This is a genomic window from Heyndrickxia shackletonii (genome assembly GCF_001420715.1).
Classification (GTDB): domain Bacteria; phylum Bacillota; class Bacilli; order Bacillales; family Bacillaceae_C; genus Margalitia; species Margalitia shackletonii.
The window spans coordinates 1,087,862-1,145,532 of the sequence record NZ_LJJC01000004.1 but is presented as its reverse complement, the minus strand read 5'-3'; the positions used below and the strand labels follow the sequence as shown (position 1 = coordinate 1,145,532).

Here is a 57,671-nt window from a genome sequence, read left to right as displayed (position 1 = left end):
AACCAAAGACCTTCGGCCTTTTCATCGTCATCTAATCGCTCTGCTTTCACAAATTCAACGAAATAGCGATTATTCCCCTCAGAATAAGCACCTGTACGTTTATATGCCGACGTTAACGATGAAGCTGAGAATTGGTCATGGTGATTCAAAACAAACGAAGACTTGTCCCACAGACGAAAGTAAAAGCGTTCTCCCACACGTTCAGGTTCATCATAATGGAATTCTAAGGGTAGATCCATACTTGTCGTCTTAGCCTGTTCACACGCCTTTAAAAAGGTTTGTCTTAGTCGGTTTATCTGATTCCATCTGAAATGTCCTTCTGCTCGTATTTGGGGGAGTAGCGGCACAATAACATCTGTTTCATTCTTTCGAGTGTCTTTAGCCAGATCCTTAGCTGATTTAGTAAATGAGAAATCTCTTGAATCGTAAGATGGCATAGGTAATAAGTATTGCTCAAAGTAGGATTGTTGATCACTGTTTAATTTTGATGTGACCCATTTCCTTGTGGAATAAGTTAAACTTCTATACAATGCTAATAATTTACTTCTCATGGAATCCGAATGTTCCTGGTAATACGAACCTTTTAAATACTGGTACATATGTGTTTCAACATTAAACTCAGCCATGTTGCTAAGATGAAATATTTTAAACAAGTCTACTAATCTTACATTAACTTGTTGGAGCAGTTCATCTATTGTTCTGACATCCGCATTTTTGTCGACATAAACTAAAGCAGAAAGTAGTAAATGATTATTCCAAGGCTTTTCTGCTACATTACGGAGATAGTATCTCATATACCTTTCATGGGCCTTATCTAAAAGAAATATTCCTCTTGCATCTTGCAAATGGAGAATTTGTTCATCAACTATACCCGATAATTGTTCATAAAATGGGGATTCTGGTTTATCAGTTAATACGGTCAGTGTAATCACTCCAATCCATCTAATAATTCTTGTATTTCATCATCTATTTCAATATCATCATAGTTACCTTCTATGACCTTTATGCTCGATTTCTTCCTGCGTTTGTTTTTCTGTTGATCCATGTATTCTTTTTCTTTCTGTGCCATACTCTCAAGCATTCCATCATGTGCTTTACGATGACTTTCTTCGTCAAAGTAATGCTCATATACCTCAATGGTTTTTTTATCTTTCCATTTGATATATTTAATGAGTTCCTGTTTCCTTTGCTGGATTTCTGCTTCTGTTTTAGAAGTATTATAGATTTCACGTAGCCTTGAAGTTACAAACCAATGTCTTGTTTTATGTGGATTTAACTTAATCTCACATTCCTTCATTGCATTGTCCCAATGGTAATACCAGGCTGGATAGGATAATGGTGTTCCAAGTTCCGTAAGGAACACAGGATCTTCATCCGGTAAATCATCAAATTTACGTTGTAACTCGTCAAATTGCTTACGTTCTTTATTTATGTATTGCATAAGTAGTTTAACTGTATCTTTACTAAACCGTAAAAATTTAACCCTTTTTTCATGGCTTCCCTTATTAAATGTACTAGCCTCTTGAAGTGATTTACGTGAACGATAATCTCCAATTGTCAATTCAATCACTTCTGATGCTCTCGCTCCTGTTTCAAATAGCATACGAGCAATTACTACTTCTCTTAATGACCAATTCGCTTTTTTGCCTGCTTGATAAACTTGATAGGGAAGATGAATATCACCAATGATTTCAGGTTGCCATTCTTCATTAATTAATTTGAAGTAGGAATCCGTTAGTCTTCTGTGCGGAGCAGCATCCTCTGTTCCTGCTTTTGACGGCATGAGAGGCTTGTCCTTTCTAACACCTACGGTGTTATCTTTATAATCATTTAAGATAGCATATGAGTCTATTAAAGGGTTTTGATGTTTATATTGTTTTAATCGAATAAGAGATTTGTAGAATGACTTTAATGCAGAAAGGAAACGATTAACTGTATTCGGACTTTTATTTGTTCGATTCACAAACCGGAATGTATCATTTTCTCTAACTTTACAAGCCATTTCGTTCATAAGGTAATCTTCAATGGCTATTCGTATAATGTCAGGCGAATCATCCCATTTAACCTTTTTTCCTTGATAGTTACTAAATTGATCTAACCATGTAAAAAAGGGAAGAAGACATTGCATATACGAAAGGGCGGAACTTTTATCAATTCTTCCAATGCAATCATGATAATGCTCTGTTAAAGGGAGAAATGGCTGGTTTTGATTATCAAATACTAACAGTTCAAAACGACTTTCAATCCCCTCAGGACAATAAAAATAGGAATACTTAGACATGGATATACCCCTACTTTCCCTTAGTTATTCTTCAAGCCAATTATAGAAAGGGACCTTTGGGACTGTTTGGGATTTCTCTCTACCGAATCTTTCTTCAAATTCTTGTGGTGTTAAATCGTAAACCCCTTTACTTCTTTCTCTCCTGGATAATTTAATTGGAGTAGAAGTTGGTGTCCAATTTTCCCGTATCGCCTTTCGAATGAACCCGTCAGGGTTTTTAACTTTGGTAATGGATTGCTGCATAATTAGCAGTATTTCTAAGGTTCTTTTGATTCCAACAACAGATAAAACAAATAAAATTTCATCAGTAGGAGAAGTAAGCGTTACAGCTTGATATGCTAATTTAACTAACTCTGATTCATCAACCTCCAATTTCACATCATCATTTTCTAGTTCATGTTTGTTAACTGGAATAGTTTTATTCAAGTTTAGTAAATCCGATTCGATAATCCTCCAACCTTCTTTGTCACTATTTCTGTAAGAGTTAGGTAATTTACCCGAACGGATCCAACGTTTAATAGTTTCTTCATGCTTGTCTAGGAGGTCAGCAACTTCTTTAACAGTGTATTCTTTCATTACCATCACCACCTGTTACAGAATATACGTTCCCGGAATATATGTTCCTGTATTTTATTGTAGCACAAAATGTTGTGGTATTTCCATAATTTTCTTTAACTTTGTTGTAGTAGTAAATGAGGTCATTTAAGTGGTCTAATAAATAAAAAAGTACACCACTAATATATAAGTGATGTACTAATTTTTATATTGTGTGTGACATTAAAGACAAGTTGTTCTTATCATAATAAAAACATACATTCACTTATCTTTAATTTTACATAGTAGATGTGGTATTTTTCTTCTAGAAGTTCACGTAGTTTCTTGGGTTTACTGCTCCATTATGTGGTGGACCTGTCCATGGACCAATATAAAATTCAAAGTGCAGATGCTGTCCAGTGGATTCTCCTGTAGTACCCATTACTCCTATTTGTTGTCCTTTACTTACGGATTGCCCAGCGCTAACAGTGAAATATTTCATATGTGCATATACGGTAGTGTATTGTTGCCCGTTTAAATAATGAGTAATCATTACAACATTTCCATAACTGCTAGAATGATAGGCAGTAGCAACGACACCGTCTCCAGCTGCTACAATTGGTACATTACTTCCGCTGTTTGCTATATCGATTCCTGCATGGAAACCACTATACGTACCAGAACGGTAACCAAATTCTGATGAAATATACCCTGCAGCTGGTCTTGTAAAGTTGCTAGATGAAACTGGTGGTAGATTGGATGAACCTCCACCTCCGCTATTATGTTGCTGATGCTGTTGCTGTTGACGTTGCAGCTGTTGTTGTCTTCTTTTTTCATCAGCGATACGCTTTTTCTCTAATTGAATTGCTTTTTGAATAGCTGACTTTTGCGCAGCTAATACTTTTTGCTCTTCTTGAAGGGAGAATTTATCTTCTTCAAGATGTTTTTTCTGTGCAGCAAGTGCTGTCATTATTTCTTTCTTCTTCGCTTGCTGTTGATTTAATTGTGATTTCATCTGTTGAAGGTCATTAACCATACCTTGAAGAGCATTTAATTTTTTTTCAACATCTGCTTGCTTTTTCTCTAAATCCGCTTTATCTTTCTTTTGCTGATCGATGATTTCTTTATCTGCATTAACGAGAGTAGTCACAGCTGAAAGGCGATCAATCAAGTCACTTATACTTTCTGATTCCAAAATAACATCCATATAATTGACAGAACCGCCATTCGTTTGCATTGCACGTGCCCGTTGCTTTAATAACTGATCACGTTCTTCAATTCTCTTCTTCAACGATTCAATATTCTTTTTCAATTCGGCTATTTGCTCTTTAGTGTTGCTCACTTGTAGTTGCTTTTCTTGAATCTTATGATCTGTACTATTAATCTCAGCTTCTATTTGTTTCATTTGGCTTTCTAAATCTATTTGTTGCCCATTAATATTCGAAATCTGCTTATCCTTCTTTTGGATACTAGAATTTACATTGGAGCGTTTGTCTTCTACTTGTTTCTGTTTGTTCTGTAAATCGGAAAGCTTAGAAGCAAATGCATTTGAATGATAGGTAAGAACTAGAGGCAAAATTAGCACAATAGAAAATAACGAACGTTTCTTCAATGAATAAACCCCTCTCACTCTTTCCAAGCTAATATGTATTATATCTAGAACGAAAAGTATCTTCTCTTTATTTCCTACTTTCCGTTCATGATGACTGTCTTACTTGAAATATGTTTTATTTATTTGAAACTAAATCGAACTCATTTACACTTTTAAATAACGGCGTATGGACATCGTACTTCCCCATATACCAATGAAAACACCGATGACTAAAAGAAGTGCGCTCACTTCAAACACAAACGGACTGAAGTTCAAGATTTGAATAAATTGGCCAACTAATCTTGGAGCAATGATTTTATGTGCGTAATAGTAACCGACTGAAACAATGAAAATCGGCAATATCGAGCCCAGTACTCCGAGCCAGATACCTTCCATTACTAACGGCCAGCGGATAAACCAGTTTGTTGCTCCTACTAGTTTCATAATCTCAATTTCTTTTCTTCTTGCAAAAATTGTAATTTTAATAGTGTTAGAGATTAAGAACATTGCTGTAAATAACAAGCCGATGACTAAAACTAAACCAACATTTCGACTTACTTTTAGTACACTAAAAAGTTTTTCTACTTTCCCTTTACCGTAAATGGCCGATTCGACATGATCCATGTGTTCTATCTGCTTGGCCACTATAGGGGTATCGGTAGGTTTCTTCGTTTTTACGACAAATACGTCATATAATGGATTGTCTTGCTTAAATAATTCGAAGTCCTTCCCCATTTTCTTAATTAAATCCTGCAATTCATGCTCTTTCGAGGAAAAGGTTACGGATTTTACTTGCGGGATATTTTGTATTTGGTTTTGCAAAACGGTTTGATCCTGCTTGTTAGCAGTTAAATCAATGTGGACGCGAATTTCTACATCATTTTCAATATCTGACGCAATCTTGTTCATATTCATCATAATAACGAAGAAGACGCCTACGAGTAATAGTGTAATGGTAACAGCACTTGCTGAGGCAAACATCATCCAGCCGTTACGTCCGAGGCTTTTCAGGCTCTCACGGAGATGACGCTGAAACGTTCTAGCTTTCATATCCGTATTCCCCCCGATTCTCGTCGCGAACGATTTTTCCACCTTCAATTGCAATAACACGATGTCTAATTGCATTTACAATCTCACGGTTATGAGTTGCCATGACGACAGTCGTTCCGCGATTATTAATTTCTTCAAAGATCTTCATAATTTCCCAAGATGTTTCCGGGTCAAGGTTTCCTGTAGGCTCGTCCGCTATCATCACTCGTGGACGGTTTACAATAGAGCGTGCGATGGAAACACGTTGCTGCTCTCCACCCGAAAGCTCGGTTGGAAGCATTCGCGCTTTATGTTTTAAACCAACAAGATTTAAAACGTCCATTACGCGTTTTTTTATGGATTTTGGTTGTTCTTCAATTACTTCCAGCGCAAACGCTACATTTTCAAAGACAGTAAGCGTTGGCAGCAACTTAAAATCTTGAAATACGACGCCAATCTGTCTGCGGAAGTATGGTATTTTACTATTTTTCAGTTTGGATAGATTAATTCCATTTACCATAATGGAGCCGTCTGTCGCTTTTTCTTCCCGGTACATCATCTTAATAAAAGTTGATTTACCTGCACCACTAGGTCCAACGACATAGACAAATTCTCCTTGCTTTATATGCACATTTAATCCATTGGCTGCGATAATCCCATTGGGATACTTTTTATAAACATTTTGCATTTCTATCATCTAATCACCTATCTTTACTGTATTCTTCTTTCTAAGTTGCAGAAAAAATTCTGTATTTCAGTGATTAACTATTTTCGTCAAATTTTGTATTTCTATCAAAAAATAGCAAAAAACATCGTAAAACATCGAAATGAATCACAGAATTATTATAACATCCCAGTAGCAGTAAGCATATTACATTTTTATTTCAATCGGTGGGGTTACATTAAAGTAAAGATATTTTTACTACATATTTATTATGGGGCAATTTGTCATATTAGGCAGTTTTTTATAAAACATACTTAAAAGTAGGTGTATAATGGCATGAAATTCATATAAAATAGGCACAAAGAACTAATAGGTTAAAAAATACAATCTTGACTATGAAAAAAGACCTGATGATGAACATCAAGTCCTTTTCTGTAAATTATTATTTTTTATTAGATAACCAAGTGGCAATTGTATCTGCATCTTTCCCACTGTATAATCCAGCAGGCATTGCTCCGTTGCCTTTACCATTTTTAATGATGTTTAAAATTTCATCTTTACTATATTTGGAACCGATTTTTTGTAGGTTTGGACCAACATTACCTGCAAGATCTTTGCCATGACATGAAGAGCATTTTGCATCAAAAAGCTTTTGAGCATCGCCCGCATTTGCAGTAGTGGTAGTTTTGTTAGTTGTTTTTTCACTTGTATCCTTTGATTTACTTGAACAAGCAACCATCGCAAATGCAAGCATAACAATCATGATAACTCCAATTATTTTTCTTTTCATCCTTTTTCCTCCTTAGGAATGGAAAATGTTTCTCGCATTTCCATTATAGCAATTCTAATTTTTTTTGAAACCTTCCCCAAGCACTTCAAAAGCATCCATAACGATGACAAATGCAGTCGGATCAAGACTTTTCACCAATTGTTTCAACTTTATGAATTCAGTTTGATCGACCACACACATGAGAACGGGTTTTTCGTTTTCTGTAAAGCCCCCATATGCTGATAGTTTTGTCACACCACGGTCAATTTTATGCAAAATTCCTTCACGAATTTCCTGCTGCTTGTCCGTAATAATTAAAGCTGTCTTAGAACGGCTAATTCCAAGCTGCACTAAATCAATCGTTTTGCTTGTGACAAAAAGTCCAATCAGTGCATAAAGCGCTTTTTCAATGTCAAATACGATAGCGGCTGATAATACTACTAGACCATCGATAATAACAACACAAGTTCCAAGAGTTAAACCAGTAAACTTATGAATGATTTGAGCTGCTAAATCAGTTCCGCCGGTTGAAGCCTTTCCTCTAAAAACAATGCCAAGCCCAAGACCGACACCTACTCCGCCAAATAATGCACCTAATAACGGATCATTTGTCCAAGGCTTCATATGTTCCGTTAAAAATACGACAAAAGGCAAAAAGATGGTTCCAACTAAAGTTTTGACTCCGAATTGAAATCCTAAAAAGATAAGCCCAGCAATGAATAACGGGATATTAAATGCCCATTGGACATAGGCTGGCTTCCAACCGAATAATCCATGAAAAATGGTACTTATGCCGCTGACGCCGCCAGATGCTACTTCATTTGGGAGTAAAAAGGCATTAAAGGCTATCGCAATAATGGCAGATCCAATTAATATGTATATGTATTCTAAGATTTTTGATTGAAAGTGATTTGCTGTAGCTTCTCCTCTGCGTTTCTTCATGTACTAATTTCCCTTCTAAGTTGTATAGACTACCGACAGAGAGTATAGCATGGGGGTGATAGGAGTGTCTATAAAGAGTTTTGAATATTTTATGGTCAAGTTTGCATGGTAATAAACTGCAGTATACGAATAGCTGCTCCCGCTTTCGGCGCTATTTTTGCATTCGTACATTTTTAAATAAAAAACTCTCATGCCTAGTGTGCCATGGCATGAGAGTTTTATGTGTATTATGCTTACGAAAGTCGGGAACGAAGGTAAGCATTGATAAATGGATCGATATCGCCATCCATCACTGCCTGCACATTTCCGCTTTCCGTATTGGTACGGTGATCCTTCACCATTGAATACGGATGGAAAACGTAGGAACGGATTTGACTTCCCCAGCCGATTTCCTTTTGCTCACCGCGAATTTCTGCTAATTGCTTTTCTTTTTCTTCGATTTCACGTTGATAAAGTTTCGCTTTTAACATACTCATTGCAGTTTCGCGGTTTTTAATTTGGGAGCGTTCTGATTGACAGGAAACAACGACACCCGTTGGGATGTGTGTAATCCTTACCGCAGAGTCTGTTGTGTTAATATGCTGTCCACCCGCTCCACTTGAACGGTAGGTGTCAATTCTAAGATCTTCAGTTCGAATTTCGATTTCGATATCATCATCAAATTCCGGCATCACTTCGCAGGATACGAAGGAAGTATGGCGGCGGCCTGATGAATCAAATGGGGAAATCCGCACAAGACGGTGAACCCCTTTTTCCGCTTTTAAATAACCATATGCATTGTGACCTTTAATTAACAAGGTTACACTTTTAATTCCAGCTTCGTCTCCGGCAAGATAATCAAGTGTTTCCACTTTGAAACCTTTCTTTTCACCCCAACGAGTATACATTCTAAGAAGCATAGAACCCCAATCCTGTGATTCTGTTCCGCCGGCACCTGGATGAAGCTCCAGAATAGCATTGTTTTTATCGTATGGTTCGCTTAATAGAAGCTGAAGTTCAAATTCATTTAATCGCGTAACTAACTCCTGAAGTTCAGATTCCAATTCAGCACGTAAGTCTGGATCCTCTTCTTCTTTTACTAGATCATGTGTAAGTTCAAGGTTCTCTTGTGTATCAACGAGTTCCTTGTATTCATTCACCAAATCCTTTAAACCATTTGCTTCATTAATTACCTTTTGAGCACCTTGCTGATCATTCCAGAAATTTGGCTCCAGCATGATTTCATCTAATTCAGCAATGCGTGCCTCTTTATTTTCGAGGTCAAAGAGACCCCCTAAAATCAGCTAATTTCACAGCAGTTTTTTCAAGCTCAGTTCTAATTTCAAATAATTCCATATAGTTTCACCTCATGTTGATTTCAAATACGTAAGCACCTTGAACATCTGATGGCGCTGAAGCTAAACGTAGCCCCTGCTATAAACAGCAAGAAATCGGAATCGCCTTGGTTAGTCTGAAGAGACGATTCCGAATAAAAAGCTAGTGTTCATTTATTTTAAAGATTTTTCCCATGGCATTGCTTATATTTTTTCCCGCTTCCGCATGGGCAAAGGGCGTTTCGGCCAATATCCTGTTTCTTACGGACAGGCTTCTTCTTAACGGTTTCCCCATCTTCTTTTGGATTTACCGCCTGGCCTTTCGCTACCTCTTCACGCTGCAGATTATTGCGAATTTCAGCCTTCATGATATATTTAGCTGCATCTTCTTCAATGGCAGTGACCATGCCTTCGAACATAGCAAAGCCTTCACTTTGATATTCACGAAGCGGATCAACTTGTCCGTAAGCACGTAAATGGATACCTTGACGTAAATGATCCATTGCATCAATATGATCAATCCATTTCGTATCAACAGCACGAAGAAGGACAACCTTTTCAAACTCGCGCATTTGTTCAGAACCTAATGATTCCTCTTTTTCATCATAATCCTTTTTCACTTTTTCAAAGATCAGATCCACCATTTCCTCTGGTTCTTTGCCAAGGAAATCGTTAACGGATACAGCACCTTCGTGTAAAAGATTACCGTGAACATAGTCGACAAGTCCTTGCAGATTCCAATTTTCCTCGTCTTCGTGTTTTGGAGTATGAAGTTCAACAGCGCGTTCAATAACACTTTTGATCATATTCTCCACAATGTCACGCAGATTTTCGGAATCGATAACTTCATTACGCTGGTTGTAGATAATTTCACGTTGTTGGCGAAGTACATCATCGTATTGTAATAACTGCTTCCGTGCATCAAAGTTATTTCCTTCTACACGTTTTTGTGCAGATTCCACCGCTTTGGATACCATTTTACTTTGAATTGGCTGTGAATCATCCATTCCTAGCCGCTGCATCATGTTTTTCATATTGTCGGAACCGAAGCGGCGCATCAATTCATCTTCCATAGAAAGATAAAATTGGGTAATACCAGGATCCCCTTGACGTCCAGAACGTCCGCGGAGCTGGTTATCAATACGGCGTGATTCATGACGTTCTGTACCAATAACAGCAAGACCGCCAAGCTCAACGACACCTTCACCAAGCTTGATATCGGTACCACGGCCAGCCATATTCGTCGCAATCGTTACGGATCCTTTTTCACCGGCAAGAGCAATAATTTCTGCTTCACGCTCATGATTTTTCGCATTCAAGACATTATGGCGAATACCTTTTTTCGATAAATATTGGGAAATTAATTCCGATGTTTCGATGGCAACAGTACCTACAAGGACTGGCTGCCCTTTTTTATTGCGCTCTGCAATATCCTCTACCACCGCACGGAATTTTCCATCCATCGATGCATAGATTAAATCCGGACGGTCATCACGTGCAATTGGTTTGTTTGTCGGAATGACAATTACTCTCATATTGTAAATATTACGGAATTCCTCTTCTTCCGTTTTCGCCGTACCAGTCATCCCGGCAAGCTTTTCATACATACGGAAGTAGTTTTGGAACGTAATGGTCGCCATTGTCATACTTTCATTCTGAATTTCTACCGCTTCTTTCGCTTCGATTGCTTGATGCAATCCGTCACTGAAACGGCGTCCCTTCATCAAACGGCCAGTAAACTGGTCAACGATAACAATTTCTCCATCTTGCACAACATAATCCACATCAATATGCATCGATACATTTGCCTTTAACGCTTGATTGATATGGTGATTCAACGTTACGTGATTAATATCGAACAAGTTGTCGATACCAAAGGAACGTTCCGCTTTGCTAATACCTTCCTCTGTCAACTGAACGCTTTTAGTTTTTTCATCATAGGTATAATCTTCTTCTTTTTTCAATGTACGAACGAAAGCATTCGCTTGAATATAAAGATTTGTTGACTTTTGCGCCTGACCAGAAATAATTAGCGGTGTACGCGCCTCATCAATTAAAATCGAGTCAACCTCGTCAATAACCGCATAAAAAAGCGGTCTTTGCACACGCTGCTCTTTATATAGTACCATGTTGTCCCGCAGGTAATCGAACCCGAATTCATTATTGGTTCCATACGTAATATCTGCTGCATACGCTTCTTGTTTTTCTTCGCTAGACATACTGTTTAGGTTCAACCCTACAGATAGGCCTAAAAAGTTATAAAGCTCGCCCATCTCAGTCGCGTCACGGCTTGCCAAGTATTCATTGACTGTTACAACGTGCACTCCTTTGCCAGATAGAGCATTCAAATAAACAGGCATGGTTGCCGTTAATGTTTTACCTTCACCTGTCTTCATTTCAGAAATATTTCCTTCATGAAGGGAAATACCACCCATTAGCTGAACATGATATGGATACAATCCAAGCACCCGGCGCGCCCCTTCACGGACAACCGCAAATGCCTCTACAAGTAAATCGTCTAATGTTTCCCCTTTTTGATAGCGTTCTTTAAACTCCTCTGTCTTGTCACGAAGCTGATCATCTGAAAGCTTCTCCATATCAGAGGCTAACTCTTCAATTTGGTTTGCTAACTTATCAAGACGCTTTATTTCGCGTTTATTTGCATCAAACACTTTTTCTAAAAAAGCAACCATCTATAACGCTCCTTTATCATCAACTGTGAGAGCCTTCTATTAAGGCTCTTTTCTTAAACTATATTGCTTATGATGACGAAAACCTTGTAAATCCCTGTTTGGGCTAGGTTTGACCATCGAATATAAGAAAAGATGCCCCGAAATGAATTCTATATTAGAATTTATAGCCGTTTGACGAGAAACAACGACTATACAGAAACTGTCTCTATATACATTCTTTGCGGAGTAGAAAAAATCCTCTCACACGACTTACCTATTATACTACTTTTTAAATTTTAACATTTTAACCTATGAAGTGACAACCAAAGAGGTGAAATGGATTGTTGGGAAAAGGATGAAAATATAAAATATGGGGTTTCCTAGTGAAAATAGTGTTCCGATATGATCTCGTTGAACTATTTTATTGGTTAGAGGACACACGTTCCGTTATATGTGACAAATCGCCCTAATTTAGTGGTTAAGCGGACTGAGGTTCCGTTATTTACGAAAAAACACAAGAAATCACTGCTTTTTTTGCTGATAGCGGAACGTGTGTCCTCTAACATAGGAAATTAATGCGTTTTGTCACACATAACGGATCTGGTGTCCGCTAAGTATTTTTTTGCGGGAGTTTTGCGGAATTTTTTCTATATTTTGCTGATCTGTCCTTACTAAATGCTGAACCTTATGGAAGGTGGGGAACTTCCCGGGATGTTTTGTCAGACTCAAAAAACATTACTCCTGTCCGCTTAATTTCACTAGATTTTATCATTGCACTCCCACAAAAAGACAAGCACTAATCCTCTAGCACTTGTCCTCAAATATTTATTCACCCTAAAAAAATCGCTCCGTACACTAACGCTCCGCAGATAACATACACAGGACTAACCTTCCATTTTTCTAACAGCAATAAACTAACAATCCCGATTATCGCTGTTTGAACGATTCCAACCCCTTTATAAGAAGTGGTAAAAAAGTCGATCGTCATAACGCCTAATAGCACTGCAATTGCCGGGCGAACGAGCTTCGTCATATTTTTCACCTTGGCAGTGTCCTTAAATTTCATCAAAATACCGAGCAAGGCAATTATTAAAATTAGGGAAGGAGCAACACTTGCGAACAAAGCAATGATGGCACCAATTACGCCGCCTTGTGAGTATCCGATATATCCCGCAAGTTTTGTGGCAATTGGACCCGGTAATGCATTTCCAAGTGCAACCATCTCACTAAACTCATGGACGGAAAACCAATGATAACGGTCTACAACCTCATGCTCGAGAAGGGGTATCGTTGCTGGCCCGCCTCCATAGCCTAAAAGGTTAGCCATAAAGTTCGCTAAAAAAATCTGCCAGTATATCATGATGCCTTCACCTGCTTTTCTTCCTTCTTATTTTTAGAAAGGAGGGCAGAGACAAGTAAGCCTACGATTAAAATAGCCGGATGGATTCCTAAAACCTGCATCACTACTATACTTATTACTAGAAGAATCACGGTCATTGTCCATCCCATCGTGTTTTTGGATTTTTTGATAAAATCCCATGTCAACACTCCTAGCATTACACCTGCAATTGGTATTACTGCTCGAGACATTCCATTCACCCAAGGCTTATCCTTGTATTCATGTAATACTGTTAAAAAAATGATCAACAAAACGACGGTTGGAAGCACGGTACCCACTAATGCACTCATCATGCCCCAGAAGCCACCAACGCGCCATCCAATATAACCGGACATTTTCGTATTAATAGGTCCTGGAAGTGTGTTGGCTAACGCTAAAATATCGGAGAATTCCTCTTCTTCCATCCACTTATATATGTCCACGACTTCCCTTTTCATTAGCGGAATAGCCGAAAGTCCTCCTCCGTATCCAAGCATTCCCGACCGGAAAAAGGCAACAAATATATCCCAAGATTTCACTTTATCACATTCCTTTTTTGTGTCTTCCACTGGTTGTTTTAGTTTGAGACTGCGTTTCAAAAACGATTCACTTATATTTTTGTATTTACCTTGTTAGGAAACATTTCCTAAAATACCGCAATCGAGCCGTCTGTTCTGGATTCTGTTCCACCCATTAACACACCTGTTTCAGGGTCACGCCAAATCACTTGGCCGCGGCCGAATCCGCCACCATCCGTGGCAACTTGAATTTGATGGCCTTTGCGTGCTAAAGCTTGCGCAAGATGGTTTGGAAAATGAGGTTCCACTTGAATCTTTTTCCCTTCCGTCCACTGCCAGCGCGGTGCATCCAGTGCTGCTTGCGGATTCAAATGAAAATCAATGGTATTCATAATGACTTGGAAATGTCCTTGCGGCTGCATGTATCCGCCCATTACCCCAAACGGACCAACTGCTTGATCACCTTTCGTTAAAAATCCCGGAATAATCGTATGATACGTTTTCTTACCAGGCTTCAACGCATTAGGATGTTCGGGATCTAATGAGAAGTCTGCTCCGCGATTTTGCAAAGCAATACCGGTGCCAGGCACTACAATTCCAGATCCAAATCCCATATAATTGCTTTGGATAAAAGAAACCATATTACCTTCTCCGTCAGCAGCTGCCAAATACACGGTTCCTCCGCTTGGCGGCTTATATGGATCAGGAGTAATTGCTTCTTCCCCGATTAACGCACGACGCTCTGCAGCATATTCCTCTGATAAAAGATGGTTCACTTCCACTCGCATATGTTGAATATCGGAAATATGCGCCTTTCCATCTGTAAACGCAAGTTTCATCGCTTCAATTTGTTTATGGTAAGTATCCACTGTTTCTTTCTCTGTAAAATCAAAACCTCTGGCAATATTAAGCGCCATTAAAGCAACCAATCCTTGACCATTCGGCGGAATCTCCCAAACATCATAACCGCGATAATTCGTAGAAATTGGTTCTACCCATTCAGCACGATACTCGGCTAAATCCTCTTTGGATAAAAATCCATTGTGTTTTTGCACATAATCAGCGATTTTTTCTGCTAATGGCCCACGATAAAAGCTTTCCGCATTAGTTTCTGCTATCTCCCTTAAAGTGCTGGCATGACCAGGTGAACGCCAAATTTCTCCGATTTCTGGTGCCCTTCCTTCCGGTGCAAAGTTTTCAAACCATGCTTGGAACTCCTCACCAGTCATGTTTTGCTTGTAAATACGATAGGCAGACTTCCAATACTTGCCTAGAATTGGTGTTAAAGGATAGCCTTCTTCTGCATAACGAATTGCAGGCTCCAGAACTTCTTTTAAAGATAACCGGCCAAATTTTTTAGAAAGCTCCGCCCACCCTGATGGTGTACCTGGCACAGTGACAGGCACCACACCATGAACCGGCATTTTTTCATACCCGCGTTCGCGCAAAGCTTCTATTGAAATTGATTTTGGCGAAGGTCCGCTGGCATTTAACCCATGAAGCTTTCCTTCAGTCCAAACAAGAGCAAAACAATCTGAACCGATTCCATTAGAGGTAGGCTCAACAACCGTTAAAGCTGCAGCAGTCGCAATCGCCGCATCAATGGCATTTCCGCCTTTGCGAAGGATTTCAAGCCCTGCCTGTGCAGCAAGCGGCTGTGAGGTGGCCACCATCCCATTTCTTGCAAAAACAGTATTTCTAGTTGAAGGATACGGTTGATATAAGTGATCAAGATTCACGTTTCTACACTCCCCTTTTTGTACATTTGTAAAGCAAAATCGATATTTTGTTTTACAAACGTAATCTTTATCTATGATTATAGTAAATATTTATCTTTATGACTACCTTTTTTCTACAAAATTCTTAATCTTTTAGAAACAGATATCTTGATTTACTTCAATTTCGGCTGGTTTTGCAAACTAATATTGGTGTTTATCAAATTAGCACCAGTAAAATGGTTAACGGCACAGATTTTCATTCGAATGGACTGAAAACGGGGAACAATGGACCGATTTAGGTATTTAGACCTAAAACATAACAATTATCCACTTCAAATTTGTAATGTCTCCTGAAACTACAGCTTCAATCCATTTCGACTCTTGAATCTCCGCAATAAAATATTACTCTCCACCCTTGTAATGCCTTCTAAGTTGTACAATTCATTGTTAATAAAGTGCTCTAGGCTAGAAAAATCATCCACTAACACATGCATATGTAAAGTACTTGGTCCGGTCATTTGATAGCAGCTTGCAACACTAGGGTTGTCCGCCAATTTTTGGGCAACCTCTACTAAATAGGCAGGTTCACAGTCCACTTCAAAAAAAGCGGATACATGTTTTCCGATTTTTTCCGAATTGATAACGACGGAAAATTTTTCAATTACACCATGATTCATCAACTGATGGACACGCTCGCGAACGGCCACTCGAGATAAATTCAATTGTTTTCCGATATCTGCATATGATAAGCGTCCATTTTCTGTTAAAAGCTGCAGTATTTTACGATCAATATCATCTATTTTCATTTGAGCACCTCATATTAGATCTTTTTTTACTATTATTATACAGTAACCTGTCCAAAATATTGCAGCCAAAACATTTGCGCATCAGTTCACGAGCTAGTGAAATTGGCACTTCAAATTTCACCTGATGCCCTTACCTGCAGGGAGAAGAAGGAGAAATATAATAGTCGATGGCTGCTTGCGCTATACGGTGAGTATTTTTTAAAGTTAAACGAACAAAAAATCCGCAACCACCAGGTCACGGATTTTTTTCTGCATTATTTTGTTTCGATTAATCCATATTTTCCATCTTTACGACGGTACACAATATTCGTTTGATTCGTTTCGGAATCAGTGTAGACGAAGAAACTGTGGCCGAGAAGATTCATTTGCAGAACAGCTTCCTCGCTGTCCATCGGTTTCAAATCAAATTGCTTTGTTCTCACAACTTCTAAATCATTTTCATCCTCTTCTACTTGTACACTAGTAGAGACATTGGATGCAAAGAACTCTCTTTGGTTTCCATTTTCACGGAGTTTTCGGTTTACTTTTGTTTTATGTTTACGGATTTGTCTTTCCAATTTATCAGTTATTAAATCAATTGCAGCATACATGTCCTCATTTACTTCCTCTGCTCTCAACACAAGCTGTGGAAGAGGGATGGTGACTTCTACCTTAGACCCTTTACCTTGATACACCTTCAAATTGACATGAACATTGGTATCAGGTACCTCAATAAAATAACGCTCTAACTTGCTTACTTTCTTTTCTACATAATCCCTTATTGCTGGAGTTACCTCAATGTTTTCGCCACGAATGTTGTAGTTCATCATATGGACTCCTCCTATTTTGGCTGTGTCCCAAGTAAGTATAGGCTTGTCTAGACAAGACTTGCGGAACACATTACCTATTTTTATTGCTATGATTATATATTTCTATTATACACGTCTATATTCCTGCTTAAACCTAAAAAGATTTTTGTCGAATTTCTCGGGAAATATTTAAATTTGTCGAAAATGTCACTTTTTCACTAGGACAATATCCCAAAAATAATTTCCAATATTAAGGCATACACCCAAACAGCTTACACCTATTTATCATATCCTTTAATGAAAATGCTTATAAAAATATATTTTTGAGGAGGAAATAAAATGCATCCTGATTATTTACATGGATATAGTGAACCCACGCAAGATGAAAGAATTATTGGGAGACCTTTTGGATTTGGTCACTTTGGAGGCTTTGGAAGGCCTTTCGGATTCGGCAGACCATGGGGATTCGGGAGACCTTGGGGATTCGGGAGACCTTGGGGATTTGGATTTGGTGCGCCATTTATCGGCGGGTTAGCAACTGGTGCTTTATTAGGAACCGCTCTTGGTGGCCCTTATGGCTATCCGTATCCTTACCCTTATTATGGATATCCTTACTATTGGTAAAAATAATAAAGCTCAAAGAAGAGGCTTTTCAATCGAAAGAGCCTCTTCTTTTTCTATATTAGATTAGCACTTAAATCAAGATCCACAATCGCTTCATTTTTTTCAATACGCTCTTTTATTTCATCAATCCAATGCTGGATCCTTTCATTGCGATCCTCTATCGGCACTTTTTTACTAAAAACAGCGTATAACTCAATATCTCTTTGCTTTAGAAACAACGGAATTGTTTCTAAGCAATCTTGAGAAAGCGTATTTTCTTCACGATACCCTTCAAGAAAAGCCTTTAAAAATCCTCTTGCAAATTCATTACGTTCCTCTTTCGTTCCATAAAAATGCTTGCTATTAGTTGAATAATATAAAGGAATAGCAATATCCGATGCAAAATAATGATAACATGCATCATCAAAATCAAATATATGGATTGTTTCTCCATCATAGAAAAAGTTTCCGCTGTGGATGTCTGTGTGAAGCAGCCCGTAAGAATCTATTGTTCTAGGTAATTTTTCAACTTCTTCTATTACTTTAAGCGCAGCTGCCAAGGCTTCTTTATCCTCTTTCGGATAATAATACTCCAATTGCAATAAATCATTACCATTCCAATGAGAACGTGGTTGAATGTTTTCACCTGGTTGATAATTCTTTGTAACACGATGCATTTTTCCGGTTACTTTTCCCCAAATACGAAAAAGCTTTTCACTAAAATCATCAACTTTTACGGGATTGCCCGGTGCTTTTTCAAATAAGCATGCATAAAAAACGGAATCCTCTGCCTCAAAAGCTTCTACGGTTTTCCCATTCGGCGATAGAAAAACCGCCGGGATGCTGATTCCACAGCCATGCAAATACTGAATCCAATCAAGCTCCGATTCCAGCTCCTTCTGTGAACGATGGGAACTATGTGTGACCCTCAAAATTTTCGCTTCACCGTTTTGATACACCTCAAATGCATAATTCTCAAAATCACCTAGCTTCTTAAAATTAGAATCAAGTTGATAAGTTTCTAATATTTTATTCATCATTTCTTTTGTAAATTGTTTCTCTACTGAGTGTTCCATGAAAATTTCCCCCTATGTCTGAAGATTGCCGAAATATATATATTTGACATAGGTTGGGTTTTAACCTGCTCGGAGAAAAGATTTTGTGAAATATAATATAAGATTGGATTAACAAAATAGCACTGATTGCGAATCGTTGGACTTATTGTAGTTACGTTTTTAAGTAAAAAAAATAAAAGGGCGGACCTATGCCACCCTTTTTTAAAAGTTACTCTGGAACTCTCTTTGAAATACTTTTACCATGATATAATGTTGTAATCCTCTTGTTAATTCCAATGCCTTATTCGCATGCTCCGACGCTTTATCCAGATTCCCATCCTTTTTCTCTAATTCTGCTGATAACGCATGTATCATCCAAGGTTTTAACGGTTTCTGCATTAGATTTTTTGCCTCTTGCAGATTATTTTCCTCTAACGCAATAGCCACTTCGTAATAATTTTTTAAAGTAATCGTTTGAATTTCATCAACAAATCTCTTAGCTTCCTCTGTATTTCGCTTATAGAGTGCATAAAAGGTTTGAATATATGCTTGAAAAGACTTTTTTCGAGGTTTCTTTTGCAGCTTAATAAAAGCCTCTTCTATTAGAGAATCGTTTTTATTCGCCATCCCATAAATAAACTGGTAATAAGGATGCCTTTGTCTTTTTACTAAAAACTTCTCTAGTTTTTCCATGTTTTTAGATCGATACAATGAATAGAGAACAGGAGATAATAAAACTGCAAAAACAATAATATAGGCAATGATAAAAACTAGTATTTCAGGCACATTTAATATTGTCAGTACCGTTCCAGCAAGTACTGCAATAATAAAAGCTAGAATAAATCGAATCATAGATGCTCCTTTTTCCTGGTGTCTTAATTTCCACAACGTTTATTTTTCGCGACCACATCAGCTGCCTGAATAACAGTACTAAGTATTTTCGTAGCACCTTGACGATCAGCTGTATACATTGCTCGAATATATGGTCTACTATCTTGATTGACAACATATTGAGCAGGCAATTTGTTTAAGGAAAGGGCAAGAATATCCTCCTGGCATCGTTCACACTTACATGGTAAATGCAATAGTTCGATATTTTCATGTAAAGCGTTCCGTACTATTTCTTCCATCACATTATAGAGTGCCATTAAGTTTCCTCCAGCTTGTCCCTGAGAATGTTCTTACAATTAATGTAATTATAATAGAGGCTTAGGGATTTGTATATATGAAAAAAATCACCTTGTTTGATAGGTGATCTAAGTCATAGAGTATCCAACAGGACTATTTGAACTTCTCTCATTCATGAATTTCGTTTGATAATAATTTCCTCGACTTATCGCTTCATTGCAAATCGGAGGTATTGATTAAGCTGAATTCTCCTACTAGCTATTTGCCTTTATTCAGCCGAATAGAGCTGATATTGATTTCTTTTTTGACACGATGACTTTTTCTATACTCCTATTCATTAATATTCTTGTTTTTCGGATAAGCAATATCGATAAAAGTAGTTTTTCGGATTTTCTATAATTATCGACTGGTTTGGTTAAAGTTTAAAGGAATTCTATATTTTTTATAAGTCTGGTAGTTATATTCTTTTATTAAAATACAATATTATTATTTCAAAAAAAAACAGTTAACTGTATAACAATTAACTGTTTTCATTACTATTTCTTTTTATCGAAAAATCTTGATGCTTGATGAATTTGTGAATAAGGATTTAAATATTTTTTTTGAGTACTTTTTGCTTTAGTTGTACTACGTAACTTTTGCTGAATTTCTATTAAAATTGTTTTACAGCTTTCATTTATTTCCTTATCCATTTCAATTACTTTGTAAATATACATTTTTTCTTCATCTTGTAGAGAATTTATATTAATATTTGAAAGCAGTTCTTCACGTTTATCTAAGATACTGCTTATCATTGATATTTTTTTATCCGTATCCTTTTCTTTCTCTTCTGTGGATATTTCATATAATTCTTTTGTAAGAACATACAATTCTTGAACGGCTGACATTAGACTGTTTCACCTAGTTTAAATTGTGATTTTCTAGTAATTTTTATGACTTCTTTCCATGTATCTCGAAACTCTTCAACAAAGTGTTCAACCTCATCTAAAATGGAGGTGTCATTTTTAATGTTTGCCTCAATTAATCTTCTATTCATATAGTCATATAATTTCCGCATATCTTTCGAAATTTCATAATCCATATTCAAGGTTACTATTAATTCTTTTATGATGTTTTGAGCTTTAGTAATGTTGAGGTGCTTCTTTTCAATATCTTGTTCATTCATTGCATTCTTAGCAATCTTAATAAATTTAATACAGCCATTATATAGCATTAAAACCAGTTCTCCAGGAGTAGCTGTAGTAACCGAAACTTGTTGATATGCTTCATATGTCTTATTCATTACCCTAACTCCTTTCCTCTATTTTTATTAGCCTCTCCCTAATGCAGAAGTAATATAGCTTAATTGACTGTTGAGTTTTTGTATGGCTGCATCCATTGCATTAAATTGATTATAATATCTCGTCTCAAGGTCATTTAACTTGTCCGTCCAATCATTAAATTGAGTATTATAATCGCTAATGCTTTTCCCTAAAATACTTGTATCCAGATTATCGGGAGTATTTGGGGCACCCGCTTGTGCCTTTAATTGGCTAAGTGCGTCATTAAGAATATCGTATAATCGATCTCCTATACCTTCTTTATTTTTATCAGCAGGCACTGGAGGTTTTGCATTAGGATTTGCATTTGGGTCTGATTTAGTAAATAAGTTCATGACCTGATCAGGATTATTATTAATTGCGTCTCTTAATTTAGTTTCATCAATCTGTAATTTTCCATCTAAGGACATATACTCAGTCGTAATCCCAATTTTAGAGAGTGAATTTAACTCATTACTAGCTATTCCCGTAACTGGAACTGACAAATATTGTCTTAAGCTCGCCATAATATCACTAAGCATCGGGTCTCTCGACAATGTACCGCTTTTTGCTTTTTCATCCCAAAGTTTTTGTTCGTTTTCGCTCATGGAATTACGCTGATCCTTTGTTAACGGTGCATAATCTCGATAGCGTTTTTCATTTAATTTAGTATTTACGGTATCAATAAGTTTGTTATAGTTGTCTACAAAATTTTTAATTGTATTAAATACCGCATCTGAATCCGATTTGACCGTGATGGTGTTGGTTACGTTAGGAGACTCTTTTAATACGGTTATGTTCATGCCGTAAACAGAAATATTGTTTGTTGAACTTGTTACAGTAGCTCCATTAATAGTAACAGAAGCATCTTGACCCTTAGCGGTTGTAGTGTGATTATTACTAGGATCAGTTATAGCTGCATTCGTTGCATCTCCACCATTACCAATTAACCCAGCTACACTACCAGTTACATCTGAAATGGTAATACTTTGTGCTTCTCCTGAATCCTTCGAGGAAGTTACAAATCTCGATGTTGCATCATCAAACATGGCTCTTACCCCTAAAGATTTGCCAGAAGAATCAGTTGCATTAGCTATTTTAGTAGCTAATGATGCATAAGTAGTATTTTCGTCAATATCGATATCTGCTTCACCGTTGGCTGTTTTGATATGTATTTGAGCTGTTTGTCCAGTGCCAAGAATTTTATCTGTAGATTTTACATTTATTCCATTATTTTTAATAGCGTCTGCAGATGTTAAATTTGCTACCTTTGCAATACTATTGACCACTATATTGTAATTCCCAGATACGGAATTGGATGTTGAAGACACTGTAAAACTTGTTGGGTCAGAACTAATTGCACTATATGCATTATAAGTACTTTGAAAACGGAGGTTATCTACACTTTTTCTGAAAGCATCTATAGCAAGATTCATATCTCTGTAAGCATCACGCTGATACTCCGCCCATTGTTCTTTTTGATAAATGGTATCCTGAGGAATTTTCTCCGATTTCATCAGATCGCTTACTAACTTATCAATATCCAGTCCCGAAGCTGTACCAACTATTCTAGTAACCATTTCGGTCCCTCCTTATTTATATTTTCATATCAAATAATATTCCAAGCATTTCTTTCATGGAAGCATATGTATCCAAAAGCTTTTCTGATGGAATTTCGCGAACAACTTCATTACTATTATCATTTATAACCTGAACATAATAGGATTCCGTCTTTTCATGATATTTATATTTGACTGAATAATGATCCGGTAACATATGATCCACATTTTCAATCGTTTCTTTTAAATATTTTTCCGAAACCTGGTTTCCGTTATCTTGTTTATTTGAATGTTGATTTAAAAATTCTTGTGCTCCCTCAAATGTTTGCTGTTGTTGATTATCATTAGATGTAGGTCTTATTTGAGGAATAAATGTAGAGTGTATTTTCTCCATTTAAATTTCCCCCTAAAATCGCAGCAGTTCACATTCATTTATTATATCGACATATTCTATTACTCTTTTAGCCCTTTTCAAAGAATATATCTAAAACAATATATCTATACGAATACATATAAGATAAAAAAACTGTCGAGAGTATCGACAGCAAATAAAATTCATTTTTTAAGAAACATAGTTGTTGGAAGCACATAATACAATTTCTTTTATAGATAGATACACCTTTTCGCCAGACGTTCCATCTGTATTAACATATACTTTTTCTGCCATTCCCTTACGATTTGGCAATAGTGGATCATATCCTTTTGAAAACTTCTTCACAAGTTCATACCACGGTTCAGATTTATTTAGTGCATAATAAAAAACATTCGATGGAAGCAAGGAACCTTTCGGCATCATATCATCCCAATACATTACTATTTTTTCGGTAAGCAAATAAGAGCGTAGAAGTGAAAAATCAGTACTTATTAATATATCTGCTGCTCTTAAAGCAGGGATATAATCATCTGTTTCATCTAAAATTATTCCTTTATAAAGTTTCCCCTCCCCTTTAATGTGCTTTTCAGTCAAATCTTTAAAATAACCTAAAAAGTGTGGAGTATACTTCATTATAGATGTTTTCGTAAGAGGATGAGGGCGCCATATAATAATACTATTGTCAATAAATCTAGGGATATTAAATAAATCTATCAGTCTTTCCATTGCTAAAAAAGGCTGGTTTGCAAAATAAAGGCATCCTGTATTCACTAAATAAACTGTTTTACCTTCTAGCTTTTCTTTCCATCCTACAGGGTATGAAATTTCACTTTTCAGGGCTTTTACCATTGCATCTAGCTTAGGAGAACCAAGAACCAGTAATTTATCGGATGGTATCCCTTCCTTAATAGCTATATCTCTCTCTGTATTATTTACTAGAATAATTTTATCGATATTTTTAATCGATGGTAAATCATATGGATAGAAGCCTTCTCCTTTTTTGTAAGGGATAAATGAGGATACGTAATAAGGTACATAAACTAACATGTCAGTAAATTTTTTTAAATTCGATGTAAAATATTCTTCAAATACACAAGTTAGCGTATTGAAGTTGTCATAAATATTATGAATAAAAATAATATCAGGTTCTTGTTCCTCAAGTTTATACTGACTATAATGTGTTATCGGTACATTTTCAGGAAACTGACTGCCTTCGTACGTCGGGATTGCTTCATTCTGTGAAAGCTGAAAATAAGGAATAGGAACAACATGAACTACACAATCTCTATCTTCTGCTGCCGCTTCATACACACTTGCAAGACTATCCCACATAGAAGCCTTATAAGGAAAAAATACTATATTTAGCTTTGCTTTTATCTCATCGACAAAAATAGATTTGAACAAAATTACTTGTTTTTTTAAATCTTTAATAGTATTTTCATCTATTTGAGTAGAATTATTTAAAAATGTTTCGAACATAATTTCTATCTTTTGTAGCTGTGTAATTGTTTTTCGAGGAATATTTTCTTCCTGAATTATTTGGGAAGAAATAGCCTCCAGTGCCGCTAAGCAATCGGAAATTTCTGTTAGAGGATCATTAATTTGAAGTAGAACATCTATCATCTCAGAAATTGTATCGATTAAATCGGAAATTTTATTTTTCATTTTTAAAAACATACTTGTAATCCTCCAAAGTTTCCTTTTCTTTTAAACTATTATTCTGATTTCACCCATTCAGCCAATGGAAATAATCGTTTTATCTCATTTTTGACAGTTAATAATCCAACTTGATCGTTTAACTTTTCTAATGTTCTATACATCTTCTCGTATGTTGGATAATCATGCTTTAGTTCTATAGCCCGATTATAAAAGGAAAGGGCTTCTTTTAGCTGATTTTGTTTAAAACAAGTATCAGCTAATAATTCTACGAAATCCTTATTTGCATGATTTTTTGAATAGGATGCAAGCAAAAGCTCTTGTGCGTTTTGTGCAAAGCCATTTTTGAGGAGGATTCTCGATAATTCAATTTTTAAAGCAATATCACTATTAGCTATTACATTTAATAAATAATTAAACTTATCATCTTCACCTAAAAAAATTAATTTTTCTGCAATAAAAATGATAATTTCCACAAACTTTTCACTTGCTTTTTCAAGCTCAATATTCTTTCCGTGAATAAGTTTATCTAATAATTTCCATTCTTTTTTGTTTAAATTAACAAATTGACGGCATTTTTCTAAAAGATCATTAGTTTCCAGAATAAAAGACAGTAAAATAATATCTTTATATTCTTCACTTTCTATATCAATTTTTTTCCATATTTTAAAGGATTCAATATATTTCTTTGAATAAAGGTAATTAATGCCCAAAACTGATTCGGAAACACTTAGTTTATATAAGTCTAAATACGTTTGTAATAAAGGGCTCTTAACAACTGTTAAAACAATAATCAAATGCTTTAAATCATTATAATTTGCCACTGGAAAAATAGATTCTAAATTAGTTCTTATATTTTCCACAGGAATCTTAGTTCTAACTAATGAATCCATATACAACCTCAATGCAGGTAAAAAGTATTTATTTAATTTTAAAGCCTCTATTGCCATTTCAAAAGCTTTTACGTTATCTCCCCGCTCTAAATAAATGTCACCTAATGCATTGTATGCAAGAAAGCTCCCTACTCCTTCCAATGTTTGTGCAGCCTTTACCTCACCAATCTCAATGCATTTCCAATATGATTTTTCTGCATCTATAAAGTATGACATTTCTCCGTAAATTCTCCCCCGCAAAAAATAGAAATCCGTATAGTTAGGAAAACTTTCGATAGATGCGTTTACAACTTCAAGTGCTTCTTCTCTTTGACCTAAAATTCGAAGACAATCAATCATATTAAATAGGAGATGATTTACATATACTTTATCTTTGGATAACGAAAAAGCTTTTTTATATTCTTCTAAGGCTTCACTATGCTGTTTATTGGACTTATATTGATTTCCTAAATTATATAAATTGTAACCGCTAGGGTTCCTTTTTACTTCTGCTAATAAGAGTTTTAAGTTTCGTTCATGCTTTCCTTTTTCTTTATAAGTTTCATTTTTATACCCAACATGATACAATAAGACATTTCCATTATCATTAGTTAATGTTAGTGACTCATCCCCTATATTTAAATGTTCATGAATTTTCCCAAAATATTGTAATCCTATATTATTTTTAAATAGTCTAATAGCTGAATGAAGAATTCCAATCCCACTTGAAGTTTCATTTTTTATGCGGACCATATAATAATCTTTTTCATTATTTAATACTTCTTGTAAATCTACCTTTTCATCCAACCATTCATCCGCATCCATAATTAGAATGTAATCCATCTTTGCTTGTTGAATTGAAAAATTTCTAGCCTCTGCAAAATCATTGTTCCATTTATAAAAAAATGTTTTTGCACCAAACTTTTTTGCAATACTCAGTGTTTTATCGTTTGATCCCGTATCAACGATGATTAATTCATCAACACAGTTTTTAACACTTTGTAAACATTTTTCTAAGTGCTTTTCTTCGTTTTTAACAATCATACAAAGAGATATGGTATGTTTCTTCATCATGTTCACCTTTTCATTATCTAGTACTATTAATTATATCGACAAAATACTACATATTTTTAGATATATCTCAGAATGAAATTCTCTATAATATATTTACTTTAATATTGATCAAATACTTAATTTAGGAATACAAGAAAAAAAGAGTCTTCTATTAAGAAGACTCTTTTTTTATGAAATTAACGAAGTAATTGAAGTACACCTTGTGGCTGTTGATTTGCTTGTGCAAGCATAGATTGTGCAGCTTGAGTAAGGATGTTATTCTTAGTGAAATTCATCATTTCAGAAGCCATATCTACATCACGGATACGTGATTCAGCAGCTTGTAAGTTTTCTTCAGTAGTTCCAAGGTTATTGATAGTGTGCTCTAGACGGTTTTGAACCGCACCGAAATTAGAACGAGATTCAGAAACTTTGTTAATAGCATCTTGAATCTTTTTAAGGTTAGCACTTGCAGTTGCGTTAGAACCATCAAGTGAACTCATGCCGCTAATTCCTAATGCACTCGCAGTAGCATCTACTAGACTTAATGAAATAGTTTCCCCACCGTTAGCACCAACTTGGAATTTAAGAGCACTTGTAGTATTCAATACATTTTTTGTATTGAATTTAGTTTGTGTAGCAATACTATCAATTTGATTTGTTAATTGAGAAAGCTCAGCTTGGATTTTATCAGCATCAGATTTAGTAATTGTTTCATTTGCTGCTTGTGTTGTTAACTCAGCCATACGTTGTAACATTGCATGAGTTTCATTTAATGCACCTTCAGCAGTTTGAATTAAAGAAATACCATCTTGTGCGTTGCGTTGAGCTTGATCTAAGCCACGAATTTGGTTACGCATTTTTTCAGAGATTGCAAGACCTGCTGCATCATCTGCTGCACGGTTAATGCGGTATCCTGAAGATAGTTTTTCTGAAGATTTTGCTGCTGCATCAGCATTAGAATTTAACATACGAGCAGTGTTCATTGCAGAAATATTATGATTGATAATCATTTAATTTTCCTCCTTGAATGTACCGTTCACATCCGTGTGAACATGATTTATTTTTTTGTCTAAGTGAATTACCATGGTCGGCCGCCCTTGGTTTCTCGCTTACATTATTAATATCGACAGGATTCGAGGAGGTTTAATAGTTTTTATAAATTTTTTTATTCTTTTTTGTTTCTGGATAAAATATTGATTAAGTCATCGATACCTATAGCAGCATTTGTGTTTTCTAATTGGATTTCCTGGTAGATTTCTTTTCGATGAATTTCAATTTGTTTTGGAGCGTTAATACCTATTTTTACTTGATCACCTTGGATAGAAACGATTTGAATTTCAATATTTTCACCAATTTGAATGGATTCGCCTTTTTTTCTGGTTAGTACAAGCACTATTCGGTCACCCCTTTACGTTTTCTGTTTGCAGAGTAAAAATTGGGTGCTTTGTTTTGTATCTTGAATCATTGAGAATCAACTGTTTTGATTGACGGTTTTTAATATTCGTGACAATAGGAGCTTGAAGATTAGCTGTTGTTTGGTTAAATGGATCATGAACGGTCAAAATAACCATGACAGTTACGTCTTTATCATTTTTGATTTCTAATTGTTCTAATGTTTGACTATCTAATTGAATTTCATATTCAGAAAAAAACTCAAATGGACTAGTTAAAACAAAAGCAACTTCCTTTGTTTGAAGAGATTGTAAGATAGAAAATAGTTGATTTTCTTGTAAAGGCAGTAATATAAATTCCCTCTCGTCCGGGAATCCTGGTAAACCATTTGTAAATGTTAATATATCATCCTTTTTAATTTCTATCTCTCCATGATACTTAGTTTGCAGCTTCAATATAAACACTCCTAAATCTGATTTTCAAAATTGGATCCAATACTATTAATATTAGTAAAATCAATTTTCAAGCTTTGATATTGTTTCATGCTAATGCTAACATTCCCAGGACTATACTCAATAGTTGGTTTATTGACTCGAACATTAATCGAAGGCTTCTTTGTATCCCATTGAATATCAAGCTTCGATGGGTCAAAATATGTTTTTACACTCAGCGGAGAGGGAACAAGCCCAAAATTAAATTCGTGAGTAGGAAGCTTGCTATTTTCTTTCGAGATAGAGGCTATAGGATTTCCGCCATTCTCAACTCTCATTAATTGATCTCCTTCTTCCGCTCTGCGGGCAATCCCATCTAGCCAATCTTGATAACCATTTTGAGCAAATTCCTTAATTCTTTTCGAAATAGGTTTTAAGTCCATATCCGCCCATGCCTGTGACTGATCAACGGTGAATTTAGCAGGTGTACGTTCAATATGTAACTCAGCAGGCGGCTGTTGGATATCTAATCCAGCAGCTGGCTGCTCTATCGATTGAGTAGCTATTTTTGAATTCATTTGAATCATAGCAGGTTGTGATTCAAGTCTTATTTGCGGTAGTTTCACTTATTTTCACCTCTAGTAAAAAAAGCTATCCAGATAGAATAGCTTTTAACGTAAAAAGTCTAATAGTGTAGGCTGGATAATTTTCGCACCTACGCCAAGTGCAGCACGTTGTATAGAATCCTGTGTCAATAAATCGGTAATGGCTTGTTCCATGTCAACATCCTCATTCTTTGACATCATCTTTGTTACCGATACTTGTTGCTGGCCAATACGATCTTCCATAAGATCAATTCTATTACTTCGAGCTCCCACGGTAGCACGTTCATTCACAATTTGTGTATTTAGATTATTCACTTCATCAATATATTGATCAATATTAGTTGGATTATTCGATTCTAAATCCTTTGACAACTTATCTAACTTGTCGAATAAGTCTGAGGAGAACACATTGCTTGCATCGCTGTTCACCTGTATATAGACACCCTTTGATAATTCTATATTTACTGGGTTTGTATTAATAGATACAGGGGGAGTCTTTGTTAAATCTACTGGTTTTGTAGATGTATCAGTGCCATTAAAAATATATTTTTCCCCAACTTTTGTATTTGCAATATCCGCTAATTGATTGCGGAGTTGCGTAACTTCTTTTGCAACAGATGATCTTTCAGTATCTGTTAAAGTTCCATTGGAAGCTTGATTTGTTATTTCACTAATTCGCTGCATTATTTTACTTGCTTGGCTTAATGCATCATCTGTATTATCCACCCAATTATGTGCCTCAGAAAAGTTTCGTTTGAATTGTGATACTTCTTGCAAATCAGTACGAAATCCGATTCCTTTCATGGCTACTACTGGATCATCCGATGGACGCGTAATTTTCTTTTGGGATGATATTTGTTCTTGGATTTTTCCCATTTTATCATAGCTATTACTTAAATTTTTCAAAAAGTTATTAGAAAGCATAGATTGAGTTACACGCATCAACTTTTACCTCTCTATCTTCCGCCGGTTCCAAGACCGTTTATAATTTTGTCTAACATTTCATCTACAATCGTAATATTTCTTGCTGAAGCATTGTATGCCTGTTGAAATTTAATCATGTTTATCATTTCTTCATCTAATGATACTGAGCTTACTGACTGACGATTTTGATCTACAGATTGTGTCAGGCTTTGACTATTTGCTGTTAAACGATTTGCTTGCTGAGCATCAACGCCTAATTTACCTATAATAGCTTGGTAGTTTGAAGTAATCGTTCCAGAACCACTTACAGTTATAGTCGTTGGGGTAGAAAATCCTTCAAGAGTAATGGTTCCTTTTGACAAATCAAAGCTTAGTACGTTACCCAGATTTATAGCATTAGACCCGTTGCCTGTTTCAGATTCGGTTGGTGATTTTAAGGCTGTTGAGGCCGCAATCATGTCTTTTGACAAGCTAGAATTTATTTTAATTGCACCAGCTGCACCATGATAATCAGAAAGGGAGGATAAATCAAAAAAGTCATTGCCGGTTTCACCATTTTTGCCATACCCTTTTTGATGTACTTGATTAAATACAGTTCCAAATGTATAGGCTAACTGGTCGAGCTGATCTAGCATTTCTGGATAAATGCCTTTGGAATTTCCACTGTTGTCCTTATAACCATAACTTTCAATTAGCCCCCGAAGTTTCCCTTGACCAATATTTACCTGACCATTATCAAAGAAGTTTACATTTTGCGAATTATTATCTGCATCTGTAATATTTAACGAGGTAACACCATCAGCAGGCGGAAAATTCCCACTGCTTCCAGTCCCTCCTGTAATTCCCATATTTCCATAGTTTGAGCCTTTGACTAGGTAATAATCATTACCATTGGAGTCCGTAATTTTTATATCATATACTCCTTCTGCAATCGGGGAGGAATTACCGCCGCTAGATTTAGGCTCAACTTGCACATTGAAATAGTTTGAAAGTTGATCTACTAAACGATCTCGTTCATCGTACAAATCATTAGGCAAGTAGCCACTAGGCTCTACTTTTGAGATTTGTTGGTTAATTTCCCCTATTTGCTTTAGAATAGAGTTTATATCTGTAATAGATACGTCCAATTCATTTCCAATATATTGTTGATTATCTTTAATAGAATTGCTCAAGTAGTTAAAAGTTTCCGCTACTGCTTGTCCACGTTGTAGCACAACTGCTCTTGCCCCATCGTTTTCCGGACCTGTACTTAAATCCTGTAATGATTGCCAAAATTGATTCATAGCGGCGGAAAGTCCACTATCACTTGGTTCATTCAAGATATCTTCCATCTTGGATAATGCATCTGAACGAGTACTCCAATATCCTAGTTTACTATTCTCCCCACGATATTGCTGGTCTAAAAACGAATCTCGAACACGTTGAATAGAGCCAGCTTTAACTCCTGTTCCCATTTGTCCAGGTATTTGTGGACGGCTCATCCCTCCATGTGGATATGGTGACGTTGCTTCAAAATTGATTCTTTGTCTTGTATATCCTAGTGTATTCGCATTCGAAATATTTTGCCCTGTCACAAATAACGCGTTTTGTTGGGTATTCATCCCACGCTTGGCTGTTTCAAGGCCGAAAAATGTTGAAGTCATGTGTAAACCTCCATTAACATGTTTTGATCTTTTTACGCCTTCGAATCAAATGCAGTAAATGAAGGCTTTTGAGGTGCTTTGGGTTGATTTGGTCTTCCGTATGTATAGCTTTCAGGTTTTGGTTGAATCATGTCTAGTGACATGTTGACGTATTGTAATGAAAGATAGATTAGCGATTGGTTTAATTCGTTTTGTTCTTTCAATTTTTCTATGATTTCTACGATTTTTGTTTTTAAGGTTGATAGTTTTTCTTTCAATTCGATAGGTGCAGCTTCTATGCAGTCAGAAATCGTTACATCCTTCTCTGTATGTAAAAATTCCTTGGCTAATCTTTGACGTTCGACTTCCAAAGTATTAATGGCCGTGATATGTGTTTGCTCATCCTTTAATATTTGCTGGAGGCTCTCCATGTCGTTTCCCTTAATAATTGTAGTTTTTTCTAAGGATAGTTTATATAAACTTTCGTGCAGCTTGCTCAACTTTTCAAGGACTTCTATTAATGGTTCTGACATGAAGGTTCCTCCTTTCTATTTTCCAAAGTAAAATTTTGATATGCCCTTCGCAACAGCTTGCGGATCAACCTTATACTGTCCGTTCTCCACTTGAATTTTGAGCTGCTCTACTTTCTTTTGGCGGTCTTTTTCTACGCTGGAAACTTGTTGGAGTTCCTTGGCCGTTGCAGATATTTCTACTTTGTCGTTTTGTTTATTTATATTTTTTTGTTGATTTAGTTTGTTCATTTGTTGTTTATATGGATTGATTCCGGATGTTCCATAATTATTGATTTTCATTGTCTACGCCCCTTTCGTACGAACGTATATGCTTCTTCTTATTATATCGGAAGATTTAGCAGATGTTTTATAGTTTATTTTTCCTATTTGCTTAAATAGGTTTGATGTCTTGTATTTTCGACTTTTAGTTTTTCCGTTTCATCGAAGTGACTTAAATCTTTTTTTATTTCCGAGGTACATGATTTGCAAAGTTTTCCCTCTTTTATAAGAGTTCCACATTTACTGCATGGGTAACCTAAGTTTGGAAAATGTGTGGTATGAAGTCGACCTTTTTTCACCCATTTATAAATAAGTTCTTCTTCTACTTGTGTTGCTTCTACGATAGTTGTGATCATAGCCGCTCTATTTTCACGTTTTCTTAAAAATTTTGATACTAGCTCATATTTTTTCTCTTCTTCTTTATAGCAATTTTCGCATACGTCGCGAAGATTATTTTTCACGAATAGGTTACCGCATTTAGGGCAATTTTCTAAGCCTGCCATTTTGAATTCCTCCTGAATGACATTTTCTTTCTATTTATTATATCGGATAGATTTTTCATTTGTTTATCCTCTCGCTATTGTAAAAGAGACGACAAATTTTGCACCAGCATTTTTTAGTGTTTTGGCGGCATGTCTAATAGTGGAACCGGTAGTGTATATATCATCGATAAGAAGAATGGATTTACCCTGGACAGGTTCCACTGCCTGAAAAACATTTTCTATATGGATTCGTTCGTGGCGAGATTTTTTCGATTGTTTTTCGGTATGTATTCGTGTAAGGGCATGGTATGGTTGGAGCTCAGCTTCCACGATAAGCGCTTCTGCTTGGCTGAAGCCTCTTTCTAATAGACGTTCTTCGCTTAGCGGAATGGGGACGATGTGGTCATAATTGAAGGATTTTGTTATTTTATAAATATCTTGTGCGAAGACCTTTGCTAAGACATAGTCTCCTCTAAATTTGAACCTGGATAATAGATCCTTGAAAAAATCATTGTATTCATATATGGAAACATTTTTTTCTAAAATGCCGCTCCATTCCGGATCCTCTTCCCAGCGAACACAGTCTAAACATAAATTATTTTGTACGAATTCAGGTGAAAGCTTATCCAGAGGTCGGCAACACTTTTCACATGTTTTCCCAGATATTTTGCTGAGTTTTTTCCTGCAATCAGTACAAAGAAAAGCTTCCTCATGCTGAAAAGAAAAAAAGATCCATGTAATTCTTGGAACTAAATAGACAGAGCACAGCAGGCAATAATCAGCCATCAATAAGCCCCCTTTTCCTCGCCTCTTGGTTCATGCGGATAATATGGTTTTGCGCTTTGAGCATTTCCCTTGATTGCCCATAGTGAAAAAAAGTGATATTCCCAGTTGGGTAATCTGCGCTTCGGCCAACTCGTCCGGAAATTTGGACAAGGGCAGCCTCGGTAAAAATTCGGTCCTCTGCCCCCACAACAGCCACATCTATATTTGGAAAGGTGACTCCTCGTTCTAGAATAGTAGTAGTTAATAGTATAGGTGTTTCCTTTGTACGCATTCTCATAACCTTTTCTTTTCGATTTTGGTCTTCTGCATGGACCGATTCGATTTTTGGATGGAGCTTTTGAAAGAGAGGTGCCGCTTTTTCCATAAGCTTAATATTGGGTAAAAAAACAAGAGCTTGTTTGTTAATTTGGAGGCGGTCAGATACCCATTTTTCCACTATCCTTGGAAGTTTGCCTTTTTCGATCGGTTTTCGCCAGTTTCCGCACCATTTAAATTGTGGGACTGGGAGAGATCGCCTGTGGAAACGAGCCGGTATAGTGACATGTGCCCGATTGCCTGACATGCATTCTTTTTGCCATTTAGTGCTTGGAGTTGCTGTTAAGTGAATTTTTGCAGATGGTTGACGTGCTGCTTTTTCGACAGCCCATTGCAAAGTTCTATCAAATGTATAGGGAAAGGCATCGACTTCATCAACAATGATGACATCGAAGGCATTTTCGAAGCGGAAAAGCTGGTGGGTGGTCGAGATGACAAGTTGTGCGTATTGGTGGCGTTCCTCACTGCCACCGTAAAGGGCTGAGATAGTAGTTGCCGGGAAAACTTTACGGAAGCGCGGGGCAAGTTCAAGTACCACATCCGTTCTTGGTGTGGCGATGCAGACACGTCGTCCGTTACGGAGTGCCTCATTGATCCCTGCAAATAGAACCTCTGTTTTTCCAGCGCCACAGACCGCCCAAACCAACATGTCGGAATTAGATTGAATTGCTTTAACAACTGCAGCTGAGGCGTGTTGTTGACCTTTTGATAACTGGCCGTCCCATTGCAAAGGAATGTCTTCTGGATCTATTTCTGGATCAGGCCCGTTCCAGCCTATTAAAGGAGTACATGTAGAAACCCGCCCCATCATGATGCAATTTCGGCAATAAGTGCAATGTTGTTTGCACCGTGCACATGGATAATTGGCAAATAGATTTTGGTTGGTGTTTCCACATCTAGTACATTTCCATTGATTTTTTTCCTTTGTGATACCGTCTTGGTATGAGATGAGATTATTCTCTTCTAGCAGATCGGGAGGGATTTCACTTTGAAGCAATTTGCGGCCTGCAAGGTAGGCTTGTAATTCTGTGGACAAATGGGGTCACTCCTTTGGAATTGTTTTGTTTAGAATGTACTCAAAAAAGAAACAGATGAAATTCAGGGTGTTAGATTTTTCATTTGGAGGACATCCGTTCCGTTATCTGTGACAAAATGGCATTTTTTCCGAAGTTTGCGGACAGACGTTCCGTTATTTTGCAAACAAGCGGGGATTTCCTTATGATTTTTGCGAATAGCGGAACGTCTGTCCTCTAACATGTTGAAAGCATGGTTTTTTCCTGAAATAACGGAACTAGTGTCCGGTTAAATTAGGTTCTAACCAATTAAAGGACACAGCTTCCGTTATCTGTGACAAAATGGCATTTTTTCCGAAGTTTGCGGACAGGCGTTCCGTTATTTTGCAAACAAGCGGGGATTTCCTTATGATTTTTTGCGAATAGCGGAACGTCTGTCCTCTAACATGTTGAAAGCATGGTTTTTTCCTGAAAATAACGGAACCTGTGTCCGGTTAAACTAGTTTCCTAACAATTAAAGGACACAGCTTCCGTTATCTGTGACAAATGGCATTTTTTCCGAAGTTTGCGGACAGACGTTCCGTTATTTTGCAAAAAAGCAGGGATTTCCTTATGATTTTTGCGAATAGCGGAACGCCTGTCCTCTAACATGTTGAAAGCAAGGCTGATTACTGAAATAACGGAACCTGTGTCCACATTTGGGGCTATAATTGCCCAAATAAGCAGACGCCATTCCCTGCTTGGAATGGCGCTTTACCATTTTATTTCAACATCCAAGTCAATCCCATCGCGCCTTCGCCGATATGGGTTCCAATGACAGGACCAAAATAGCTGATGGAAAAATCAACATTTGGATATAGCTTTTCAAGTTCAGACTTCCATTCCATTGCTTCTTCTTCACGATTTGCGTGAATGATAGACGCTTTTAATGGGATTCCTTTAGCAGCATCTTCACCTAGTAATTCGGCAATTCGATTCATCGCTTTTTTCCTTGTTCGGATTTTTTCAAAAGGGACGATGACTTTATCGACAAAGTGAAGAAGTGGCTTTATTTTTAATAGGCTACCAATCATCGCTTGGGCACTGGACAAACGGCCTCCGCGTTGGAGGTGGGAAAGATCATCGGCCATAAAATAAGCTCGTGTAGATGCTTTTAGCTCATTAAGTCTTAGGAGAATTTCCTCGGGAGATTTTCCTTCTAATGCAAGCTTTGCCGCATCAATTGCATAGAACCCCTGTGCCATACAGCTTATTTCGGAATCATAAGGGTAGACTTTGACGCCCTCCACCATTGTTCCGGCAGTGACAGCACCTTGATAGGTCCCGCTGATTCCGCTCGACAAATGAATGCTAATGATGGCATCGTGGTCTTTAGCTAGTTTTTCAAATAGTTCTATGAATTTCCCAGTTGAAGGCTGAGAGGAGGTTGGAAGCTTGTCTAATTGCTTTACTTCTTCATAAAATTGATCTGCAAATAAATCTACTTCCTCCTCATACGTTTCCCCTTTCATTATGACACTAAGCGGAATCATATGAATGTTTAGTTCTTCTCGAATTTCTTTTGGGATATATGCAGTACTGTCTGTGACAATGGCAGTTTTCATTTTAAACTCATCCTTAAAAGTATTTGCTACCATTTTATAAAAATTGTTCCAATAAATCTAGATAAAGTTGGATTTTTGATTGATCTAGAGGTTTTCTGCGAAGTTTATTTTATTGAAAAACAAAGAGGATATTAAAATAGGTTATCTTGAATTTTTTCGACTTTATTTACTTTTCTTTCAAGCTTTTGCTGCTTTTCATAAAAAAGGTCTAGGTCATATTTATGACTTTGACAAATTGATTGGATTGAATCAAGCTTTCTATGCACGTCCTTAAAGCCAGTTTCCATCTCCGATTTCATGCCCTTTACTTCCGTTTCAAGGGTTTCAAATCTTTTGTCCATTGCATCAAATCTTTTATCCATTTCATCAAATCTTTTGTCAATCACGTCAAATTTTTTGTTCATCTCTCCCAATAAAGACATTATCTCTTTTATTTCGTTTTCCATTTTTATTCACCTCCTTGTAATTGATTCTATCCTATTATTTCTAATGAAGTCTAGTCCATATAATTGGTTTTTCCTAGCAAATCAATAGATGAAAACGGAAAAATCACTTAAAAAAAACACAAAAACAGGCGGAAATCTCCGCCTGCTTCTATTATTTTTCTACTACGGCATGTCCGCCAAATTCATTACGTAAAGCTGCAACGACTTTACCTGTAAAAGTATCATCCTCTAGTGAACGATATCTCATCATCAAGGATAACGCGATAACTGGTGCTGCGGTTTGGAAGTCTAATGCTGCTTCAACCGTCCATTTTCCTTCACCAGAAGAATGCATAACACCTTTGATTTTATCTAGCTTCGCATCTTTCGAGAAGGCATTTTCCATAAGCTCCATTAACCAAGAACGGATAACGGAACCGTTGTTCCATACAGTAGAAACTTTCTCGTATTCGTAGTCAAATGGGCTTTTTTCCAGAATTTCGAAGCCTTCTGCGATTGCTGCCATCATACCGTATTCAATTCCGTTATGTACCATTTTCAAGAAATGTCCGCTGCCCGCTTTTCCGGTATATAGATAACCTTTTTCAACGGAAATATCTTTAAAAACATTTTCCACTTGGTCAAATGCTTCCTTATCTCCACCGATCATCGTACATGCTCCGTGACGTGCACCTTCTACACCGCCGCTTGTTCCGCAATCAAGGAAATATACGCCTTTTTCTTTACTTTCATCATAGCGGCGAAGCGAATCTTTATAATGCGCATTTCCACCGTCAATAACGATATCTTTTTCATCTAATAATGGTAAAAGTTCTTGAAAAACTTGTTCTGTAATATCCCCCGCTGGAACCATCAGCCAAATCTTGCGAGGACGGTCAAGCTTTGCAACAAGTTCTTTAAGAGTTACTGCACCTTGTGCACCTTCATTAGAAATATTTTGAACTGCCTCTTTATTTACATCAAATGCACATACTTGATATCCTTTTTCCATTAGGTTTAAGGAAAGCTGGTATCCCATTTTCCCTAATCCAACCATACCGATTTGCATTGTAACTGCCACCCTTCAAATATTTTTTCACAATAACTTCATTATAGAAGAAAAAAATTTCCGCGTAAACATTTATATACCGGATGCTGCTTATAGGATTCCCTTTATTATAAGTATGGTTTCCTAATTACTTTGTTTGCATTACCATAATAGAAGTCAGTTTCCACTGTCCATTTTCTTTATGATAAGTGTTCACTTGTCTGCTTGTTTTTACAACCTTTTCCCCTTTTGAAGCAACAGTTGTTTTTAATGCTATATAAACATTTGCACTATTGGGCTTGTACCCGATTACGGTGATTTTAGTCGGCTCCATTTTGACATCCATTGTGTCAAAAACTTTTTTCGTATAAGCTTTTTCCTCGTCATATTTAAAGGATGTTGGATTTTTTGAAATGGTGGCCATGTACGCATCTAAATTTTTCTCATTAAAGGCTTTAATGTACTGATCTGTGACCGCAAGCAACGCTTTTTTCTCTGCTTCCGGGACGTTTTGGTCCTCTTTTAAAGATGGTTTTGTTGTATTGCCGGTAACCTCTTGGTTAGGTGATTCCGTTTGTTTATCCGATGCTTTCTTGTTCGTTGGGCTATCATTGTTACTGCATGCCCCTAATAAAAATACGCCTATGATGAAAAGGCCAATTAATTTAGTCCACTTCATTAGTATGTATACCTCCTATGGATCAATACCTTCATTTTATTGATTTTAGACGTTTAATACAAATGGAAAACACGTATAATGGGAATTTTGCTAGTTTTTTTGTTAAGGGATTGTGAAGTTTTAGGAGCAGTGTTTGTGTATTTGTCAAACCAATTTGACGAATAAAAATTAAATGGACCGAATGGACTGGGAATAGACCGATTTAGTCATTTATAACTAAAAAAAGCACCTGCCCGGCAAGGCAAATGCTTCCTACTGTCCGCGCCGCGCGAAGTCGACAAATTTAAATTTATCGAGGCGGTGGCGTGATTCCGTATATTGAAAAAGACTTGTATCCTCTAGATAAACATAGTTTTTAACAACGACAACATGCTCATAGTTTTTTAAATCTAAGTATTTCCGATCTTCCTCAGTTGGTTCATCGACAGAAATTTCTTTTTTCGCGAAGCTAATGGTAAGGCCGAGTTCTCCCTCAATGTATTCATATATGGAGCCTTCACATATTTCTTTCGTCAAGGATGGCACTGTTTTTTTCAAAATAAAATCCTTATCAAGGATAATCCGTTCATGCTCCAATTCCCTGGCACGAACAAGCTTCCATACACTGTCTTTACTCGAAATATGCAACTGCTTTTGGATGTAGTCGTCCGGTTTAATATCTTCCAACTCATAGACAATGGTCCGCCATGGCTTCCCGGTTTTCTGGGCAATTTCCTTAAAGCTTACAAGCCCGGAAACCGGAAAATCAAAACGGCCAACATCTAAAACAAAGGATCCTTTACCTTTGATCTTTTGAATATAACCATTTTGTGAAAGTAAATTTAACGCCTTGCGAATCGTTTCGCGGGAGGTATCATATTTTTCAACTAGTTCATTTTCGGATAAAAGTTTCTCATTTGGCTTTAGCTTGCCTGATTGGATTTGTTCTACAATTTCCTCGTAGATAGATAAGAACTTGTTTACTCTCATGCTGAGAATCCTTTCAAAATATCGTTTTCTCTATTCTACCGATATTTTACGGGCTCTACAATCACTCTATTTTTTCAAGTGAAAAACAATGGATTCATAGGGTCTTAAGATTATTGTTTGAACATTATTTTCGGAATCCGCGTAATTTGAAAGAAGAATCTCACTTGAATAACCGGACAGATCTTTTGGACACTCAAAACTTGTTTCGTTTCCGTAAAAATTATTCACTACCAACAGTTTTTCATTTTCTCCATTTCGGATATAAGCAAATATTTCAGGATGATCCTCTAAAAGTAATTCATAATCTCCATCTGTGATAATATCAAATTCCTTACGGAGCTGGATGAGTTTTTGATAATGGTAAAAAACAGAATTTTGATCCTGTATGGCATTCTCAACATTTAATGTCTTGTAATTTTGCGCTACTTTTATCCAAGGTGTCCCTGAGGTAAAACCAGCGTTTTCACTGGAATCCCATTGAACAGGTGTCCGCGAATTATCACGGGATTTTTGTCTTAAAATCTCCAGTACTTCCTCTTCGCTTAAACCTTGTTCCAGCATCAAACGATACATATTATGTGATTCTACATCACGATAATCTTCGATGGATTCAAAATTCGGATTCGTCATCCCAATTTCTTCCCCTTGATAAATATAAGGGGTTCCTTGCATCAAGTGAATGGCAGTCGCGAGCATTTTTGCGGATTCCGTTAAATATTCACGGTCATTTCCATAGCGGCTCACAATTCGCGGCTGGTCATGATTACACCAAAATAAAGCATTCCATCCTCCGCCTTTGTTCATTTCTACCTGCCACTTTGATAAAATTCTTTTTAAGGATAGTAAGTCAAAATCAGCGTTCGACCACTTTTCACCGTTGGCATAATCCACTTTTAAATGGTGAAAATGAAAGGTCATGCTTAATTCTTTTTCCTCTGGATTGGTGTATTTAATACAATTGTCTATTGTTGTGGAAGACATTTCTCCCACTGTCATAGCATCATATTTTGAAAAAACCTCACGATTCATTTCTTTCAAAAATTCGTGGACTCGCGGGCCGTCCGTGTAAAACTTACGCCCATCTCCTGTTTGGTCATCCGGGAAACGCTGATCCTTCGAAATTACATTAATTACATCTAACCGGAAGCCATCTACACCTTTTTGAAACCAGAAGTGCATCATATCATAGACTTTTTTCCGCAGCTCCTCGTTCTCCCAATTTAAATCAGCTTGGGATACATCGTAGAGATGCAAATAATATTGGCCAGTTTGTTCATCAAGCTTCCATGCTGATCCGCCAAATTTTGATTCCCAGTTCGTTGGCTCACTTCCATTAGGTTTCGCATCTTTCCATATATAATAATCACGATATGGATTGTCTTTAGAGGATCTGGCCTGCTTGAACCATTCATGCTCTGTCGATGTATGATTCACTACAATATCCATGATAATTTTGATATCACGCTGATGTGCCTCTTGTAAAAGCTGTTCAAAATCCTCCATCGTTCCAAATTCATCATAGATTTTATAATAGTCACTGATATCATACCCATTATCACGTTGTGGAGATTGATAGATTGGGGTCAACCAAATAACATCAATCCCAAGCTTTTTTAAATAATCTAGCTTTCTTATTACTCCTTGAATATCCCCCAAACCGTTCCCGGTTGTATCATAAAAACTTTTCGGATAGATTTGATATACTGCTGCTTTTTTCCACCATGGTTGTGTCATCTTATATCACCACTTCTTATTTGTTTATTTGAAATTCGATGAGGACTACTCGTTTTTCTGCAATCCCCTTTACAAAAAGCAAGACACGATACCTCTTCACTCCTGGTATCGTCCCTTGTATCATTATTTATCTTTTCTCATTTTACCGATGACCAATGTTAAGACGAACGGAACAACAATTGCGATTGCCATCCCGATAAAGAATGGTCCCCAGTTTTGAGCTCTGATTGATAAAAATGCTGGTAAACCGCCGACACCTACTGAAGGTGCGAGAACATGATTAATCGTTATGAACATGCCTGCGATTGCGGACCCAATGATTGCTGAGATAAAAGCGAATCGGAATCGTAAGTTTACTCCGAACATGGCTGGCTCGGTAATTCCAAGGTATGCAGAAACTGCGGAAGTTAAGGATAGTCCTTTTATCTTTTCATCGCGTGTTGCGAACATCATCCCAAGTGCAGCTGAACCTTGCGCAATATTAGATAGTGCTACCATTGGCCATAAGAAGGTTGTACCAGTGCTTCCGATTAGTTGCAAATCAACTGCAAGGAAAGTGTGATGCATACCTGTGATAACAAGCGGCGCGTAAAGTAAACCATAGATTAAACCGCCAAGTGCAGGTGCTGCATGGAAAATAGCAACGACTGCGTGAGTAATTGCATTAGCTATAGCAAATGTAACTGGTCCGATTACGATAAAGGATAAAAATCCAGTAACTAGTAAAGCAATGGGTGCTACAAGTAAAAGCTGGAATGCATCTGGAATGCGCTTTTTCAAAAACACCTCAATTTTTGCTAATACCCAGGAAGCAACCAGCACTGGTAAAACTTGACCTTGATAACCGATTTTGTCAATATGAAGTCCAAATAAGTTCCATTGCGGAATTTTTTCTGTCGAACCATATGCCCAAGCATTTAATAGATCCGGATGGACAAGCATTAATCCAAGGACAATACCAAGTAATGAGTTTCCCCCAAATTTCTTTACGGCAGACCAACCGATTAATGCTGGTAAAAAGGTAAATGCTGTGTTCGCAATTAAGTTGATAATGCTAGCGAAATCCGCCCATTGTGGATATACGTCCACAAGTGATTTTTTATCAAAGAAAATTCCTTGTCCTGTTAAAATATTATTGATCCCCATTAACAAACCAACTGTCACAATTGCAGGTAAAATAGGAATAAATATATCCGCTAGTGTTTTAATTGCTCGTTGTAATGGATTAAGTTTTTTAGCGGCTGCATCTTTAATTTCCTGCTTTGTTGCATGACCGATTCCAGTTAAATCCACCAATTCATTGTAAACTTTATCTACTGTACCTTGACCAATCACAACTTGAAATTGACCATTAGCAGAAAATGATCCTTTTACAAGGTCAATGTTTTCTAATTCTTCCTTATTCACTTTTCCCTCATCTACTAAGGCAAAACGTAAGCGAGTCACGCAGTGTGTAGCCGCTGTGATGTTTTCCTTGCCACCAACTGCTTGTACAATTTTCTCTGCAGCTTCTCTATTGGTCGACATATTCTCCCCATCCTTCTGATACCGTTTACATTAACGAGTATTTTTTTAGTCTCCTTTAATATATGGAGACGTTTTCATTTTTGGCAAAAAACTATGAATCTATAAAACTATTTACGAACTTGTATATACAAGATGATCCTTATGTCCTAATCATATCTTGTATATACAAGTGTGTCAATGAATTTTTTTAAATAATAAAAAAAAACACCCCATGCAATGTCGCATAGGGTACAAAGTTTCAATTCAATATCTCACTAATTAGAACAGACAATTCTTCACTTAAATCTATTTCCATACCAGTATTTTTCACACGTACTATCGGGCGGTGAATATTGTTTTGAATTCGAGTCACAATCGCTTCTTGCCGGTTGCTTAGACGAATTCTTGTTCCGGGTATGTAGGAAGGGATGCTATCAATAAAAGCTTGTACAATTTTTTCATTAAAATCGATTCCGTTTTTCGCCATGATTATTTCTAGCGCTACATGCGGCAATGCTTCGCCACTTGAAATAAGATGTTCATACAGATTGGCAACAGCACAAATTTGTGGGAAATCCAGAATTTCAGAGCCTGAAAGTTTACGCGGATAGCCAGTACCATCAAACCTTTCATGATGCTGATAAGCAACATGTGCAGATAGTAAGCTGATTTCGCGATTTTTTCGAATGATTTCAAATCCTTTTTCGGGATGGAGCGTTGTATCATCTGTTACCATTTTTCCAATATCATGAAGCATCGTCCCCATGGCAAGGTCGCGTTGCTGTGAATTGGTGTATCCTAGTTGTTTAGAAGTTTGCAGAGCAAGTAATGTTACATTGACAGCATGGGCATATGGTTTTAATTCTTCTGTAACAGACGAGGAAGGAATCAAATAGATCGTTTTTCTTCGAATCACTTCAAAGATAATTTTGTTGATAGCTACTTGTAAAGCAAAAACATTCAATAGTTTGTTCTGTTTTGCTAAATCATGAGCTTTTTTCACTTCGTCAATCGCATCCATCCAAGTTGGCATATCGACCAATTCATCCATTGAAATCCCGTGGGACTCAGCATCTTCCACTATTAAGGTGGAAATATTCATTTGCTTGATCCGTTCTAAATATATCGGATGAATCGTTCGTCCAGCAGCGAGTAAAATTCGTTTTTGTCGATCATAAATGGGCCTTGCAAGCTGCATCGTTGTATGATCATATTCTTCTATTTGGATAAAACGCATATCTTAAATACCCTCTTTATGGCTAATAATGAATTTAGATAATATTATAGGCTTCAAATGAAGAAACGTATATGTGGGAATGTAGTTTGATTAAAAGTGCATTGTTTTTTAAAACATTCATTTTTGGTACAACTTTTAGGTCTTCCCATATAGTATCGGCAAAATAGAGAATTTTTTTAGTTCTTTATTCAGAGAGCTCGGAGATTTTAATTAATGAGCCAAAACAAAAGAAAAACCCTCTCCAAAAGGAGAAGGTCCTTCTTAGCGTACTTCGACCCAGCCATTTTTGATCGCTGTTACTACTGCTTGAGTTCGGTCGTTTGCGCTCATCTTTTGTAAAATATTTGATACATGGTTTTTGACTGTTTTTTCACTTATGTACAAAGCTTCCCCGATGACACGATTGCTTTTTCCATCAGCTAAAAGCTGTAAAACTTCGCATTCACGTGGTGTTAGTAAATGAAGTGGTCTTACTACCTCAGGCTGTTGATAGCCTTTTCCAGTATTTTGTCTGTTTGCTAGGCGACGGTATTCAGTCACTAAATTATGCGTGATTTTTGGATGTAGATAGGATCCACCGTCTGCTACTACCTTCACCGCTTCAATTAGCGCATCGGAATCCATTTCTTTTAATAGATATCCTGTTGCACCTGTTTTTAAAGCATGTGTAACATAGTTTTCGTCGTCGTGGATGGATAATATTATTACCTTTGTATCCGGATATGTTTCCACTAATAGTCTAGTTGCTTCAATTCCGTTTTTGTTTGGCATATTTATATCCATGAGGACTACATCCGGTTTATGCTGCTCAATAATTTTTAGAGCAGCATCTCCATCGTCCCCTTCTGCAACGATTTCGAAAGATTTTTCAAATTCTAATATACGTTTAACACCTTCGCGAAATAATTGGTGATCATCAATTATGGCAATTTTCGTTGTCATTTGCCTCGGCCTCCTTTGTCCCATTCATCAATCTTCTATCGGTACTTGAATTGTTACAATTGTGCCTAATCCTTGTTTGGAATCGATGGTAATATTTCCATTGAGCAGTTCAATTCTTTCCTTCATGCCGACAATACCGAATGAGCCTTCTTTCTTTGCTCTTACATCGAACCCTTTTCCGTTGTCTTTTATAATGACGACAATGCGTTCTTTCTGCATTTCAAGCTTTACTTGAATCACAGAGCATTCCGCATGCTTTAAGGCATTTTGAACAGATTCTTGAACCAGTCTAAACAATGCTACTTCGTAATTCGAATGGAGCCTTACTTCCTCACCAAAATTAAAAAATTGAATATGAGGTGCCCCATTGTTATATTCTTCGGTTCTAGCTAAATATTTTCTGAGGGTAGGCACTAAACCTAAATCATCAAGTGCCATTGGTCGTAAATCGTAGATGATGCGACGGACTTCATATAATGAAGATCTTACCATCCGTTTTAAATCGGATACTTCATTAATCGCTTCCTGCGCACCTCTTTCCCGATAAATTTTTTCAATTAGATCAGATCTAATTAACATATTGGCAAGCATTTGTGCAGGACCGTCATGAATTTCTCTCGAAAGGCGTTTCCGCTCTTCCTCTTGTGCTTCAATTACCTTTAAGCCGAAATCCTGCCTCTCCTTTGCATCCTCTAATGCACTGCCAATCTGCTTCAGATCTCTGGTTAAATAATTCAATACTACACTTGTCTGCGAGACTAAATGGTCTGCCCGCTCAATTGTTTCCTGAAGATTTATCAGCCGTCTTTCCAGTTCATCGCGCCTTTTGCGCAGATTTTTCTCTAACTCCCGATTCATCGAGAGCTTCATTTGGAGATTGTGGGCCACTTCGTATGCATTCCGAACTTGCTCTTCTGTGTAATCACGGAAATTAAGACTTACTTCAGAAAGTCGGCGCCTTGAATAGCGTGTCTTTACTTCCAATTCATCGCCTTCCTCGATTACCTTTCCAACCATTATCTTAATCTCTTTCAGCTCACTCGTAATAGAGTCAAAGTCTTGACGGCACTGCTCACCTATTTGAAAAATCTCAGACTTACTGTTATCAACGGTTGAAATCATTTTCTCCAGAATATCATCGAGAGCCTTCGTATCAATTTTTTTTAAAGACATCTGACATTCCTCCAGGGTCATCTCCCTTTGGGATAAAATTATTTTAACTCGATTTGAATCAATATACTATTTGGAATCATTGGTAAAATAAAATTAGGAAAATGATACTAAAAGTTTTTTAAGTCTTATGACCTAGTACTATATTCTATGTATAATATTCGAGCATCTCACTAATTTTCCCTGCAAGTTTACAAGACTCATAAAGAATTTATACTTATTATATCAAAACTAATTATCTCAAAATATATTTGTTTTATTACATTTTGTTTAGCATTATTGCAACATTTTGGAGAAAGCATCCTTTTTTTGCTACCATATATGTAGAAAGTTTCGGAGGTATCTATATGTTAAAGCAGTATTTTACAATAAAAGAATTCGGCAGTCATGAAATTATCATTCAAAAATCCAGATTTATTGCCCACGTTAACCGAGCCGTAACAGAGAAAGACGCCCAGGACTTTATCCAGGAAATCAAAAAGAAGCATTGGGACGCCAACCATAATTGCTCCGCATACATGATTGGCCAGCATAATGAAATCCAAAAAGCAAATGATGACGGTGAACCGAGCGGCACAGCAGGAGTTCCAATCTTGGAGGTCCTCAAAAAACGAGACTTAAAAGATACCGTTGTCGTCGTTACACGTTATTTTGGAGGAATCAAGCTCGGAGCTGGCGGACTTATTCGTGCTTACGGAAAATCTACCTCAGAAGGAATTAATGCAGTTGGAGTTGTAGAACGCAAACTAATGAAAATAGTGCACACCAAGATTGACTATACATGGCTTGGAAAGGTAGAAAATGAGCTTCGTTCCTCTGTGTATGAGATAAAGGAAATTCATTATGTGGATAATGTCGAAATAGAAACATTTGTCGAAGAGGAACAGGTTGGGAAATTTACGGAATGGATGATTGAAATGACGAATGGGCAAGCGGAGATTTTGGAGGGTGAAGTGTTGTATTTAGAAAAGGATATGTAAAAACAAATGCGCAAGCGCCGCAGCTCTAGCGTACGGATTTCGTAGTCTTCGACTGAGATAAAGGAAACACAGCGAGGTAGTTCACGAGCTGATGTTGACTTATCGTAGGGAGGAGACGGAGAAATCCGCTAGCCGATAGGCGCTGAAGCTAGACGTAGGCAACTTTTCAAAAAAGTTATCCACAGGGTTAAATTATATAATTTCCTAGACTAAAGTAAAACGGATCTATTAAGGATCCGTTTTCTTTGTTGATTTCATTATATTCAGTAATGGTTTGTAATTTTTACCAACTAGTTCAATGCTTTCCACAAAAATTTCAATAGCAATTAATAAAACAGCCACTAATATGATGGATCCCCACATCGTTGACATAGAGAAAATAATTGCGGCTAAGCCAAACATAGCGGCTATAGCATAAATGATTAACACTGTTTGGCGATGGGAAAATCCAAGACGCAATAAGCAGTGATGCAAATGGGATTTATCCGCGCCAAATATATATTGCTTATTTGCAAATCGACGAACCAGTGCAAAGAAAGTATCAGACAAAGGTACCCCAAGAATAATAACTGGTATGACCAAGGAAATAAAAGTAATATTTTTAAATCCAAGCAGTGATAATACAGATATCATATATCCAAGATAAAGGGCTCCTGTATCTCCCATGAAAATCTTCGCCGGATGAAAATTAAAAAGTAAAAATCCTAGTGTACTTGCCAACAGTATTGCTCCTAATGTTGCAGCAAAAAAGTTTCCCATTAAGACGGCCATTCCTGATATTGTAATTAAAGCGATGCTGGAAACTCCAGCAGCAAGACCATCTAAACCATCAATTAAATTAATCGCATTAGTAACTCCCACAATCCAAATAATAGTTAACGGAATGGTAAAGATGCCAAATTCTAATTGTCCTCCAAATGGTAAATTGATGAAATCAATTTCTATCCCACCTAAAACAACAACAATTGCTGCTACCACTTGTCCAGCTAATTTCAATTTAGGACTTAATTCGTATTTATCGTCCAAAATACCAGTTATGATAATGATTAAACTTCCTAAAATAATGGATAAAACAGATACTTTGCTGTCAGTTGGTCTCAAAATTAAAAAACCAATAATAAAACTAATAAATATGGCTAACCCACCCATAAGCGGCATTGCTTTCTGATGAACTTTTCGTTTATTAGGAAGATCTGTAACACCGTATTTAAGGGCAAGTCTTTTTACGAAAGGAGTTATTATTAAAGAACTAATAAAACATATAAACATCGTTATATATAATAACATTTACATCCTCCTTATACTCACAAGACCCCTTATTATAATAATAAATGGATAATTGTCGTATAACCCGTATATAATAAATGTTGTGTTTCTTATAGTCGAAATTTGTAATCAAATGAATTATATCACATGACTTTGATTAATTATAGAATATTTTTTGTTTCGAGAAATACTTTCTTTTACCATATGCATTTGCATTTATTTCATTACTATCCACGTTGCTTTTGAAATATGACTTTGACTAAAAAATGTGGGATGACAAGCATTCTTCGCCATCTTGATGGTTGCTTTATTAAACGATAAAGCCACTCCAGATTTAATTTTTGCCAAGTTTTTGGAGCACGTTTGACCACACCGGCAATCACGTCAAAGCTGCCTCCAACTCCCATAAATACCCCTTTTTGAAAAGAGTCGAGATGTTCAGCAATCCATTGCTCTTGTTTTGGTACTCCTAATGCAACAAAGATAAGGTCAGGCTCAGTCGATTTAATTTCTTCTTCTATATTATTATCATTCCAATCAAAGAAACCATTATGTGAGCCAACTATTTCTACTTGTGGATATCGTTCATGTACATTCTTCAATAATAATTGTAAGACAAACTCTGCTGCACCTAAAAAATAAACGCGATGCCGTTTTTGATTTGCAATTTCTAACAAATCCAGCATCATGTCGGTTCCGGATACCCTTCCTGGTAATGGTTGGTTTAATATTTTAGAGGCAATGACAATGCCTATACCATCGGCGGTAATATAATCTGCCTTCTTAAGATAACCTTCATACCCTTTATCATTTAAAGCTCGCATTACAATTTCTGGGTTAGCGGTTACCACAAAAGTTTTTTTATTCTCTTTAATTTGTCCCTCCAGCAAATCAATAAACGAATGATGGTTGGAGTGTATAATTGGAATACCTAATACATTGAAAAATCTTTGTTTCATTCTTTATCGTTCACCCCTGAGATGAGTGCCATTCATGATTTTGAGTATACTAGAATTGGAACACTTCGTCTAAACATTCCTTAAGTAAATAAATACTTAGACATTACTTTAATGTGTCAATCTTAAAATACTCTTAAAAATTACAAAAAGCCAAATTTTATCTTTTGCTGTGCTTTCGACTATTTTCTACCTAATAACATACCAAAAGTAAAACCATTATACTAGCGACTTTTTCTTACAAAGTTGTTTCATTCATAAATAGTTAGTTACATTAGTAAAAATCCAGAGGTCATTTTTTCCTAAATTGGGGTTCGGTGGCCGAATTTAATAATTTTACATAAAATACCAATCTCCAGAAATATTCTACTAAGCTCTTTATCCATTTGTTATGTTATACTATTACTACCAGTTTTTTAAGGAGAGACACGAATGATTACATATCTCAAATCTACAATGAGTCAACAAGACAAAATGTTAAAAAAATATACCAAAATAGTGGAGAAAATCAATCAATTAGAACCTGAATTTGAATCCTTAACAGATGAACAACTAAGGGAAAAAACAAAGGAATTTAAATCTTTTTTGAACAATAACGGTACAATCGATGATATAAAAGCAGAGGCTTTCGCAGCTGTTCGGGAAGCTGCAAAAAGAATATTGGGAATGCGGCATTTTGATGTCCAACTAATTGGCGGACTGACCCTTTTAGATGGGAATATTCCTGAAATGCCTACTGGGGAAGGAAAAACATTAGTAGCATCCCTTCCAAGTTATTTACGCGCACTTGAAGGAAAAGGTGTTCATGTCATTACCGTGAATGAATATTTAGCAAAACGAGATAAGGAAAAAATTGGCCAAATTCATGAGTTTCTTGGTCTAACTGTTGGAATTAATCTTAGTGAAATGTCCCCCGCAGAGAAGCAAAAAGCCTACGCGGCCGATATTACATACGGAATTGGAACAGAGTTTGGATTTGACTATCTACGCGATAACATGGTGCTAGATGCTAGCGAGCGTGTTCAAAGACCTTACCACTATGCCATTATTGATGAGGTCGACAGCGTTCTAATTGATGAAGCAAAAACGCCTCTTATTATTGCCGGAAAAGCATCATTGAATTCCGAATTATTTTTTATCTGTTCAAAAGTCATTAAGCACTTTAAAAATGAAGTGGATTATACTTTTGATCTTGAAACGAAATCAGTAAATTTTACAGAAGAAGGAATTACGAAGATTGAAAAGACCTTCTCTATTGATAATTTATATGATATAGAACACCAAACATTATACCATTACATGATTCAAATGCTTCGGGCGGAAGTGGTATTCCGGAAAGATGTAGATTATATAATTCGTGATGGAAAAATTGAACTCATTGATATGTTTACAGGCAGGGTTTTAGACGGAAGAAGCCTTAGTGATGGTCTCCATCAAGCTATTGAAGCAAAAGAAGGCCTTAAGTTGACCGATGAAAACAAGATGCAGGCAACCATTACGATTCAAAACTACTTCCGTATGTATCCAATCCTTTCAGGTATGACTGGTACTGCCAAGTCTGAAGAAAAGGAATTCCAACAAATATACGGAATGGATGTCATTCAAGTGCCAACCAATCGTCCAAAAATTCGTATGGATATGGATGATGTGGTATTTGATTCTATTGACCATAAGTATAAGGCTCTTACAAAAGAAGTAAAGCTCCGCCATCAGACTGGCCAGCCTATTCTTATTGGAACAACTTCCATTGAGCAATCTGAACTTCTTTCTGAATACTTGAATAAGGAAAACCTTTCTTTTCAGCTTTTAAATGCCAAAAGCGTTGAAAAAGAGGTTGAACTTATTTCGATGGCTGGACAAAAGGGGCAAATAACCATTGCTACGAATATGGCTGGTAGAGGAACCGACATTTTGCTGGGCGAGGGAGTTCCGGAATTAGGCGGTCTCCATGTGATAGGAACGGAACGCCATGAAAGCCGCCGAATTGATAATCAGTTAAAAGGTCGTGCTGGAAGGCAAGGGGACCCCGGATCAAGCCAATTCTTCATTTCTTTGGAGGATGAAATAATTAAACGTTTTGGGGGAGAGCAGTTTGAAAAGCTTAAAAAATCCCTGAAAACAGATGAAAATGGTGTTGTTTTAAATAAAAATATTCTCGAATTTGTTGACAGAATTCAAAGAGTTTGTGAAGGAAGTAATTTTTCTGCAAGAGAATATACATTAAAATTAGATGATGTTGTCAATGATCAACGTAATATTTTTTATCAATTACGTACAAATATACTTATCTCGGAAGAACCTTTAGATTTTGTGAAAAAATCGTTTCAAAGTTTAGGAGAGCATTATTTTGAATTAGGAACGAACCAAAATAACTATTCAACATTATTGAATAAGCTAAAATCTGTTTCTATTTCAGAAATAGCCACACCTGAAGATATAGAAGATATAAATATGAAGGACCTTATTTCCACTAAGATAAATGAAACATTCGATACTATTGAGGAATTACACACAAGTCAACCTGAAATTCTTTTAAACTTAAAATCAATCATTTTATCAGTTATTGACCAAAATTGGGTAAATCATTTAGAAGCAATGACACGTTTAAAAGAAGGAATTGGCTTAAGAGGTTACAGTCAGGAAGATCCGATTAGAACCTATCAAAAAGAAGGATTGCAAGTATTCTCTTATACTTTTTATCAAATGCAAGAAGAAATTTGCCAGTTAGTGGTTCAGACGATACACTCCGTTTTAAATGGAAATGATTCGGCTAATGATATGATCGAGGATGAAATAGTAGAAATAGAAGGATTTGAAATAGAGGAATAAATAATGGATTGACCATAGGAGGAACCTTCCAATGTTATTTAAAGATAAAAATAGAAAAAAGGGCAAAGACAGTGTTGTCATGTCCAATGATTTATTAAATGAAAATGTTCAGCAAGATGTAACTGGGGATGAGGATATTAAAACGGAACTTTCCATTCTCCCCGACTGGCTCGATGCACCTGAAAAAGAATATGTGTTTCGATTTTTAAATAATGAATGCCCGCCATTAAAGCCCAATCAGATTTCATTATCCGGTATTGAGCTAGAACAAGATTCTGATGGTGATATTATTGTAACTGCATTTATTCGAAGCAGTTTGAACAAACCTATTCGATTGGAAACAGCTACCCTCGTTCTGATTGGAGAAAATGGTGAACGGTTAGCAAGAAAGGTATTTGACTTTACAGACTTAGGTGAAATTCCACCGCGAAGCAGCCGTCCATGGTATTTTATCTTTTCTTCGGATGAAATTTATTCTGAATCCATCCCGAAAGAGGGCTGGAAGCTTGCGTTTGAATTACAAAAAGACCATTCGTTAGACCTTGATAGCAGCTGGGAACAAAGTCTTTCCACTGAGGATAAGGAAAAGCTTCAGCAACTGATAGGCTCCCTTCAGCCCCCAAATACAGGCGAGGTTAATTTTATGGGTTACCAGGCAAAACAAGCTGAAAATGGGGATTTGCACATTACCATACTAATTCGCAATGGATCAGATAATAATATTAGCATTGAATCCTTACCCCTTACTGTTGAAGATGCCGAGGGGGATGTCGTTGCAAAAGGCGGTTTTCAAATGAATGGGTTTGAAGTAAAGGCAAATACAACGAAACCTTGGACATTTATCTTTCCTTCTAGCCTTGTAACCAAAGAAAATCCTAATTTTTCTAATTGGAGAGCTTATCCTTCCAATAATTAAGGGCGGTATTTTTACCGTCCTTTTTTATATAGGTTCTTTTCGTAACCTTTGCCGTTTTTAAATATAACGTGTCTAACACGAATATTTCGATACTCCCCTACTTTTTCATATATTCAATGGTTTTTTGATGAATGTCTTGAACGGATTCCTTTATTATTGGATCAGAATAAACTGCTGCCTTTTTATGATTATTTTTCTTGATAAATATAGGAACCGCTTTTGATTGAGATGAAAGGATATTCCACCTTTCATTTTTTCTTTCAAGAATAAGATCAATAACCCCCAAATAACTTCCCCAACTTCCAGCTTGGACTGCTGGCACCCCATTAATTGTTCCTTTCACATTATCAATTCCCGGTATCCCTTTAAATTTAGAGAGATCGGGAAAAGTTACATGTGTATGTCCAAACAGAATTGCATCGATTCCTTTTACACGACTTAAAGGAAGAATCGCATTTTGTTCTTCTTGATATGGATCTGCAAGTAAGGAAATACCTGTATGCGCAAGAGCGATGATAATATCGGCACCTTGTTTTTTAAGGATTGGAATATATTTTTCTGCGCTTGCAACAATATCATCGACACATATATTATCCGTTAGCGCCTGCTTCTCCCATTTCATTACATATGGAGTAATAAATCCAATCACTCCTACCTTTAATGGATGACTCATTCCATTTACATCTACTACTTCTTTATTTAATATTACGTACGGATTGAATAGATGAAAGGTGTCAAAATCCGTATGTAAATACATATTAGCATTTACATATGGGAAATTTGCTCCTTGAATGGCTTTATTTAAAAAAGGTAATCCATAATGGAAATCGTGATTACCTAATGTCGCTGCATCGTAGCCAAGTGTATTCATTACTTTCATCATCGGATGGATATCCATATCCAATGTCATTTTCATTGCTGCATAGTCCATTAATTCATTTCCTTGAAGTAAATCACCATTATCAAATAGAAGTGTATTTAACGAATCCTGTCTCGCTTTCTTAATTAAGGTTGCCGTCCTGGCTAACCCAAAATGATTTACATAGGTCCCCTTCTGATAATCATAGTTTAAAATGTTTCCGTGAACATCTGTTGTCTCAAGTATGCGAAGATGGACAATCGGTCGTTGAATGGATGCTGCATTTACGTGAAAATGACGAAGGGAAAAAGTTTGAAATAAAATAAGAGCCAATGCGATGATAATTTTACTGGTGAATTTTACATTCATAGGTTTATCAATCCCTTCAAGTCACTTTCTTGTATTGGCCTGGTTTATAGGTTTTGCAATCGAATTCGTTATCATTCCAATATACTTCAAAAATTTGCACAATAATGCTTTTTTCCTAGTAGTGTGCACAATGCAGGCAGATACATTCCTTCCCTCACTGTTTTACAATTTTAAAATGCACTAGACAGAGACCTCATCGATGAAATAATTTTTCATACTTTCTTTTCCATTCAAAAAGTCTCCATAAGAAAAAAACCTACTCGAAACTCGACGAACTGTGTTTGTTATGCTCATAAATTATTTACAAAATGACATTTTTTCGACACAATTCAACAATTTTCTATGGGTATATTTAACTATTCCTATAAAACTAGAATATTAGTATTTATATAAAAAATAGGGATATGGTAAAATATTTTTGAACGTTTACATAGAAAAAATAAGGAGTGAATGAAAAAATTGGGGGAAAACAGAAAAAAAGCACGAAAAATCGGTAGTTTTTTGGTAGCCCTAATGTTGTTATTTGCCGTTTCTCCGCTTTCTAGTAAAGCGGCATCAGATTTGGCAGCACAACAAATCGATAAGATGAATACAAACGTTATTGCGGCTGATGGGAAAGATACCGTTGAGTTGTTAAAGGAAAATGCCCCAAATAGTGAAGTAATAACACAAATTCCTACACTATCTACGGTTACAATCCTGGATAAAGGATCTGAATATACTCATGTCACTTATGTTGATCCTAAAACTCAAGAAGTATGGACTGGATATATTTTAAATACGAATCTGGCAGATCCATCACAATCAACAACGAAAACAAAAGATGAAAAATCAACAGACACAACTGTACAAGGAGAAAGTAAAGATTCTTCTAATACTGATACAGCTGTACAAAAAGAGAATAAGGATTCTTCCAGTACTGATACTGTTGCACAAAAAGAGAATAAGGTTTCTTCAAATACTTTAACATCCGAGACTAATTCCAAAGAAACAACAAAAAGTACTGATCAAACAAAAACCTTAAAACCTCTTGCCGCAAAATCTGACTTAGATGTTAGGTACCAATCATTACAAGGTATTGGATTAAAAAATCCAACGAATGTTTACCAAGTTCAAGACACGAATTCTAATGTATTAAAGAGCTATGCACAAGGAACACTATTAAAATATGAAGCTCCTATTCCGCAATGGTATCAATGTACCGTCATTCTTAATGGTGAACCTACAACAGGTTATATCTATGCCAGTGATGTAGAAACAACGGATGATTCTGAATATGTCCTGATTGGTACTGCACTTCAAAGCCCTACAAATGTCTATTCGGCACCATCCCTTGATTCTACTGTGTTGAAAAGCTATGCACAAGGGAAAACACTGCAATACAATCAAAATACAATTGATTGGTATGAGTGTACGGTTGTTATAAACGGTGTTGCTACACATGGATACATAAAAGCTGAGGATGTCGAAAACGTAACCGATGAACAAAAATCATTTCGGGGTATTGGCCTGAAGGCTCCTACAAATATTTATTCAAAAGCATCTGTTAATTCTAAGACGGTCAAAACCTATGCACAAGGAACTATATTAAAATATAAAACTTTCACTGCTGATTGGTATGAGTGTACCGTTTATGTTAACGGAAAAGCGGTCACAGGATATATCAGCAAAAATGATGTGGAAAATATTGTGGACTCACAGCAATCGCTTAAAGGGGTTGGCCTATCAAGTCCAACAAACATTTACTCGAGTGCATCTACAAGTGCGAAAGTTTTGAAAACCTATGATCAAGGTACTGTTTTACAATATCTAACATTTACTTCCGATTGGTATGAATGCACTGTTATTATTAAAGGAAACAAAGTGACGGGATATATCAAAGCAAGTAACGTAGATAATGTGGTATCACCGCAGCAAAATATGCGAGGCATAGCACAAAAAGACGTTACAAAAATATATTCAAAAGCTTCAACAAGTTCTAAAGTATTAAAAAGCTATAGTAAATATACTATTTTAAGCTATAGAACCTTTACATCAAACTGGTTTGAATGTACGGTGTATGTGAATGGCGTCGCGACTACTGGATATATCAAAAATGGCGATGTAAGCATTCAAAAGGAAACAAATTATAATCTTTCCTTTAATGACGCTGTTACAATGCAAATGAATGCAAGTCCTAAAGCTGACGGTGCTGGAAAAGTTAACGCAACTATCGATCAAGTATCCTATTATTTAAATCCGAACAATTTTGCGCAAAATTCCAGTGAATATTATCAATTCCTTCTATTGTCTAGTTATGCAGGTACCTCTGCATCTGAATTAAATAATAATATCTTAAAGGGAAAAGGTATACTAGATGGTCATGGCCAAGCTTTTATCACAGCAGCCAAGACATACAATATTAACGAATTATATTTAATCAGTCACTCCTTATTAGAGACTGGAAATGGTACAAGTCAATTGGCAACAGGTGTAAAAATTAACGGAGTAACAGTTTACAACATGTATGGTATCGGTGCCACCGATGGCAATGCTACCCAAAACGGGGCGCAATATGCATATGACCACGGTTGGACCACTGTGGATAAAGCCATTATTGAAGGGGCGCAATTTGTCTCCGATAATTATATTCATAATGGACAAGATACATTATACAAAATGCGTTGGAACCCAGCAGGAATGGTACTTAAAGGGTACGCAAATCATCAATATGCAACAGATGTAGGCTGGGCTGTAAAACAAACTACTACACTAGCAAATCTGTATAATCAATTAACCATTTACACATTATTATTTGAAGTTCCAGTGTATAACTTTTAATCTTCAACGGATATTTCTAAAATAATACGTAACAAAGAATAACCTGCCGAAACATTTCGGCAGGCTTTTTTTGTAAATCAACGTTATTTTTTATTAAATAAAATATCTGTCTAGCTCAAGCAGAATATTGGCAAGCGGATTTCTATGCCACTTCTTGCGAGGAATCAGGTGAAATACCCTCGCTGTGTATCCGTTGATCTCTTCGATAACTATGAAATCCGTACGCCGTTGAGCAAGGCGCTTTTGCTTATGTTTTTAATTTTACAAATTATTTACATGACATTTATTTTAACTTAACATAAAATAAAGATACTAAAAGTGTGGTATGAAAAAATTTAAAATGGAAAAACTAAAAAAAGAATACCGTTCCCCTTGTGTAACCCCAATAAATCATTCGG

53 protein-coding genes (1 of these 53 cut by a window edge) are annotated in these 57,671 nt (G+C 36.5%); 5 read left to right on the top strand and 48 right to left on the bottom strand.

The features are described from left to right. The 15 genes from AN964_RS05440 to hpf all read right to left on the bottom strand — a co-directional run. Positions 1-923: the start of a site-specific integrase gene (locus AN964_RS05440; protein ID WP_055741151.1), read on the bottom strand. 1,219 nt of this gene lie to the left of the window's left edge; 923 of the gene's 2,142 nt are visible here — the first part of the coding sequence; it begins with the start codon at positions 921-923; its stop codon lies off the left edge, out of view. A 5-nt stretch (positions 924-928) separates the two neighbouring features. Continuing rightward, complete coding sequence (locus AN964_RS05435; RefSeq protein ID WP_055738725.1) at positions 929-2,281, bottom strand: tyrosine-type recombinase/integrase; 1,353 nt, start codon at positions 2,279-2,281, stop codon at positions 929-931. Positions 2,282-2,305: 24 nt separating this feature from the next. Beyond that, positions 2,306-2,857 (bottom strand): helix-turn-helix domain-containing protein, encoded by a 552-nt coding sequence (locus AN964_RS05430; protein WP_055738724.1) that lies wholly within the window; start codon positions 2,855-2,857, stop codon positions 2,306-2,308. A gap of 283 nt (positions 2,858-3,140) precedes the next feature. Continuing rightward, positions 3,141-4,427, bottom strand: a complete 1,287-nt coding sequence (locus AN964_RS05425) for a murein hydrolase activator EnvC family protein (RefSeq protein ID WP_055738723.1) — start codon at positions 4,425-4,427, stop codon at positions 3,141-3,143. Positions 4,428-4,571: 144 nt separating this feature from the next. Continuing rightward, positions 4,572-5,456, bottom strand: a complete 885-nt coding sequence (ftsX, locus tag AN964_RS05420) for a permease-like cell division protein FtsX (protein ID WP_055738722.1) — start codon at positions 5,454-5,456, stop codon at positions 4,572-4,574. Next, positions 5,446-6,132 carry a cell division ATP-binding protein FtsE gene (gene ftsE, locus AN964_RS05415; protein WP_055738721.1) on the bottom strand — a complete coding sequence of 229 codons (687 nt, stop codon included), beginning with the start codon at positions 6,130-6,132 and terminating at the stop codon, positions 5,446-5,448. Before ftsE ends, ftsX begins: the two co-directional genes overlap by 11 nt. Positions 6,133-6,541: 409 nt before the next feature. Next, entirely contained in the window at positions 6,542-6,889 is a 348-nt protein-coding gene (gene cccB / locus AN964_RS05410; protein ID WP_055738720.1) for a cytochrome c551, read from the bottom strand. A gap of 54 nt (positions 6,890-6,943) precedes the next feature. Further along, the gene (locus AN964_RS05405) at positions 6,944-7,810 is read right to left on the bottom strand and encodes a YitT family protein (protein ID WP_055738719.1); all 867 of its coding nucleotides are present in this window, start codon (positions 7,808-7,810) and stop codon (positions 6,944-6,946) included. A gap of 233 nt (positions 7,811-8,043) precedes the next feature. Further along, a protein-coding gene (prfB, locus tag AN964_RS05400; RefSeq protein WP_152982355.1) for a peptide chain release factor 2 occupies positions 8,044-9,145 on the bottom strand; the annotation gives its coding sequence in 2 pieces (ribosomal slippage) (positions 8,044-9,072 and positions 9,074-9,145; 1,101 coding nt in all). Between the two features lie 157 nt (positions 9,146-9,302). Next, on the bottom strand, positions 9,303-11,816 hold the full coding sequence (gene secA / locus AN964_RS05395) for a preprotein translocase subunit SecA (protein ID WP_055738717.1): 2,514 nt from the start codon (positions 11,814-11,816) through the stop codon (positions 9,303-9,305). Between the two features lie 808 nt (positions 11,817-12,624). Next, positions 12,625-13,155: a chromate transporter gene (locus tag AN964_RS05390; protein ID WP_055738716.1), complete on the bottom strand. Its 531-nt coding sequence runs from the start codon at positions 13,153-13,155 to the stop codon at positions 12,625-12,627. Then, positions 13,152-13,712 carry a chromate transporter gene (locus tag AN964_RS05385; RefSeq protein ID WP_055741150.1) on the bottom strand — a complete coding sequence of 187 codons (561 nt, stop codon included), beginning with the start codon at positions 13,710-13,712 and terminating at the stop codon, positions 13,152-13,154. The genes AN964_RS05390 and AN964_RS05385 overlap by 4 nt, the downstream gene beginning before the upstream one ends. A 107-nt stretch (positions 13,713-13,819) precedes the next feature. Then, complete coding sequence (locus tag AN964_RS05380) at positions 13,820-15,430, bottom strand: gamma-glutamyltransferase family protein (protein ID WP_055738715.1); 1,611 nt, start codon at positions 15,428-15,430, stop codon at positions 13,820-13,822. Between the two features lie 335 nt (positions 15,431-15,765). Continuing rightward, positions 15,766-16,215 carry an Lrp/AsnC family transcriptional regulator gene (locus AN964_RS05375; RefSeq protein WP_055738714.1) on the bottom strand — a complete coding sequence of 150 codons (450 nt, stop codon included), beginning with the start codon at positions 16,213-16,215 and terminating at the stop codon, positions 15,766-15,768. 254 nt (positions 16,216-16,469) lie between these two features. Next, entirely contained in the window at positions 16,470-17,024 is a 555-nt protein-coding gene (gene hpf / locus AN964_RS05370) for a ribosome hibernation-promoting factor, HPF/YfiA family (protein ID WP_055738713.1), read from the bottom strand. A gap of 318 nt (positions 17,025-17,342) precedes the next feature. Between hpf and ymaG the strand changes: the two genes are divergently transcribed. Further along, the gene (gene ymaG, locus AN964_RS05365) at positions 17,343-17,627 is read left to right on the top strand and encodes an inner spore coat protein YmaG (protein WP_055738712.1); all 285 of its coding nucleotides are present in this window, start codon (positions 17,343-17,345) and stop codon (positions 17,625-17,627) included. A 53-nt stretch (positions 17,628-17,680) separates the two neighbouring features. Here the strand turns inward: ymaG and AN964_RS05360 are convergent, their stop codons facing one another. The 30 genes from AN964_RS05360 to AN964_RS05215 all read right to left on the bottom strand — a co-directional run bounded on the left by AN964_RS05360 (position 17,681) and on the right by AN964_RS05215 (position 46,281). Further along, positions 17,681-18,682 (bottom strand): phosphotransferase enzyme family protein, encoded by a 1,002-nt coding sequence (locus AN964_RS05360; protein ID WP_055738711.1) that lies wholly within the window; start codon positions 18,680-18,682, stop codon positions 17,681-17,683. Between the two features lie 201 nt (positions 18,683-18,883). Then, the gene (locus tag AN964_RS05355; RefSeq protein ID WP_055738710.1) at positions 18,884-19,513 is read right to left on the bottom strand and encodes a hypothetical protein; all 630 of its coding nucleotides are present in this window, start codon (positions 19,511-19,513) and stop codon (positions 18,884-18,886) included. A 23-nt stretch (positions 19,514-19,536) separates the two neighbouring features. Next, positions 19,537-19,809, bottom strand: coding sequence for a late competence development ComFB family protein (locus AN964_RS05350; protein ID WP_083489229.1), 273 nt, complete (start codon positions 19,807-19,809; stop codon positions 19,537-19,539). Positions 19,810-20,325: 516 nt separating this feature from the next. Continuing rightward, a complete protein-coding gene (fliT, locus tag AN964_RS05345; RefSeq protein ID WP_055738709.1) occupies positions 20,326-20,676 on the bottom strand; it encodes a flagellar protein FliT in 351 nt (116 codons plus the stop codon). After that, a complete protein-coding gene (gene fliS, locus AN964_RS05340; RefSeq protein ID WP_055738708.1) occupies positions 20,676-21,071 on the bottom strand; it encodes a flagellar export chaperone FliS in 396 nt (131 codons plus the stop codon). Before fliS ends, fliT begins: the two co-directional genes overlap by 1 nt. Positions 21,072-21,098: 27 nt before the next feature. Further along, positions 21,099-22,667: a flagellar filament capping protein FliD gene (fliD, locus tag AN964_RS05335; RefSeq protein WP_055738707.1), complete on the bottom strand. Its 1,569-nt coding sequence runs from the start codon at positions 22,665-22,667 to the stop codon at positions 21,099-21,101. A gap of 16 nt (positions 22,668-22,683) precedes the next feature. After that, the gene (locus AN964_RS05330) at positions 22,684-23,040 is read right to left on the bottom strand and encodes a flagellar protein FlaG (protein ID WP_055738706.1); all 357 of its coding nucleotides are present in this window, start codon (positions 23,038-23,040) and stop codon (positions 22,684-22,686) included. 168 nt (positions 23,041-23,208) lie between these two features. Continuing rightward, on the bottom strand, positions 23,209-24,684 hold the full coding sequence (locus tag AN964_RS05325) for a CDP-glycerol glycerophosphotransferase family protein (RefSeq protein ID WP_161809213.1): 1,476 nt from the start codon (positions 24,682-24,684) through the stop codon (positions 23,209-23,211). Positions 24,685-24,734: 50 nt separating this feature from the next. Further along, on the bottom strand, positions 24,735-26,621 hold the full coding sequence (locus AN964_RS05320) for a tetratricopeptide repeat-containing glycosyltransferase family 2 protein (protein ID WP_083489228.1): 1,887 nt from the start codon (positions 26,619-26,621) through the stop codon (positions 24,735-24,737). Between the two features lie 176 nt (positions 26,622-26,797). After that, the gene (locus tag AN964_RS05315) at positions 26,798-27,613 is read right to left on the bottom strand and encodes a flagellin N-terminal helical domain-containing protein (RefSeq protein WP_055738703.1); all 816 of its coding nucleotides are present in this window, start codon (positions 27,611-27,613) and stop codon (positions 26,798-26,800) included. A gap of 155 nt (positions 27,614-27,768) precedes the next feature. Beyond that, entirely contained in the window at positions 27,769-27,996 is a 228-nt protein-coding gene (gene csrA / locus AN964_RS05310; RefSeq protein ID WP_055738702.1) for a carbon storage regulator CsrA, read from the bottom strand. Between the two features lie 7 nt (positions 27,997-28,003). After that, complete coding sequence (gene fliW / locus AN964_RS05305) at positions 28,004-28,450, bottom strand: flagellar assembly protein FliW (protein ID WP_205603372.1); 447 nt, start codon at positions 28,448-28,450, stop codon at positions 28,004-28,006. An 11-nt stretch (positions 28,451-28,461) separates the two neighbouring features. Next, positions 28,462-29,052: a DUF6470 family protein gene (locus tag AN964_RS05300; RefSeq protein WP_055738701.1), complete on the bottom strand. Its 591-nt coding sequence runs from the start codon at positions 29,050-29,052 to the stop codon at positions 28,462-28,464. A 45-nt stretch (positions 29,053-29,097) separates the two neighbouring features. Beyond that, entirely contained in the window at positions 29,098-29,973 is an 876-nt protein-coding gene (flgL, locus tag AN964_RS05295) for a flagellar hook-associated protein FlgL (RefSeq protein ID WP_055738700.1), read from the bottom strand. Between the two features lie 14 nt (positions 29,974-29,987). Then, entirely contained in the window at positions 29,988-31,598 is a 1,611-nt protein-coding gene (gene flgK, locus AN964_RS05290) for a flagellar hook-associated protein FlgK (protein ID WP_055738699.1), read from the bottom strand. A 32-nt stretch (positions 31,599-31,630) separates the two neighbouring features. Continuing rightward, a complete protein-coding gene (locus AN964_RS05285) occupies positions 31,631-32,110 on the bottom strand; it encodes a flagellar protein FlgN (RefSeq protein ID WP_055738698.1) in 480 nt (159 codons plus the stop codon). Between the two features lie 15 nt (positions 32,111-32,125). After that, a complete protein-coding gene (flgM, locus tag AN964_RS05280) occupies positions 32,126-32,389 on the bottom strand; it encodes a flagellar biosynthesis anti-sigma factor FlgM (RefSeq protein ID WP_055738697.1) in 264 nt (87 codons plus the stop codon). A gap of 83 nt (positions 32,390-32,472) precedes the next feature. Continuing rightward, on the bottom strand, positions 32,473-32,871 hold the full coding sequence (locus AN964_RS05275) for a TIGR03826 family flagellar region protein (RefSeq protein ID WP_055738696.1): 399 nt from the start codon (positions 32,869-32,871) through the stop codon (positions 32,473-32,475). A gap of 63 nt (positions 32,872-32,934) precedes the next feature. Beyond that, entirely contained in the window at positions 32,935-33,636 is a 702-nt protein-coding gene (locus tag AN964_RS05270; RefSeq protein ID WP_055738695.1) for a ComFC family protein, read from the bottom strand. After that, complete coding sequence (locus tag AN964_RS05265; RefSeq protein WP_055738694.1) at positions 33,629-34,987, bottom strand: ATP-dependent helicase ComFA; 1,359 nt, start codon at positions 34,985-34,987, stop codon at positions 33,629-33,631. The genes AN964_RS05270 and AN964_RS05265 overlap by 8 nt, the downstream gene beginning before the upstream one ends. 738 nt (positions 34,988-35,725) lie before the next feature. Next, positions 35,726-36,568 carry a DegV family protein gene (locus AN964_RS05260; RefSeq protein ID WP_055738693.1) on the bottom strand — a complete coding sequence of 281 codons (843 nt, stop codon included), beginning with the start codon at positions 36,566-36,568 and terminating at the stop codon, positions 35,726-35,728. Between the two features lie 131 nt (positions 36,569-36,699). Continuing rightward, positions 36,700-37,014: a hypothetical protein gene (locus AN964_RS05255; RefSeq protein ID WP_055738692.1), complete on the bottom strand. Its 315-nt coding sequence runs from the start codon at positions 37,012-37,014 to the stop codon at positions 36,700-36,702. A 151-nt stretch (positions 37,015-37,165) separates the two neighbouring features. Next, the gene (gene gnd, locus AN964_RS05250; protein ID WP_055738691.1) at positions 37,166-38,062 is read right to left on the bottom strand and encodes a phosphogluconate dehydrogenase (NAD(+)-dependent, decarboxylating); all 897 of its coding nucleotides are present in this window, start codon (positions 38,060-38,062) and stop codon (positions 37,166-37,168) included. A gap of 127 nt (positions 38,063-38,189) precedes the next feature. Continuing rightward, complete coding sequence (locus tag AN964_RS05245) at positions 38,190-38,720, bottom strand: nuclear transport factor 2 family protein (RefSeq protein WP_055738690.1); 531 nt, start codon at positions 38,718-38,720, stop codon at positions 38,190-38,192. A 252-nt stretch (positions 38,721-38,972) separates the two neighbouring features. Continuing rightward, entirely contained in the window at positions 38,973-39,689 is a 717-nt protein-coding gene (gene treR / locus AN964_RS05240) for a trehalose operon repressor (RefSeq protein WP_055738689.1), read from the bottom strand. Between the two features lie 66 nt (positions 39,690-39,755). Beyond that, positions 39,756-41,423 (bottom strand): alpha,alpha-phosphotrehalase, encoded by a 1,668-nt coding sequence (gene treC, locus AN964_RS05235; protein WP_055738688.1) that lies wholly within the window; start codon positions 41,421-41,423, stop codon positions 39,756-39,758. A gap of 123 nt (positions 41,424-41,546) precedes the next feature. Continuing rightward, the gene (gene treP, locus AN964_RS05230; protein ID WP_055738687.1) at positions 41,547-42,950 is read right to left on the bottom strand and encodes a PTS system trehalose-specific EIIBC component; all 1,404 of its coding nucleotides are present in this window, start codon (positions 42,948-42,950) and stop codon (positions 41,547-41,549) included. Between the two features lie 238 nt (positions 42,951-43,188). Beyond that, on the bottom strand, positions 43,189-44,166 hold the full coding sequence (locus AN964_RS05225; RefSeq protein WP_055738686.1) for an HD-GYP domain-containing protein: 978 nt from the start codon (positions 44,164-44,166) through the stop codon (positions 43,189-43,191). Between the two features lie 261 nt (positions 44,167-44,427). Then, on the bottom strand, positions 44,428-45,108 hold the full coding sequence (locus AN964_RS05220; protein WP_055738685.1) for a response regulator: 681 nt from the start codon (positions 45,106-45,108) through the stop codon (positions 44,428-44,430). A 27-nt stretch (positions 45,109-45,135) separates the two neighbouring features. After that, entirely contained in the window at positions 45,136-46,281 is a 1,146-nt protein-coding gene (locus AN964_RS05215) for a sensor histidine kinase (protein ID WP_055738684.1), read from the bottom strand. Between the two features lie 344 nt (positions 46,282-46,625). Between AN964_RS05215 and AN964_RS05210 the strand changes: the two genes are divergently transcribed. After that, positions 46,626-47,258, top strand: coding sequence for a YigZ family protein (locus tag AN964_RS05210; RefSeq protein ID WP_055738683.1), 633 nt, complete (start codon positions 46,626-46,628; stop codon positions 47,256-47,258). 228 nt (positions 47,259-47,486) lie between these two features. On the opposite strand, the gene AN964_RS05205 is transcribed toward AN964_RS05210, so the two are convergent. Both AN964_RS05205 and AN964_RS05200 read right to left on the bottom strand, forming a co-directional pair. Continuing rightward, complete coding sequence (locus AN964_RS05205; RefSeq protein ID WP_055738682.1) at positions 47,487-48,545, bottom strand: glycosyltransferase family 4 protein; 1,059 nt, start codon at positions 48,543-48,545, stop codon at positions 47,487-47,489. Between the two features lie 206 nt (positions 48,546-48,751). Further along, positions 48,752-49,483, bottom strand: coding sequence for a WecB/TagA/CpsF family glycosyltransferase (locus AN964_RS05200; RefSeq protein WP_055738681.1), 732 nt, complete (start codon positions 49,481-49,483; stop codon positions 48,752-48,754). Positions 49,484-49,912: 429 nt separating this feature from the next. On the opposite strand from AN964_RS05200, the gene secA2 reads away from it, so the two are divergent. Next, the gene (gene secA2, locus AN964_RS05195; RefSeq protein ID WP_055738680.1) at positions 49,913-52,309 is read left to right on the top strand and encodes an accessory Sec system translocase SecA2; all 2,397 of its coding nucleotides are present in this window, start codon (positions 49,913-49,915) and stop codon (positions 52,307-52,309) included. A 31-nt stretch (positions 52,310-52,340) separates the two neighbouring features. Beyond that, positions 52,341-53,225: an accessory Sec system S-layer assembly protein gene (locus AN964_RS05190; RefSeq protein ID WP_055738679.1), complete on the top strand. Its 885-nt coding sequence runs from the start codon at positions 52,341-52,343 to the stop codon at positions 53,223-53,225. Between the two features lie 97 nt (positions 53,226-53,322). Here the strand turns inward: AN964_RS05190 and AN964_RS05185 are convergent, their stop codons facing one another. Then, complete coding sequence (locus tag AN964_RS05185) at positions 53,323-54,453, bottom strand: metallophosphoesterase (protein ID WP_055738678.1); 1,131 nt, start codon at positions 54,451-54,453, stop codon at positions 53,323-53,325. Between the two features lie 450 nt (positions 54,454-54,903). On the opposite strand from AN964_RS05185, the gene AN964_RS05180 reads away from it, so the two are divergent. Next, positions 54,904-57,273, top strand: a complete 2,370-nt coding sequence (locus AN964_RS05180; RefSeq protein ID WP_055738677.1) for a glucosaminidase domain-containing protein — start codon at positions 54,904-54,906, stop codon at positions 57,271-57,273. The last annotated feature ends 398 nt before the right edge of the window (positions 57,274-57,671 follow it).

Coding starts and splice junctions, on each gene's coding strand:
- AN964_RS05435 (WP_055738725.1), bottom strand. CDS start 2,281: ATGTCTAAGTATTCCTATTTTTATTGTCCTGAGGGGATTGAAAGTCGT.
- AN964_RS05430 (WP_055738724.1), bottom strand. CDS start 2,857: ATGAAAGAATACACTGTTAAAGAAGTTGCTGACCTCCTAGACAAGCAT.
- ftsX (WP_055738722.1), bottom strand. CDS start 5,456: ATGAAAGCTAGAACGTTTCAGCGTCATCTCCGTGAGAGCCTGAAAAGC.
- ftsE (WP_055738721.1), bottom strand. CDS start 6,132: ATGATAGAAATGCAAAATGTTTATAAAAAGTATCCCAATGGGATTATC.
- cccB (WP_055738720.1), bottom strand. CDS start 6,889: ATGAAAAGAAAAATAATTGGAGTTATCATGATTGTTATGCTTGCATTT.
- AN964_RS05405 (WP_055738719.1), bottom strand. CDS start 7,810: ATGAAGAAACGCAGAGGAGAAGCTACAGCAAATCACTTTCAATCAAAA.
- secA (WP_055738717.1), bottom strand. CDS start 11,816: ATGGTTGCTTTTTTAGAAAAAGTGTTTGATGCAAATAAACGCGAAATA.
- AN964_RS05390 (WP_055738716.1), bottom strand. CDS start 13,155: ATGATATACTGGCAGATTTTTTTAGCGAACTTTATGGCTAACCTTTTA.
- AN964_RS05375 (WP_055738714.1), bottom strand. CDS start 16,215: ATGAAAATAGATGATATTGATCGTAAAATACTGCAGCTTTTAACAGAA.
- hpf (WP_055738713.1), bottom strand. CDS start 17,024: ATGATGAACTACAACATTCGTGGCGAAAACATTGAGGTAACTCCAGCA.
- ymaG (WP_055738712.1), top strand. CDS start 17,343: ATGCATCCTGATTATTTACATGGATATAGTGAACCCACGCAAGATGAA.
- AN964_RS05360 (WP_055738711.1), bottom strand. CDS start 18,682: ATGGAACACTCAGTAGAGAAACAATTTACAAAAGAAATGATGAATAAA.
- AN964_RS05355 (WP_055738710.1), bottom strand. CDS start 19,513: ATGATTCGATTTATTCTAGCTTTTATTATTGCAGTACTTGCTGGAACG.
- AN964_RS05350 (WP_083489229.1), bottom strand. CDS start 19,809: ATGGCACTCTATAATGTGATGGAAGAAATAGTACGGAACGCTTTACAT.
- fliT (WP_055738709.1), bottom strand. CDS start 20,676: ATGTCAGCCGTTCAAGAATTGTATGTTCTTACAAAAGAATTATATGAA.
- fliS (WP_055738708.1), bottom strand. CDS start 21,071: ATGAATAAGACATATGAAGCATATCAACAAGTTTCGGTTACTACAGCT.
- fliD (WP_055738707.1), bottom strand. CDS start 22,667: ATGGTTACTAGAATAGTTGGTACAGCTTCGGGACTGGATATTGATAAG.
- AN964_RS05330 (WP_055738706.1), bottom strand. CDS start 23,040: ATGGAGAAAATACACTCTACATTTATTCCTCAAATAAGACCTACATCT.
- AN964_RS05325 (WP_161809213.1), bottom strand. CDS start 24,684: ATGAAAAATAAAATTTCCGATTTAATCGATACAATTTCTGAGATGATA.
- AN964_RS05320 (WP_083489228.1), bottom strand. CDS start 26,621: ATGATGAAGAAACATACCATATCTCTTTGTATGATTGTTAAAAACGAA.
- AN964_RS05315 (WP_055738703.1), bottom strand. CDS start 27,613: ATGATTATCAATCATAATATTTCTGCAATGAACACTGCTCGTATGTTA.
- flgL (WP_055738700.1), bottom strand. CDS start 29,973: ATGCGTGTAACTCAATCTATGCTTTCTAATAACTTTTTGAAAAATTTA.
- flgK (WP_055738699.1), bottom strand. CDS start 31,598: ATGACTTCAACATTTTTCGGCCTTGAAACAGCCAAGCGTGGGATGAAT.
- AN964_RS05285 (WP_055738698.1), bottom strand. CDS start 32,110: ATGTCAGAACCATTAATAGAAGTCCTTGAAAAGTTGAGCAAGCTGCAC.
- flgM (WP_055738697.1), bottom strand. CDS start 32,389: ATGAAAATCAATAATTATGGAACATCCGGAATCAATCCATATAAACAA.
- AN964_RS05275 (WP_055738696.1), bottom strand. CDS start 32,871: ATGGCAGGCTTAGAAAATTGCCCTAAATGCGGTAACCTATTCGTGAAA.
- AN964_RS05270 (WP_055738695.1), bottom strand. CDS start 33,636: ATGGCTGATTATTGCCTGCTGTGCTCTGTCTATTTAGTTCCAAGAATT.
- AN964_RS05260 (WP_055738693.1), bottom strand. CDS start 36,568: ATGAAAACTGCCATTGTCACAGACAGTACTGCATATATCCCAAAAGAA.
- AN964_RS05255 (WP_055738692.1), bottom strand. CDS start 37,014: ATGGAAAACGAAATAAAAGAGATAATGTCTTTATTGGGAGAGATGAAC.
- gnd (WP_055738691.1), bottom strand. CDS start 38,062: ATGCAAATCGGTATGGTTGGATTAGGGAAAATGGGATACCAGCTTTCC.
- AN964_RS05245 (WP_055738690.1), bottom strand. CDS start 38,720: ATGAAGTGGACTAAATTAATTGGCCTTTTCATCATAGGCGTATTTTTA.
- treR (WP_055738689.1), bottom strand. CDS start 39,689: ATGAGAGTAAACAAGTTCTTATCTATCTACGAGGAAATTGTAGAACAA.
- treC (WP_055738688.1), bottom strand. CDS start 41,423: ATGACACAACCATGGTGGAAAAAAGCAGCAGTATATCAAATCTATCCG.
- treP (WP_055738687.1), bottom strand. CDS start 42,950: ATGTCGACCAATAGAGAAGCTGCAGAGAAAATTGTACAAGCAGTTGGT.
- AN964_RS05225 (WP_055738686.1), bottom strand. CDS start 44,166: ATGCGTTTTATCCAAATAGAAGAATATGATCATACAACGATGCAGCTT.
- AN964_RS05220 (WP_055738685.1), bottom strand. CDS start 45,108: ATGACAACGAAAATTGCCATAATTGATGATCACCAATTATTTCGCGAA.
- AN964_RS05215 (WP_055738684.1), bottom strand. CDS start 46,281: ATGTCTTTAAAAAAAATTGATACGAAGGCTCTCGATGATATTCTGGAG.
- AN964_RS05210 (WP_055738683.1), top strand. CDS start 46,626: ATGTTAAAGCAGTATTTTACAATAAAAGAATTCGGCAGTCATGAAATT.
- AN964_RS05205 (WP_055738682.1), bottom strand. CDS start 48,545: ATGTTATTATATATAACGATGTTTATATGTTTTATTAGTTCTTTAATA.
- AN964_RS05200 (WP_055738681.1), bottom strand. CDS start 49,483: ATGAAACAAAGATTTTTCAATGTATTAGGTATTCCAATTATACACTCC.
- secA2 (WP_055738680.1), top strand. CDS start 49,913: ATGATTACATATCTCAAATCTACAATGAGTCAACAAGACAAAATGTTA.
- AN964_RS05190 (WP_055738679.1), top strand. CDS start 52,341: ATGTTATTTAAAGATAAAAATAGAAAAAAGGGCAAAGACAGTGTTGTC.
- AN964_RS05185 (WP_055738678.1), bottom strand. CDS start 54,453: ATGAATGTAAAATTCACCAGTAAAATTATCATCGCATTGGCTCTTATT.
- AN964_RS05180 (WP_055738677.1), top strand. CDS start 54,904: ATGAAAAAATTGGGGGAAAACAGAAAAAAAGCACGAAAAATCGGTAGT.